General features: G+C 42.8%; 48 protein-coding genes and 8 pseudogenes (1 of these 56 running past the window's edge). 13 read left to right on the plus strand and 43 right to left on the minus strand.

Annotation, left to right across the window (positions count from 1 at the left end):
* Positions 1–121 precede the first annotated feature (121 nt).
* From OC193_RS17060 to OC193_RS17095, 8 genes are all read right to left on the minus strand, one after another.
* Entirely contained in the window at positions 122–1,642 is a 1,521-nt protein-coding gene (locus OC193_RS17060; protein ID WP_080967696.1) for an ISNCY family transposase, read from the minus strand.
* Positions 1,643–1,881: 239 nt separating this feature from the next.
* On the minus strand, positions 1,882–2,607 hold the full coding sequence (locus OC193_RS17065) for a hypothetical protein (protein WP_048659844.1): 726 nt from the start codon (positions 2,605–2,607) through the stop codon (positions 1,882–1,884).
* Positions 2,608–2,749: 142 nt separating this feature from the next.
* A complete protein-coding gene (locus tag OC193_RS17070; protein WP_048659843.1) occupies positions 2,750–3,931 on the minus strand; it encodes an SEC-C metal-binding domain-containing protein in 1,182 nt (393 codons plus the stop codon).
* A gap of 309 nt (positions 3,932–4,240) precedes the next feature.
* The gene (locus tag OC193_RS17075) at positions 4,241–4,672 is read right to left on the minus strand and encodes a hypothetical protein (protein WP_048659842.1); all 432 of its coding nucleotides are present in this window, start codon (positions 4,670–4,672) and stop codon (positions 4,241–4,243) included.
* Positions 4,673–5,106: 434 nt separating this feature from the next.
* Positions 5,107–5,937: a DUF4238 domain-containing protein gene (locus OC193_RS17080; protein ID WP_048659841.1), complete on the minus strand. Its 831-nt coding sequence runs from the start codon at positions 5,935–5,937 to the stop codon at positions 5,107–5,109.
* Between the two features lie 3 nt (positions 5,938–5,940).
* Complete coding sequence (locus tag OC193_RS17085) at positions 5,941–6,087, minus strand: hypothetical protein (protein WP_155407275.1); 147 nt, start codon at positions 6,085–6,087, stop codon at positions 5,941–5,943.
* Positions 6,088–6,242: 155 nt separating this feature from the next.
* Positions 6,243–6,407: an Eag protein gene (locus tag OC193_RS17090; RefSeq protein ID WP_132785177.1), complete on the minus strand. Its 165-nt coding sequence runs from the start codon at positions 6,405–6,407 to the stop codon at positions 6,243–6,245.
* A 256-nt stretch (positions 6,408–6,663) separates the two neighbouring features.
* Positions 6,664–6,993 carry a hypothetical protein gene (locus OC193_RS17095; protein ID WP_048659838.1) on the minus strand — a complete coding sequence of 110 codons (330 nt, stop codon included), beginning with the start codon at positions 6,991–6,993 and terminating at the stop codon, positions 6,664–6,666.
* Between the two features lie 665 nt (positions 6,994–7,658).
* Between OC193_RS17095 and OC193_RS17100 the strand changes: the two genes are divergently transcribed.
* Positions 7,659–9,497 (plus strand): hypothetical protein, encoded by a 1,839-nt coding sequence (locus OC193_RS17100; protein WP_048659837.1) that lies wholly within the window; start codon positions 7,659–7,661, stop codon positions 9,495–9,497.
* Between the two features lie 496 nt (positions 9,498–9,993).
* Here the strand turns inward: OC193_RS17100 and OC193_RS17105 are convergent, their stop codons facing one another.
* The 24 genes and pseudogenes from OC193_RS17105 to OC193_RS26075 form a co-directional block, all read right to left on the minus strand.
* Positions 9,994–10,527 (minus strand): hypothetical protein, encoded by a 534-nt coding sequence (locus OC193_RS17105; protein ID WP_048659836.1) that lies wholly within the window; start codon positions 10,525–10,527, stop codon positions 9,994–9,996.
* Between the two features lie 83 nt (positions 10,528–10,610).
* Entirely contained in the window at positions 10,611–13,424 is a 2,814-nt protein-coding gene (gene traG, locus OC193_RS17110; RefSeq protein ID WP_048667242.1) for a conjugal transfer mating-pair stabilization protein TraG, read from the minus strand.
* Positions 13,425–13,427: 3 nt separating this feature from the next.
* Positions 13,428–14,834 carry a conjugal transfer protein TraH gene (locus tag OC193_RS17115; RefSeq protein ID WP_048659825.1) on the minus strand — a complete coding sequence of 469 codons (1,407 nt, stop codon included), beginning with the start codon at positions 14,832–14,834 and terminating at the stop codon, positions 13,428–13,430.
* Positions 14,831–15,244 carry a type-F conjugative transfer system pilin assembly thiol-disulfide isomerase TrbB gene (gene trbB, locus OC193_RS17120; RefSeq protein ID WP_048659824.1) on the minus strand — a complete coding sequence of 138 codons (414 nt, stop codon included), beginning with the start codon at positions 15,242–15,244 and terminating at the stop codon, positions 14,831–14,833. Before trbB ends, OC193_RS17115 begins: the two co-directional genes overlap by 4 nt.
* 163 nt (positions 15,245–15,407) lie before the next feature.
* Complete coding sequence (gene traF, locus OC193_RS17125) at positions 15,408–16,193, minus strand: type-F conjugative transfer system pilin assembly protein TraF (RefSeq protein WP_080967694.1); 786 nt, start codon at positions 16,191–16,193, stop codon at positions 15,408–15,410.
* Between the two features lie 153 nt (positions 16,194–16,346).
* Positions 16,347–16,529 (minus strand): hypothetical protein, encoded by a 183-nt coding sequence (locus OC193_RS17130; protein WP_017096425.1) that lies wholly within the window; start codon positions 16,527–16,529, stop codon positions 16,347–16,349.
* 65 nt (positions 16,530–16,594) lie between these two features.
* Positions 16,595–18,322 (minus strand): type-F conjugative transfer system mating-pair stabilization protein TraN, encoded by a 1,728-nt coding sequence (traN, locus tag OC193_RS17135; protein WP_048667241.1) that lies wholly within the window; start codon positions 18,320–18,322, stop codon positions 16,595–16,597.
* A 36-nt stretch (positions 18,323–18,358) separates the two neighbouring features.
* Complete coding sequence (trbC, locus tag OC193_RS17140) at positions 18,359–19,072, minus strand: type-F conjugative transfer system pilin assembly protein TrbC (RefSeq protein WP_048667239.1); 714 nt, start codon at positions 19,070–19,072, stop codon at positions 18,359–18,361.
* Between the two features lie 253 nt (positions 19,073–19,325).
* Positions 19,326–20,336: a conjugal transfer pilus assembly protein TraU gene (traU, locus tag OC193_RS17145; RefSeq protein ID WP_048666356.1), complete on the minus strand. Its 1,011-nt coding sequence runs from the start codon at positions 20,334–20,336 to the stop codon at positions 19,326–19,328.
* A 159-nt stretch (positions 20,337–20,495) separates the two neighbouring features.
* A complete protein-coding gene (traW, locus tag OC193_RS17150) occupies positions 20,496–21,227 on the minus strand; it encodes a type-F conjugative transfer system protein TraW (protein ID WP_080967974.1) in 732 nt (243 codons plus the stop codon).
* A complete protein-coding gene (gene traC / locus OC193_RS17155) occupies positions 21,178–23,727 on the minus strand; it encodes a type IV secretion system protein TraC (protein ID WP_132982767.1) in 2,550 nt (849 codons plus the stop codon). Before traC ends, traW begins: the two co-directional genes overlap by 50 nt.
* A 150-nt stretch (positions 23,728–23,877) precedes the next feature.
* Positions 23,878–24,273: a type IV conjugative transfer system lipoprotein TraV gene (traV, locus tag OC193_RS17160; RefSeq protein WP_048657865.1), complete on the minus strand. Its 396-nt coding sequence runs from the start codon at positions 24,271–24,273 to the stop codon at positions 23,878–23,880.
* Between the two features lie 2 nt (positions 24,274–24,275).
* On the minus strand, positions 24,276–25,814 hold the full coding sequence (locus OC193_RS17165; RefSeq protein WP_261978798.1) for a TrbI/VirB10 family protein: 1,539 nt from the start codon (positions 25,812–25,814) through the stop codon (positions 24,276–24,278).
* Positions 25,804–26,589, minus strand: coding sequence for a type-F conjugative transfer system secretin TraK (gene traK, locus OC193_RS17170; protein WP_080967973.1), 786 nt, complete (start codon positions 26,587–26,589; stop codon positions 25,804–25,806). Before traK ends, OC193_RS17165 begins: the two co-directional genes overlap by 11 nt.
* Entirely contained in the window at positions 26,576–27,151 is a 576-nt protein-coding gene (traE, locus tag OC193_RS17175; protein ID WP_048666333.1) for a type IV conjugative transfer system protein TraE, read from the minus strand. The genes traK and traE overlap by 14 nt, the downstream gene beginning before the upstream one ends.
* A 14-nt stretch (positions 27,152–27,165) precedes the next feature.
* Complete coding sequence (traL, locus tag OC193_RS17180) at positions 27,166–27,468, minus strand: type IV conjugative transfer system protein TraL (protein WP_048660447.1); 303 nt, start codon at positions 27,466–27,468, stop codon at positions 27,166–27,168.
* 9 nt (positions 27,469–27,477) lie between these two features.
* Positions 27,478–27,765: a type IV conjugative transfer system pilin TraA gene (traA, locus tag OC193_RS17185; RefSeq protein ID WP_048660445.1), complete on the minus strand. Its 288-nt coding sequence runs from the start codon at positions 27,763–27,765 to the stop codon at positions 27,478–27,480.
* Positions 27,766–27,986: 221 nt separating this feature from the next.
* Positions 27,987–28,391 carry a hypothetical protein gene (locus OC193_RS17190; RefSeq protein ID WP_048660444.1) on the minus strand — a complete coding sequence of 135 codons (405 nt, stop codon included), beginning with the start codon at positions 28,389–28,391 and terminating at the stop codon, positions 27,987–27,989.
* Between the two features lie 607 nt (positions 28,392–28,998).
* Positions 28,999–29,643: pseudogene (locus OC193_RS17195) on the minus strand (IS6 family transposase).
* Positions 29,644–29,685: 42 nt separating this feature from the next.
* On the minus strand, positions 29,686–29,943 hold the full coding sequence (locus OC193_RS17200) for a hypothetical protein (RefSeq protein ID WP_048660441.1): 258 nt from the start codon (positions 29,941–29,943) through the stop codon (positions 29,686–29,688).
* 750 nt (positions 29,944–30,693) lie between these two features.
* Positions 30,694–31,302: a peroxiredoxin gene (locus OC193_RS17205; RefSeq protein ID WP_048660440.1), complete on the minus strand. Its 609-nt coding sequence runs from the start codon at positions 31,300–31,302 to the stop codon at positions 30,694–30,696.
* A 2-nt stretch (positions 31,303–31,304) separates the two neighbouring features.
* Positions 31,305–31,811: a thiol peroxidase gene (gene tpx / locus OC193_RS17210; RefSeq protein WP_048660439.1), complete on the minus strand. Its 507-nt coding sequence runs from the start codon at positions 31,809–31,811 to the stop codon at positions 31,305–31,307.
* Positions 31,812–32,204: 393 nt separating this feature from the next.
* A pseudogene (locus tag OC193_RS26070) lies at positions 32,205–32,473 on the minus strand (IS5/IS1182 family transposase); the annotation flags it as partial.
* A 195-nt stretch (positions 32,474–32,668) separates the two neighbouring features.
* A pseudogene (locus OC193_RS26075) lies at positions 32,669–32,832 on the minus strand (transposase); the annotation flags it as partial.
* Positions 32,833–33,407: 575 nt separating this feature from the next.
* Between OC193_RS26075 and OC193_RS17220 the strand changes: the two are divergent.
* Positions 33,408–34,805 (plus strand): EAL domain-containing protein, encoded by a 1,398-nt coding sequence (locus OC193_RS17220; RefSeq protein ID WP_165904222.1) that lies wholly within the window; start codon positions 33,408–33,410, stop codon positions 34,803–34,805.
* Positions 34,806–35,175: 370 nt separating this feature from the next.
* Here the strand turns inward: OC193_RS17220 and OC193_RS17225 are convergent.
* The 4 genes and pseudogenes from OC193_RS17225 to OC193_RS17240 all read right to left on the minus strand — a co-directional run.
* Positions 35,176–35,420 (minus strand): annotated as a pseudogene (locus OC193_RS17225) (IS6 family transposase); the annotation flags it as partial.
* A gap of 258 nt (positions 35,421–35,678) precedes the next feature.
* Positions 35,679–37,079 carry a cytochrome P450 gene (locus OC193_RS17230; protein ID WP_048660437.1) on the minus strand — a complete coding sequence of 467 codons (1,401 nt, stop codon included), beginning with the start codon at positions 37,077–37,079 and terminating at the stop codon, positions 35,679–35,681.
* A 158-nt stretch (positions 37,080–37,237) separates the two neighbouring features.
* Positions 37,238–38,086 (minus strand): carotenoid biosynthesis protein, encoded by an 849-nt coding sequence (locus OC193_RS17235; RefSeq protein ID WP_080967712.1) that lies wholly within the window; start codon positions 38,084–38,086, stop codon positions 37,238–37,240.
* Between the two features lie 230 nt (positions 38,087–38,316).
* Positions 38,317–38,908 (minus strand): annotated as a pseudogene (locus tag OC193_RS17240) (IS6 family transposase).
* A gap of 146 nt (positions 38,909–39,054) precedes the next feature.
* On the opposite strand from OC193_RS17240, the pseudogene OC193_RS26080 reads away from it, so the two are divergent.
* Positions 39,055–39,381, plus strand: a pseudogene (locus OC193_RS26080) (calcium-binding protein); the annotation flags it as partial.
* 1,075 nt (positions 39,382–40,456) lie between these two features.
* Positions 40,457–40,870, plus strand: a complete 414-nt coding sequence (yciA, locus tag OC193_RS17250; protein WP_017082562.1) for an acyl-CoA thioester hydrolase YciA — start codon at positions 40,457–40,459, stop codon at positions 40,868–40,870.
* 292 nt (positions 40,871–41,162) lie between these two features.
* On the opposite strand, the gene OC193_RS17255 is transcribed toward yciA, so the two are convergent.
* Both OC193_RS17255 and OC193_RS17260 read right to left on the minus strand, forming a co-directional pair.
* On the minus strand, positions 41,163–43,043 hold the full coding sequence (locus OC193_RS17255; RefSeq protein WP_048660433.1) for a methyl-accepting chemotaxis protein: 1,881 nt from the start codon (positions 43,041–43,043) through the stop codon (positions 41,163–41,165).
* A gap of 255 nt (positions 43,044–43,298) precedes the next feature.
* Positions 43,299–44,804: an aldehyde dehydrogenase family protein gene (locus OC193_RS17260; RefSeq protein WP_048660432.1), complete on the minus strand. Its 1,506-nt coding sequence runs from the start codon at positions 44,802–44,804 to the stop codon at positions 43,299–43,301.
* 379 nt (positions 44,805–45,183) lie between these two features.
* On the opposite strand from OC193_RS17260, the gene OC193_RS17265 reads away from it, so the two are divergent.
* The 5 genes and pseudogenes from OC193_RS17265 to tnpC all read left to right on the plus strand — a co-directional run bounded on the left by OC193_RS17265 (position 45,184) and on the right by tnpC (position 48,555).
* On the plus strand, positions 45,184–45,579 hold the full coding sequence (locus OC193_RS17265) for a hypothetical protein (protein ID WP_080967711.1): 396 nt from the start codon (positions 45,184–45,186) through the stop codon (positions 45,577–45,579).
* Positions 45,569–45,826, plus strand: coding sequence for a hypothetical protein (locus OC193_RS17270; RefSeq protein ID WP_017082558.1), 258 nt, complete (start codon positions 45,569–45,571; stop codon positions 45,824–45,826). The genes OC193_RS17265 and OC193_RS17270 overlap by 11 nt, the downstream gene beginning before the upstream one ends.
* Before the next feature lie 480 nt (positions 45,827–46,306).
* Entirely contained in the window at positions 46,307–46,618 is a 312-nt protein-coding gene (gene tnpA, locus OC193_RS17275) for an IS66 family insertion sequence element accessory protein TnpA (protein ID WP_048660431.1), read from the plus strand.
* On the plus strand, positions 46,615–46,968 hold the full coding sequence (gene tnpB / locus OC193_RS17280) for an IS66 family insertion sequence element accessory protein TnpB (RefSeq protein WP_048660429.1): 354 nt from the start codon (positions 46,615–46,617) through the stop codon (positions 46,966–46,968). The genes tnpA and tnpB overlap by 4 nt, the downstream gene beginning before the upstream one ends.
* A gap of 68 nt (positions 46,969–47,036) precedes the next feature.
* A pseudogene (tnpC, locus tag OC193_RS17285) lies at positions 47,037–48,555 on the plus strand (IS66 family transposase).
* Positions 48,556–48,646: 91 nt separating this feature from the next.
* Here tnpC and OC193_RS17290 read toward each other — a convergent pair.
* Positions 48,647–49,255: a redoxin family protein gene (locus OC193_RS17290; protein ID WP_017082552.1), complete on the minus strand. Its 609-nt coding sequence runs from the start codon at positions 49,253–49,255 to the stop codon at positions 48,647–48,649.
* 2 nt (positions 49,256–49,257) lie between these two features.
* On the minus strand, positions 49,258–49,755 hold the full coding sequence (gene tpx / locus OC193_RS17295) for a thiol peroxidase (RefSeq protein ID WP_017082551.1): 498 nt from the start codon (positions 49,753–49,755) through the stop codon (positions 49,258–49,260).
* A gap of 603 nt (positions 49,756–50,358) precedes the next feature.
* Between tpx (OC193_RS17295) and OC193_RS17300 the strand changes: the two are divergent.
* The 4 genes and pseudogenes from OC193_RS17300 to OC193_RS17315 all read left to right on the plus strand — a co-directional run.
* A pseudogene (locus tag OC193_RS17300) lies at positions 50,359–50,793 on the plus strand (transposase); the annotation flags it as partial.
* 144 nt (positions 50,794–50,937) lie between these two features.
* Positions 50,938–52,142, plus strand: a protein-coding gene (locus tag OC193_RS17305) for an IS3 family transposase (protein ID WP_108156422.1) whose coding sequence is annotated in 2 segments (ribosomal slippage) — positions 50,938–51,325 and positions 51,325–52,142 — 1,206 coding nt in all. Because the reading frame shifts where the segments join, the coding sequence is not laid out codon by codon here.
* 131 nt (positions 52,143–52,273) lie between these two features.
* The gene (locus OC193_RS17310) at positions 52,274–52,408 is read left to right on the plus strand and encodes an L-threonine 3-dehydrogenase (RefSeq protein ID WP_080967972.1); all 135 of its coding nucleotides are present in this window, start codon (positions 52,274–52,276) and stop codon (positions 52,406–52,408) included.
* A 192-nt stretch (positions 52,409–52,600) separates the two neighbouring features.
* Positions 52,601–53,461, plus strand: a complete 861-nt coding sequence (locus OC193_RS17315) for a hypothetical protein (RefSeq protein WP_048663376.1) — start codon at positions 52,601–52,603, stop codon at positions 53,459–53,461.
* 81 nt (positions 53,462–53,542) lie between these two features.
* On the opposite strand, the gene OC193_RS17320 is transcribed toward OC193_RS17315, so the two are convergent.
* The 3 genes from OC193_RS17320 to OC193_RS17330 form a co-directional block, all read right to left on the minus strand.
* Entirely contained in the window at positions 53,543–54,766 is a 1,224-nt protein-coding gene (locus OC193_RS17320) for a DUF819 family protein (RefSeq protein WP_017105084.1), read from the minus strand.
* 541 nt (positions 54,767–55,307) lie between these two features.
* Complete coding sequence (locus OC193_RS17325) at positions 55,308–57,233, minus strand: monovalent cation:proton antiporter-2 (CPA2) family protein (protein ID WP_048663377.1); 1,926 nt, start codon at positions 57,231–57,233, stop codon at positions 55,308–55,310.
* Positions 57,233–57,671: the 3' portion of an NAD(P)H-dependent oxidoreductase gene (locus OC193_RS17330; RefSeq protein WP_048663379.1), read on the minus strand. It continues 179 nt past the right edge of the window; the window shows 439 of its 618 coding nt (coding positions 180–618); the start codon falls outside the window, past its right edge; the stop codon is at positions 57,233–57,235. The genes OC193_RS17325 and OC193_RS17330 overlap by 1 nt, the downstream gene beginning before the upstream one ends.

Genomic DNA, 57,671 nt, shown 5'->3' on the forward strand with positions numbered 1-57,671 from the left:
ACACAACAGATATAACACACGGGCGAAAATTCAGTGTCATTACTGAGGGAACATGACGGGATAAGTACCAACCGATTCTGTCATTGCCTTTATATTCTAGTATTCATATCGTTCAACTGCCTCACACATCGATACTCATTGATTGGGATTGCTTGATTCTCATCTCTCGTGTATTGAGCTTTTCTCTTTTCCAGATAGTCTGGATGGTACTGATACTCACGGTAATGTTTTCTTGTTTGAGTAGTTTCATCACTTGTATCGACGTATTATGCGGGTTGAGTAACGTCAACTCGATAATCCTATCTTCGGTGCTCTCTGGGATTGCGTTTTTACTGCGCTTCAGTGGCTTATTAATCCGTTTGAGGCCAAGTGGCCCTTCCTCTTCCATTATTTGCTGATAGGTATATAAGGTTTGGCGTGAGCAACCTAAGATACGAGCGGCTTTAGAGACACTACCAAGCTCTGCAACCAACTCCAGAGCCTCTATTTTACGTTGTACCTCTTTGCCGTATTCGTTGCATTTACGTGGCTCTACTAACTCAGTAATGTCTAACCGTCGATGACCGAAGTAAGCAGAGAAGGTACCATCGAACTGACATCGTATTTCTACTTTTTGGTTCTCTATGGAGTAACGTACTGGCGAGTCGATAACGTACATTTTGTTATCAAAGCTAAACGTGTGGTCACGTCGTATCGTTCGATATTCTTTCTGTACGCAGATGCTGTTAAGGTCTAGGTCAGGTGGCAACGACTTGAACGCAGAGCTCGATTTAGTCGCCTGAACCATCACATTATTCACCCAGTATTTGGGGATAAACTCCTCTTGTAAGTATCGGTTTGCGCTCTCCATGTCAGCGATGTTATTGAGGCGCAGTTCGGGGACAAGGCGGTCTTGGAAGGTGTCGAAGGCTCGTTCGATTCGTCCCTTCCCTTGAGGTGAGTTGGCGAAGATAATTTCGATACCGAGTTCATCACAAGCTCGCTGCATTTGCGAGAAGTTGCTGCGTTTCGGCCCACCAAAGATACCTGCTCGATCCACGTAGAGAGTTTTGAATATGCCTCGCTTTTCAATATAAGCTCGCATCACCTTCATACAGCCTTCGGTGGTCTCTGAAGGGAAGAACTGCGCATGAATATCACTAGTAGCGTCATCAATGATGGCAATCAAGCAAGACTTCTCATCACCAAACCAGCGATGAGGGCTGCCATCCATTTGCAGCATAAGCCCAGGCAACGGCATACGCTCTCGATACTTCCTTACTCGACTTCTACGGCGTTTAGAACGCTTCACATGGTGAATGTCATGAGCCCAAGAACGCAACGTTTCACGCTTAATCGACAGTCCTTCATTTTTGCTCAAAAGCTCCGAGAGATGTTGAAGATTAAAGTCGTAGTACTTGGTTTGAATGAGGGCTTGAACCTCCTTCTTGAGTGACTCAGGGATTTTATTGATGGGAGCACGACCAGTGTTACCATGAACCACGAACCGAATGCCTTCCTTGCGATAGCGACTCAAGTAACGTTCAACGGTTCTTCGTGATTTTTGCAGTAATTGCGTGGCACTATTGATAGTAATTTTGCCATCAATGACTTTGCTAATGATATCGACAGTAAACTGTGATTTTGAATCCATATAGAACATCCTTAGCATCCTTTAAAGCTCATTTGATTACTTTAAAAAGTACGCTAAATCAGTCCCGACATTTTCCCTCGGTAGTTATTGTAATGACAAAGTCGCTTGGTAATTAAGGTACGACAGAATCGCTTGGTGATCACACACGGGCGAAAATTCAGCTTACGAAGGTTCTGGACATTTTTGAGTTAAAGCTTTAACTCTAACGTGGTCGTTTTGGATAAAGATTTCTATGGGTTAACGGCCTGTTATAAGTTTGCTAGATGATGAAAACTTTTAATCCTATGAGGGGGAATAACTTCTGCATTCGAATTATAGAAAGTATTAGCACTTTCACCAGCATCTAATTCTGACTCACCATCCACCATCAGTTTCAGAAAGAACAAAGCTTTAAATACCTCGTCTCCTCGAGGTTTAGAAGTAAAAGAAACTAAGTATGGTTTTGTAACTTCCTGAAAACGGAATACAAGCTCTTTATAGTTTTTTCCAAGTAAAGTTCCTGCAATATCTTCAACCAACTCAGGTGCATCAGTATAGTTGTGGTTTGCTCCTGGAGCTTGAATAGCAACTGTCTTTATGAGGAAGGCAAATGGTCCTTCATCATGGTCACCATTTTTCCCAGACATAGATAGGGAAAAAGGATTAGAACCAGATTTTTCTAAACCAGATGCCAATGAAGACAACCTTTGAACTAACTGACCTTTGACTAAACTTTTCGTAAGAATCCCATATTCTCTAAATGATTTATGATCTTCAACACGAGTGCCATGAAACCACAGTATTTCGAGTTCACTATCAGGCTCACCGAGCTTTTCTCGAGCAGCACTTTCAACATTCTTTTCGAGTGTATAGTAATCGATTTGTTTGTCATTTTTGACACTTTTGAGTACTGAAATGAGATCTTCTTCTGTTGTATGGAAAGCATCACAAAGTGACCGTTTTACAGATTCATAAGACGAACAGTCTAAAATCATATCTATCTCCTTACTCGAAATTTTGATTAAAACGAATAGCGCTGCATTATATGTGAGCAACGCTACCACGAAACTTAGCCATACCAGCATAAACACTAAACCCAACACTCAAATGACAAATGCCAAGCGTTGAGAATCACTCTTAAATGCTGATTATCTCCACAATATCGCCTGTAACAGTTACACTTACTAAGTCATCGTACTCGAAGGTCTTGGTGTAGTTCTCTGAAATAGCCAATGCGTATATCTTTTCTTGTACCTCAGAGGGCAAAGACGACCACCAAGACAGCTTGAAAAAACAATTTTCTGTATAAGCAAAAATCGATTTCATCAACCACGACTTAACAAACTCATTGCCTTTCGATATAAGATCTTTTACATATGCGTCGATAACGCCATGTTCAGATAAATACGAAATTACATATGCTGCATTCCCATCGATTGCTACCGTAGAAAGAGCAATATGTTGAAAATTATCATTTGGATTCCCTTTATTCTGCATTTTATTATGGTTTAAGTCGTAATAAGGAGATATAGAAGCACATACAGCGATAGTGAGAGGAGCATCAAATTTAATTACGTATGATGTTATTCGACTAAAATCCTTACTTTCATATGCTGTTTCATAAGCTAGTTTTATTCGCTCAATATCTTCAAATCCTTTTCTTACATTTTGTCTGCTGATATACAGTTTTTCTTGAATCAAAACTTGTTGATAAAGCTCTAACCCTTTATCGATGTTTTCTGCTTGCCATTCAACGGCTTCCATCGCTGCTTTTTTTTGGTAATACTCATGACAAACGGCGCGGTACGAGCTAGCCCAAGAATTGGGCAAACTTGGGTGAAATTCCTCTAACTCTATGGCTTTAAATAGCTCTGTATCGTGGTAATGACAGAAGCCATAGAAGATAGAGGCCTCTTTTTTAACACCCGTTTTTAGCTTTCGAGTTTCTTCAAAACCCGTAAGGTTTCGATAGAATGTTCCGACATGACCACTTTCAGCTAAACTCGACAGAACACGCCCACGTTGAATTGTGTGTGCACCTTTGATCGGTAACTGGCAATTACTAGAATCAAACGATGCACAACAGTACTTTTTACTATCAAAGATTTTATTAATAGCAATCCGTATTTCATGCTCATTAAGCAATCGTTCATTTAAGCGATGCTCATGACATTCGCCAAATTTTTTGCCACTTGGACACCAACAAAGATCGTTCAACTTTGTATTGGCTGCTGCCATTACGTCATGAGCAAACTCTACCTTACTTTGAGAATCAAATCCTTTAACGACTTCACTCAGAGTGGACTTTATATCAAACATACTGAACTCCAACTAGCAGCATTTAAGAGTATCTTTTAACTAGACACATTCCATGTAATTGTAGAGAAACACCCAGAAAAATCACGTATCATATTGTTTTTATTACTGAATAATGAAACAAAAATTTAAGAGGAAGGCAGTGTCGGTATTACATCCTATACAAAACTAACTACATATTTAGTTATTAGAAAAAATAGGGCAAGTGATGACAAAATAAATATGTCCCAAATCTTAAGCTGGCACACTTTGGGGCATTTTCGAGCTAGAAAATGCCACGCGTAAATGTGACAAGAGAAGGGCTCATATGTGTTACGTATCTTGTCGCTTAAGTTCTTTAACACCTTTTTCAGTTTTCCAGTTGGTAAGATGCTCAGCTAAGTGGTTAATCTCAGCAACTGCAATTACTGCTAAAGTTTGATCATTGGATTCAATTTTTTTGATAGCTTTTTGAGAAGAATGTAACGCAAGAATTACACCATATGATTGGTAATCTTTAAAACCATCGGGTGACTTAAGCTGAATATTGACACCGTTTTTGGATATGATTTCGTATCTTCTAAGTTTATTCTTTTCGACTTCAGTAAAGATTTTCTCTAGAAACTGACTGCTAGTACCTATGTTATTAACTAAGATTGTTATTGGCGCATTCTTTTCTCGAGCAATCTTTGCTGCGAAAATATAAGCAGCGTTAAGTTCATCTCCTGAAATTAATTCTGGTGAAAAATAAGCGAACCTTTCCATATTCATCATCTCCATTTTTATATTGTTCGACGCCTACCGTTCGAACAACGGGCGTTTACTAACCCAAATTTATTGAAATACCTGAATCACTGCGTTAGAGTCACAGTTACTTCCCGATCCCCTGGCCAATATTAGCAAGTCGTTCGACTGAATCCATGCCAAACCAAACGATACAAATAATCATAGTGATCAGAATTATCGCTCTGGTGTATTTATTCATTGGTTCCTTCCTATTTAAATGGCCGCTACAACCTACAAAATCACATCAGATCTGGCTGACTCTGTGATGGAAAAAATTCGTTAAGAAGAATGTTCTAGCACGTACCATTTCGGATTAGAGTAAGTATGTTGAAGCCTTGCTTTAATCCCTCCGCCTAATAAATCGAAACTGGTTGGAGAGTGTCTAACATACTCAGTCCTTGCCCAAATCACTCTTAAGCGCCAAGGCCGCAGCACTCTCTAGCATGTTCAAGAAATTCTTTATCTGCCCCAACAACACGCTCCTCTGCTTGTAAAGCAAGGTGTTTGTTGAACTTATCCACTGTAAAACCATTTTGCAGCGAGTTTGATGCAATAATGATGTTCTTCGTCAAGGGAAAGGCGAACAGTTCAAAGCTAAACAACTGATTAAGATCCTGATAGATAACTGGATTATCACATGTTAAAACATGTCCACCGTCCTTCTCTGCAACAAAAAAACTAAAATCAATTAACGTATCGTCATATATTCGAAAAGTTAATACAGGCAGAACCATATTTTGTATTAACTTCTGATGCGCTTCATCATGTCTATTTTTATACAGATAATCAATAAAGCGTACGTTCAACCCAATACTAGACCCAACACTCTTTGGTAAAGCCTGGAAGATTGATGGTAGCTCCTCTGCTAACTCTATTGCCAATGATTCTTGGCTAGGAGATCTCCAAAATTGAAAAGCAATAATGGACTTTACCAATTGATGAAAGGAAACCTGATTTTTTAAAGCCACGTATTCACTTGGATTATTTCTAATATCCGCTACGATTTCAAAGGCGTCTGAAAGCTCATTTTCCACTTCTTGATAAAAATCTTCGATCATCTGAGGATTATCAAAACCATTGACGGTGTATAAGTGCTTCTTATACATCATCTGAGCAGGGTGCATTTGACTGATGTTCCCCCAAGGTTTTCTTAACACAAATAACTTATCATCACCCTCTGGTGTAAATCCTTTTAAATACACCTCAGGTAAGTAATGGTGTTTGACTTTTTGCTGTTTTGCCAAATATTACCCCTTTAATTCAATGCCCTCTTGAGCGGTTTGTAATATGTTTAAGTAAGCATAGGGTGACAGGGCACCTGCCATGCAGCTCACCCCAATAGCCCAAATTGTTTCTAGGGTTGAGAATATTGCTGTTATTTTCACTTTATTCATAAGCTGTCCCTCCTCTTGGTTGATAGTTTTCACTAAAAGACTGAAACTTCGGATAAACACAAGGAATATGAGGGCTACGAGGAAAACTGATACCGAAGGAATCGAACTTCCTGCTGCCACCCCTATCAGCCTATGCTCACTTACTTTTTTAATTGCTATTCTTCTTTTTCTTTATAACGTGATTTACTCGCAAAACGAGAAGGAGACCCTGAGAATTTGCACACTAAGCAAATCAAGTCTCCCGTTTGAGCACCCATGATTCTCTCTTTTGTTACTTCACTTGAACCACATTCTGGGCATGTACCTCTTGAAGCTACCATATTACCTCCTGACAAATTAAATATAAAAACACATCAAGTTACTTAGATGGCTAAGAGCCTCTTTATATGCAACTACAATCCCATCTTTGATGTGGCGCTTCAATTGGCAATCAGCAGGTTAGTGACAAAGAAGGGGGAAATAGTTCACAATTTTTGGCAATGCTGAGTGAATGCCTGCTTCGGGAAACTTTTTGTAAGAGAAACCAGTAACTAAGAGAAACAAATGTTTCCCCCCACTAAAAGCATTAATTAACTGCTATAAGCCAAGATCAGCAAGTTCCGATTCGATAATACGCTCACCTTCTTTTAACCTAAATCTCACAAAATCGAGATAAATAGTAAAATCGACATCTTCGACATCTGAAGATGAATTTTGAATGAAATCTAGACATTGCTCTAAGCACCTTTTGACTTCACGGTATCCAAGAACATTTTGAACAGCATCATCGCCATACATTGATCCAATTTTTTCACTAACATTTTCAAGTTGATCTAACTTTGCTTTCACAGCTGCTGTAGCTAGTGCTTTTTCATATCGACCTTCGACAATCTTACTGAATAGGTGGTCAATAAATGGTGTTTTCATAATATTTTCCTTACAAATTAATTTTATAAAAATTATGTTCATTAAAAATAAAGATTACTTTCAATAGAGTACATTTGTCTTTAAGTGAATTTTATCTTTGCATACAAACACCTCCTTTTTGAAAAATAAAGGTCTTTTGAGAATATTAGGATAATAGAAAGGCACAACCATCAGAATATATGATAGGTGGGTTATTTTTTAAATGAGTTAGAGAAGACTAGAATTAGTCCATATCTTTATTATACCATCCAATGAACGTTAAATGTGAATTATTATCATTCATTAGTGTTTTGACATTATTCTATTCAGTTAAGTAGAGGGGTATCTATATTTATTTCTACCCGATGGCATTACTATATGTAAGTCAAAAGTCACAATAATGGCTGAAGGATAACTTTGGTTCTAACTTGAAAAGGGGCACAAACGTTCTAGTTGTGATTCTAGCGGTGATGTGATTCTAGCGGTGATCGTTGGCACATATCTGGACTGTTTAACAGCGCTCTTCTTACAGTTCAGTATTGATTGTGTAAGTTGCTTTCGCGATTTACCTGTTTCTTATATAAAACCAGTGACATAGTTAACAGATTGATATTGATTAATATACCTACTAAAAATGCGGAGTTATCATTCACGGATTACTTTACGTATTTCAGCAGGACATTCTCATGAAGTTAAATCTGGTTCTTAACCACACAAATCAAGTCGAGCGATCAAAGTTTGTAAATTGTATCGATAAGCTATGCCAAGACAGCAAAGGAGATTCTGATTTAGCCAAACAACTTGAGAAAATCGATGGCCAACTTAAAGCAGCATCAGGCAATGAAATCACACAATTATTTAGTCTAATTCAGACTCTTTTCCAAAAGCATCTAAAAGAACAAATCGCTATCGGCGGACCTCAAGTATCTTTGCTTATCAATATCCTCGTCAGAGATGGGAATTGCATTGCTACCATTCCTTGGATTGAAAATCTTTATGCCAAAGAATATACCGAGATTGATGAGCTAAGCCAAAGCCTCATAAAAGAGATTGAAGAAAACGACACCAGTGACTTTGAGCGATTGAACCGCCTAGATATTTACCGTGAGTGCATGAAAGCAGCATTTAACAATGATTTAAGGTCTAATCGCACTGCAAAAATATCTGAAGATGAACGCTGCATCTTAAATGTCTTAGCTGAACGCCTAGCGCTTTCTAGAGAGGAAGTTCATGCAATTGAACACTCTATAGACCCAATTCCAGAACTAGGTATTGAGAGTGCATTAGAGTACCTTCGAGAAAACGGTGTCATTCTTATAAACCGCCGTCGCTCTGAAATTATGATTGCCGATGAAATTATCGAATCTCTTCATGGCGTTCTTGGCAAAGAGCTGCATGATAAATATGTTCTTCGCATTCTAAGGTCACTTTCTGATGCTGACCTCTCCAATATACTCAAAAATCACGGATATAAAATTCGTGGCGTTGAGAGACAAGACAAAATAACCACCATTGCGCACTCTGGCTTATCCATCAGAAGTATTTTGATGACCGATCTCCACGCTGAAGATGCCACTCAAAATCAGAGAAAAGAACGTATCAAGCAACTCATTGAAGATATGGACCTCGATATTTCAAGAATAGGGACAAGGCTACAAGACCGCATTGACGTTTTGATTGAACACCTAAGGTCGTCAGAAGAAGAAGAGTTTAACGTACTTAGTGTGAGTGGCTATAAAGAACTACTCGAAGCACTGTCTCAAAACGAATTAAATGTTGAAGATAGGATTAGAGCAGACTTCGAAATTGAGAACAAAGAGACACTTGATCCTGAACGCCTCAAAGCACTAAGTATCACACCACTAGATATCCTTTATCTTTATAGCAATGATGAGATTAAGACTATCCGCAATGATATGAATTTACCTCGACGTGGCAACCCTAGAAGCCAAATTATCGAGAGTTTTGCCAGTGCCAATGATCGACTCATCGAAAACTATCATCTTTTGGCCTGTCGTGACCTTCAAGGGCTTCAAACTGCAGGTATTGATATCAAAGAAGCCGATATAGGTGTGAAATTTGAGGAAGCGACTCGTTCGATTCTAGAGCAACTAAGCATGACTGTTGATGAAGATTTAAGAAAAGACATCAATACAGCTAAAGACAAAGCTGACATCATCATTTCGTTAGAAAATGATGATGTTATCGTTGGTGAAGCAAAGTCATTTAAGAATGGACAATTTTCCAAATACTCTTCAACATCTAGACAAGTTAAAGCATATGTTAAGCGCTGTGAAGCCAATGGGCATAGGGTCGCTCAAGTACTTATTGTTGCACCTGCATTTTCTGATGACTTCATTGATGCTGCTGATATGGATACAGAGATAAACATTTCTTTACTAGAAGCTGAGGGATTACAGAAAATTCTAGCCGCATTTAAACAGCGTAGAAACCCTAATTTTTCACCTAAATTATTGACTAAAGGTGGACTACTGAAAGCTGACTTGATCTCAAAATCAATCTAAGCACTGTCTATTTTCCGTTGAGACCTAGGTGTTACCGCTAGGTCTTTAACTTCTCTCATTTTCATTTCTTTATGAGCTAGAGGCAGATAGTTCACCTTCGCTTAATCTAAGTCTAACATTGAAGTATATGGTCAGGCTTAAAAACTATACACTTTACTGGCATTAGGAAAAGTTGGTCAAATGATGCTTCACAGAACTGTAAGATCAACCCATCGTAAGAAAGTTTGGTCGGGTAGATCTACTACTCTAATGATTCATTATAACAAATAGTAGCGTATCGATGCGATCGCTGCCATTTTAAGAGGATACTTTATTGCTTGGTACTCATGGGAACAGGAACGTAATACTTTATAGGGTTGAAAGGAACGTTTTCGCGCCCAAGCAGCGGCCAACGAATACCTAATCTAGAATAAAGACATTTAACCCGTTTCTATTCTCTCGTACTGGCCTTATACCTGAAATTACATTCAATCTCGATGGATATCCTGTGCTGAGATTAATATTTCCAACCGTTCAGTTGCAATGACTTAGGGATAGGGCTGTAGCAAGGGTATTCGGTTTGTAAGCCGTAGTTAATAATCATTGAAATATCAACGCCGAAGGACCCTGCATAGTTTGCTCGTCTGAACTTCTGCGGATCGTTTTTGGCGGTTTTCTCAAGTACCATCCAGATCATCTCTTCAAGAAATTCAGGATGACGCCTTGGGTCAAGCGCCATGGTGTCGCGCATACAGAACCAACTTCCACCGCCTAGCTGTTTTTGATTATAGGCATTGTCAAAATACGCAGTATGCAAACCTTGTAGGTAGGCGTTTAAGCGTATGGCTTCGACGGTATCCGTCTCGTCTATGTGCTGCAAAAAGTAGGGCAGTTTGGTGATGTCCGCCATATCTTTCTTATCTATCTTCATCAGCGTGGGGCTATTGTACTGCTCATGTATCTCGCTCAGCAGTTGAGTGAGCTCAGGAGAGTGGGGTTGAGCTTGCACGCTCGCACAGGTAAGCAGTAGCAATGGTAAGACTGTTTTCATGGTCACTCTCCTTTTAGATACCTGTTCATAATACCAGCACCTGGGCGGTGCATAAAGTTCTATTTTATGCACCGAGATCAATATTATGTTTTCGGGTTTTGTGTGTATCTTGGCGCTGCTGGATAGGCTTGGTCGGAGGTGACGTATTCCGTCCTTTCGGGTCTAGTGACCTCCTTTTTTACCTGCGACTTGACGGTCAGTTCAATCATCGGCTCAGGTTTGATGATGGGCTTCTGCGCTTCCTCTTGCTGAAGTTTGACATCATCGGTAACCCCATCAAAGCGCGCTTGATTAAAGAGTCCGCCCGTTTCATTGTTGTGCAGCATAGCCGTGCGGGCTGCAGCCACGGTATCGACGGTACTAGCCCATCCTTTCTCCATCGTGTTGTTTTGCTCGGGTGTCAGTGCTGGTTGTTGGGTTGGTGTGCTGGCTTGGTGCGCTTGGTTCATTTTGCCCACAATTTTTGCCGCGTCACCATCGAGTCCTGCCATGGTGGCGAACGCTTCAGTGCGAGTGAACTTTTGCCAGCGTTCTTTCGCCTCGGCAATATCTTCCGGTTGATGGGCGGTCATCAGGCGTTGGACGTCTGGTTGGTTTAATCCTATGTCTTTTTCCAAGTAATTCTGGAAGCCTTGAATAGCGTTGGCCGTAAAGCTGGCACTGCCAGAGTCTAGGCGCGTTTGAGTATTCGATAAGGCGTTCAAGTCCGATTGGCTTTGCAAGGCACTAGCACCAAGAGATTTGGTGTTGCTGGCGTTAATCGCAAAGTCATGCGCAAACTGCTCAACCGAAGTTCGGGTGTCTTTATTATCCACCTGCCTGCCGGCACTGGTCACGGCATTGGCCCCTTCGGTGTATTGCTGCGTGGCTTGCTCAAGCTGCTGCTTTTGCTCGGTCGTCATATTGCTGTAAGCCGTACGTTCATCATCAGACCATTTCACGCCGCCACTGGCGCCGAAATTGAATGGCGATGCCCCTTTGCCTGTTCCTAGGCCACCCTCGAAGCCGCCATAGACACTTTGCAGGTAAGCTTTTGATTGGTCTATCGTCCAACCCGTTTGTTGAATCACGCTGTCAACCGCCGTTTGCATGTCATTCATACCTTGGTTGACTTGAGTATTAAAACCACTGGTATTGCCTTCACCGTAAGCCAGGTTTTTACTCACACTATCATGCCAGCGGTCGCTCAGCGCAGCGCCTCCTTGGATGGTTTGACTCAGTTGGGTACTGGTTTGTTCAAGGTTTTGCTGCGTTTGGCTGCGGGCATTTGCCACACTCTCTTGCAGCATACTTTGTGTGTTGGCGCTGATGTTGCCGCGACTGGTGGTGTGTGAGCTGTCGTAGGTGGTGCGTCCATCGCCATGTTGTGTGGTCACCGAGCCGTCTGGGTTTTGGGTGTAAGTATGACCTTGGTTGGCGAGGGTGTTGGTATCAAACTTATTGGCATGCGTGTTGTTCATGCTGTGGTTATCAATCTGCATACTGCCAAAATCCAGATTACCCGAGGACGCCGCGGCACTGGCTCTGGCATTGGTCGAGTTAATCATGCTTGAGAGCTGGTAGTTCATACTCGACAGGACTTCTTGACCGCCTTTTAAAATCCCTTTGGCTATCATAGGGACGGCTATCATTAAAATCCCCGTCATCCAGGCGAAGCGGCTGTGCAACTCATCCGCGGTATTCGCGTTGGAGAGCACCAGCCCTCCGAACTTACCCGAGACATCCGTAGACAGCGATTCTAATCCCCAAAGCTGAAAGCCGTTGATGATGGCAAACAAGGCTGGCCAAGTGGCCAAAAAGGCAAACGTCCCAACATAGTTTTTGAGCACCATCATGGTTAAGCCAGGAATGACTGCCGCCCCGGCAACAAAGAAGCCTAGGCAAGCAAAAAGCATAAACAGCATCGTATGGAGCATTGGCAAGTATTCTCTCGCCATTAAGCCTAATGACGCCCACATCGAAGTGGTTTGCAGTTTGTTGGTGGTGTAGGCGTAATTGAGCGCGGCTTGCGTTGGGTCTAGGCTATCAAGGTTATAGCGCAGCTCGTTCATCAACATATTTTGTTTGATGGTGTTGGACGCGCTGGTACTGATGGCAAAAAATTTGTTGTAGCTGCGCTGCAACGATTGCACCACTTGGGGTTTATAACGGTCCGCGTCTTTGCCGAGCAATTGATGCGCTAACAAACTCATGTTTTTATCTGCGGCATCATTAAAGCGCTGCTTGATGATTGGGTAGGCTTCTTCGCACCGCTTGTAGGTGCTTTGACCGCCCCCTTCATCAAGAAAAAGGGCGCGCAGTGGGCTTTGCCTAACGCCGTCTAGAAAGGCAAAAATATCAGGCGCGGCAAAGAGTTCATCCCAGGTGTATTTCCCATTGATTCTCACATCCCCAATCATGCAGTTATGAAAGTAGTCTCGCCAGAGCTTTTGTAGCGCCAGCTCATTGATCCTGGATTGTCTTGACAGCTGGTACAGCTCCGAGCCAAACAACATCCCAGTCCGACCATAACGCTCATCGTCGGAGGTGGTGAAAATGCCTTCCACGCCTTCGGCCATCCCCACCATGATAGAAGAGAAAAAGTAAGTAGGCACGGCCACGAGGTAAGGGACATTATCCACCTTGTAAGCCTTACCCGGTTGGGTCTTATCGATGATAAGCATGTCGGCTTTCATATTGATTAGAAACAGGGGCACAGCAAAGAACACCACCATCCATTTGATGAGGTCTTTGGGGTTCCGTGACAGCATGAAGATAAACAAACTGGTAACAAGCCCCAGCATCATGCACATCTGTAAGTAATCCCCAAAGGTATTGGTTCTAAAAAAAGTGGCCAGCGCATTAAAGGCTTTGTTGACCACTTCGCCGGAGGTGTAAGTGTAATATTCGAGTATCATAGGTCAGTTCCCATAAGCTTGCGCAGGTTTGGTGGTCGTGCTGATTTCTTTGGTGCTTTGCTGCGCGGTTTTTCTTTGCGAGTCAATCAGTTGATTACGGGTGTTGAGTGATTCAATGGCTTTGTCGGCCAGCCCCGCAGTAAAGCGTTTGGCGTTATCGACATCACGCGTGATGAGGGTGATGTCATCCTGGCTGTTGTTGGTGTTGGCCAAGGATTGGCTGGCCACATTCAACATGCTCACGAGGTACTGGTTAAGCAGCTCCACCGCTATCATTCGTGAGTAGTTGCCAGTATCGGGCGATTGATTGGCGGATAAGTCGTCAATAAAGAACTTGAGTACCGGGGTTTGAGTCAGCTCCAGAAACCCTTTTTGTTTCTCCGTGAGGTTTTGGTCCGTCGCTATCGTTAGCAGTATCGAGTCCAGTTGTGTGCGTATCTGGTTTTGAATCCCGTTGGCTTGAGTGATGGAGAGATCATTGCGCTTGGTGAGGGCAATGCACGCCTCAGGGGCGGTTTTGCGACACTGATAAACGTCCGCCTGGCCCCCTTCAAGCAAGACATTGACCAGATTGTTGTTGTCGGTCAAAAGACTCGGGTAGTAACGCGGGTTGCCGTTTTTGTCGTACACGTAAGTGCCTGACAAGCTCATCATAAATTGCGCGAGGTTTTTGTCAGAGGCCAAAAAAGCGTTATTCATGATCGCGGACCAAACTACGTTGTGATGGGTTTGGGTCATGTCTTTCAAGGCTGGGTCCTTTTTGGCGTTTTTTAGCTGACCCGCAGCTTTGCCCCCTGCGCCACATTCATGTTGACCTTGCACCCAATCTGAGAAGGCGTTGTTTTGTGTACCAAGCGTCGCGCAGACATGCTTTTTGGTAGCAGGAGCGGCAAAGGCGGCCAGTCCACCGATGGACGCTTGCGCGGCTTCACAAGAGTTCACCGATTGATTGAGATATTTGTCGAGCCTGGCTTGGAGATTATCCAGGTTTTGTTTGAGCTGCGGCGCCCAGGTTTGCAGGGCTAAATTGACAATAAAAGGAGGAGCATTATGAATAATCGCTTTGCCCAGTTTCACCAGTTGGTCTGAGCTGATGTGTGAAAATCCTCCCATAAACATATCAATGCCAGAGCATCCCGTACTGATTGAGGGGACGGTGACGCTGACCAACTGTGCCTCGACGATTTGATTACGCACAAACAAACTGCCCCCGGTGTAATAGTTGGCCGATTGCCCTTGGTAAGCCGTCGGGTTTGAGACGTTGGCGTTATACCCTGAGTTATCAAAAAAGCGGGCCAGTGAGTGATTGGTATCAGCGTGGCTAGCGCTTGTTAAGCTGATGAGAAATAGAGGAATAACTCGCTTATGCACCGAAATGGTGGATAAGTGGTGGAAAAGTAAACGTTTCATTGCAGCGCCTCCTGCACTCGCGGATCGCTTAAGGCTTGTTGGATGCTTTGAGCCAGCGTGCTTTCTGGTACGTCTCCAATGCTCAAACGTGAGAACTTACGGCTGTTCACGTTCATTAAGAAGGTCGCAGGCATGACTGTTTTCCTCTGATCTGGGAAAAAGGTTTTGCCTATCTCTGGTGTGACAGGAATAGGGACCTCAAACCCTGAAATACCCGGTCCATCGACCGAGAAGGCGTAAACCGGCAATTGAAATTGCTCACCAAGGCGAGTGATTTTAGGCGCGGTCTTATGGCAGTACGGGCAGGTGCTTTCAAAAAAGAACACCAGGGCATATTGGTTTTGCATGGCCGCGTGGGCGCTGGCGGCATGAAGCAAAAAAGCCAGCATAAGGGTACGAAGAAATGGCATAGCGCCTCCTGACGTTTTAGGGTAAAAGAAGAGTGAACATCATTTAAGAGAACGGTCTGGACGAAGTTGGGTGTGTTGTATCAAACGTTGCACTAAGGTTGGAGTGACTTGCCATACTGGCTCTGTTTATGGCGTTTGGTGGTTTTATACGGATTGATTCGCTTTAAAAATCCGATTGCTCAAAGTCGGTGGCGACGTTGTAAAAGCGCCCAATTAAATCATTTTGGCTTATCCAGCCGTACGCCAGTGGCTTCATCTCTCCAGTGCTTGGCTGCACCAAAATTAAGGCGGGCGTAAAAGGCACCGAGACTTTGCCTTGGTTGTGGCGGTTTGCTTTGAGGTTAGTGATGAAGGTGTCATCATTACTGATGCCCAATAATTCAAAATGGTATTGGTCAGCAAACGCTTGAATGGATGGGGCGAGTTGCTGGCTGAGCGTATCTTTTCCCTCATAAACAAAGAAAAAGCCCCATCCGTCTTGCTTCATCTTTTCAACCGCTTCGGTTTTCTTCTTATCCTCTAGTGCTAAATACACCTGTCTTGCCGCTTGCTCGGTCGGATGGTCTTTGGTGTAAGAAAACTCCGGTCTTTCGAGCAGCAGGGCTTTGAAGGTCATGCCTAATTGGTCGGTTTGGTCCGTGATAAAATGATTCAACGCTAAAAACTTCGCGAGCTTGTCTTTATCTTTGGGATGAAGGACGGCATCGTTTTGCGCTTCGATATGCACAGAGTGAAACCAAGCCATTTGTTCGGTCGCCGATAACGTTTTAGCACTTGAGACGGTGGTTTGCGTGTTGCTTGGTAGCGGCTTAGGTTTGGGTTTGTCGGGCCTTACTTTTGGTTCGTTGTACCATCGCCACCCTGGAGGAGGTTCCTGAGCAAGAGCGGGATGGAGGTGAGCAAGCAGCATTAGGGTAATGACGTAAAGCCATGTTTTTTTCATCATCATAGGCCTTGGTTAAGTGCGGCAAAGCGATTAAGAGGTTACACACTTGGGTCTTTCGCGTAAGTGGCGCATCTGCTGTGGTGATGGATTGCGCAGCGTGAGTAAGTACTGAAGGTATTTATCGTGCAGCAAAGCGTGGTGTTTCGACCACATACCTTACTCACTACTAAAGTAGTGAGTCTGTTTCTCAATGTTTTCTATCAGCTCTCGATATTCATCCAGCCTTTTCGTGATGTCGGGATAGTGGTCTAGCTGTTTGATGTGTATCACATCACTTGGAATGAGGCGTAAGAGCGTCAAGGTGTTGAGTAAAAAATTTTGAAGGGGTTTGATAAGCATAACGATGTCCTTCTTGATCATTGAGGTGTGTATGTCATGGTGTGCCGTTGGTATAGAGCCGCCTGTTATCCGCCCGTGGCACTTTGAAGTCGTTGCTTGATTTCATCAAAGTTGGGGAGCTTGGTGTTGGCTCGCATTTCCGGGTAGAACTCTTTAAAATCAATGTGTTCAAAGTTGATTTGACCCAGTTCTTCGGGCGTAATGGCGGCGCAGGTGGGATTTTTTGCACTGCCCAACCTTTTACCCAGTTGCTGAATAGAGCCTTGCTCTTGAATGATTTTGGCCAGCTTGTTGTCGTAAACGCAGTAACTGCGCTTTTTACGTGTGCAGACACCCAGCACTTTCTTGGCGCAGTATTGCCCCACGTACAGGGTTAAGCCTTTCTCCTTGGCTTTCCCCAGCGCTTCTTCCGCTTCGCTGCATTTTGCTCCCAATCCTTGCCCCCATCCTGAGTCTTTGCAACAATCGTTAAAGCCCGCGAGTTTCTTATTGCACTTCATCGGTTTACCCGTGAATATTTTGGGTGGGTCTCCGATGTCTTTCACGGCTTCGGCAAGCCCTGCTAAGGCCGCAACGGACTTATCAAAATGGCTGTTCAGTTTGGGCGCCTCCACGTAGCACTCTCCGTCAAGACAGAAGGAGTGCTCACCACATTGCAGGTCAGTGGCTCGGCATGTCTTCTCAGCACAGCTCTTTGTGACCTCTTGCTCAATGCACACCCCATTTTGCTTAAGGCGGCAATGTTGAGTTTGAGTCGTACAGTCTTTCGGAAGAGCTGCGCAGGTATCCGGTCGGTCACACTGATGGTTGACCCGATATTTCCAGCAATCGAGCGTGGTCGGAATACCATTAATGGTGCGGGTGGCTCGACCTTCAATGCATTGCTGATGAGTGACATTGCACGAGTTCATCAGGCTGCATTGTGTTCGCCAGGTCATGGTGTTCTTGATGCAGTTCCCGCCGGATAAGGTGAACCCGTTTGAGCAGCTTAGCGTGGCTTTTTTCGTTTGTGTGGTGGGTCGACAAATCTGGTAGCGTTTATACCAGGATTCGCTACCTTTCCAGGTAATGTGGTCGGCCTGTTTTAAATCGCCAAGCGTGTAGCCTTGGTTGGGAGAGACAACCTTCCCATCCCAGAAATACGTGGTATCTGACCCTGAAAACACTCTTGTTCCCCCCGTTTGCCTCACGTAATTGTGATTATCGTGTCGGCATTGTGAGAGAGGGCGTTGGCAATTATCCCCTTGCTTTGTCCAGCCCGTAGGGCAGCGGTAGGTGACATGGCCAGTAACCACGGTGGCAACGGGGACTTTTGTACAAGGCACATTGTTATTCGTTGGACGATGACACTGTTTAGGAATGTGTTCGATAAGGCACTGGGAGCCGCTATCACAATCCACATAGGCATTTGAGAGGCCGTGAGTGATTTCAAAAGCATTCTCTTGGCCAAGTAAGGCGAAGCGCATCGCCGGATCGCTTTTAACATCGGGGCGCCCTTTATTGAAATGGGTGTTGATGTCTTGAGCCCATTCATTGGTCATAAATTCTGTCCCTTTTTGTGCATTGATCTCACTGTCTGACAGTGTGGATTCTTTTGGACTGCGGATCTCTTTTCGACACGTGGCGTCTTTGCAATAGTCCTCGACATTGAGCGGAAGGGCATGAGGCGTGAGAGCTTGGTTTGCCGTTTTTTTCGCCCAATGAGCGCTCTCGGTAAAGGTGTGTTGTTCGCTGGCAAGCGAGATATTGGATAAAAGACTGAGCGTGAGCGCAGTCCAAAGGTCAATGCGCATATAGAGCACCTCATCAAAAATTGGGGCGAGAGAGGGTTATTGGGAATAGAGCGTGCGCAGCAGCGGGTGAATGTTTTGCTGCGCATCCCCGGCAGCGAGGTAATCCAGAGCTTGGTAAAGTGAAATGTTGCCGTAAAGGATGTCGTAGTCACTGGCTTTGCAAGGCTGCTTAGGCAAGCAGCGGTTTTGTTTGACCGAAACAAAGGCCGGTACGTGGTGAATATCAAATTGCTTAAACCAATCGGGGCTGATGGAAAAGCCGCTTTGAATGGGCGCCTTATTGGGTGAGCGTATCAAGGCCTCGATCCGCTTGACCGTGGCCGGAAAACCTTCGGGTAAGACACCGCGTATCACCAGTGGCACGCCTAAGTGTTCACTTTGCATCAGAAGCTGTTTTAGCGCGGTCTTGGGCATGGTGAGTGACACAAACACCATTACCCCTTTGGGGGCTTGATCAGGGTGGCGCGTGGGCTTTTGTCTTTCCAGTAAGGGGGAAAGAGTCTCTTCTTTGACCAAGTCTTGAACGTTGCGGCTGAGCGTCAGCGCTTCTTCTCGATAAGCCTGGGCTTTATTTTGTATGTCGTCAGTGGCCCCCGCCTTCGCCGCCTCCGGTTGTTGAGTCATTTTTTGCTCAAGCTTGGCAAAAGCTTTGAGCTCTTGCTCCGTGTAAGACTGGGTGGGTAACGCAATAAAAAAACACAGAAAAACAAGAGAGTGCCTAAAGGTGCTCTCAAAAGATGGCATGGTCATAGTAACCTCTTCATTATGGCCGCTGAAAGGGTGGGTAGAGGGTGTGAGCGTTTTGGCAGCTGATTGACTGCCCCTGACGAGCATTGAGAGCGCGACAAAACGAGAAGCAAAACTGCGAGAGCGGGAAACAGCAGTAAATGTGCTTGTTGTTGGCGAGGTCTGTTTTTAAAAAATCGGTAAGGGAGTCAGGGTGACTGGTAATGAATAGGTCAGTCTCATTTTTGTGGATAGGAATGGGCATCATCGCGTCACCTTATAAAAAGACACAGTTGCGCTTTCGCCATTGTACAAAACCAAAGTTATCCCCTGTGACCGGATTGTCATGGCCGGCTTCCCAGAGCGTGGTCGTGGTGGTGTACGGGTGACACCAGGCGGCATCGGGAATAGGCCCCGACATTTGATACCGATAACGAGATTTTGGCAAAATAGGATCGGGATATTGATAACAAATCGCGCCATCTTCGCCGCGCGTCTCCCAGATGATCCCTTGTCGATGCAGTTTGTAGTTAAGCTTTTGCATCAAGAGTGTCGCCGCCTGGATGGGCGTGTCTCGATAGTTGGTGGTGCCAGTAAGCGGATAGGCACTGCCCTGTGAGCCTAAACACCAAAATAACGCATCAATAGGTAAGGCTGCGTTAGTGGAGGTCAACATGGCTTCGGGCACACACGCAAGCTGAGCCACTAGGTTACCAAACAGTAACGCTTCGGGATTGAGAATGAGGGATAACTCATCGTCGTCCCAAAGTGGGTCAATTTCCGTCATGTAGGCAACATCAAACACATCTGTGGCCATGCAGGCGGTGGATTGCATCAGTTGCAGCCAATAAATGATGGGGTACTTATACCAATGGGCGTGATAAAAACCTCCGTCACTGCTGTCACTGTCACGAGCGGTCACGCGACCACCGATACGCTGAGTGTTGGCGCCTGACATTTGCACGCCCATGTTCACCATACAATAAGGGACGCGCGTGATATCGGTTAAGGCATAAGGCTCCCAATAGCCAATGTTGATGCCGATTTGCACAAAGATAGGCGGCGGTTTCGGGCAATAAGAGATAGGCATTGTGGGGTTATTGGTGTCTGGATATTTGGACGGCATGACCGTGGATGAGCCTATGGTCATCGGGAACAAACAATCCCAACAAATATCGGTAATGGGGTTAATAAAACGGCTTTTACACGCCGCACTGGCTGCTAGGGTTGATGGGGCAATAAAAACCAATAGGCAGCACAACAGTAAACGCAAGTGTCGTTGAGTCATGGTGAGGTCCTTTTTCCACGCAGAGCGTGGGACTCCTTTTGTCTCGACAACAGGCTTCGCCACATTATCGCAGCCAAAAGCGAGCTTGGTTAATAGAAAAAGAAGTGATATTGGAAGCATGATCAAGGGGAGGCGCGCACTTCTAAGGCCATTTTATTATCATTGCTCTACTTCCAAGGGCTGCAAACCCGATACGTTCACTTCATCGATGCGCCAGCGCGTGCCATCTTGATAGGCAATGGCCGGGACGTGAGTGATGTTAAGCGATTGGGTTAAGTGGCCTTGCTGCGCAAAATACATTCTTGCATCAAGTAAGGTCGCCATTTTATTCGGGCTGCCTCCCGTCAGCACCCACTTGATTGGCTTGGCGTTTTGATACTCGCTGGCGAACCTTCGTTGCTGCGCGTCTCTGGCATCAAAAAAGACCAACACCTTACTGAGCTCAAATAGAGGCAGAACGTCTTGACCGTCTACCTTTGGCCAAGTGCGGCTATCAAAGGGGTTCACTCTGGTGCCCGCTTTGGCAATCACGGCCCCCGTGGTGGGGGCGATGATGTCTTTAGGGAGAGTGATGCTTGGATCTACGTAAAAGGTGCGGGGATCGGTTGTGGTGGTTAAGCCTGCAACCGGCGGCGGGTTTTCAATGCTTTGCAGGGCGCGCTCCGTGAATTCGTTTTGCATGTCCGCCAGTTTCCCACTGGCCTCAAACTGCCTAAGCCTTTGGTCAATCCACTCCAGCATGTCGATTTCACCGATAGGGAAGACCGGGGCGACTTGCCCCAGCGCTTTCCCGTGAGCGTTAAAAGTGGCCATGCCTGCTGCGAGGATAAAAGGCAGCAAACTAAGTGCTTGCCCCAATGGCTTGATTAAAGGCGTCAATGTCTTTGCCATAAAAGTGCCTGGAGGTTTGCTCAATGGCGCGCTCCAGTGATTGGCCTTGTTTATAAAGATTTTCACAATACTCAAACTCCTTAGGCTCGGTTGAGAACATGGCGCGTTTCACCGGAGAGGCGAAAAAGCGGTGATAGGTGACATGGCCACCCGCTTTGATGCGCGCGCTGCTGTATCCTGCTTCAACAGACGGGGCGAAGCTTTTAATGATGCGCTGCTCAAACGGTGAGAAGGCATCCGGGTTTTGGAGCAGATACTTATCAAACCCTTCCCCTTGACGAAGAATGATGTGAATGTCTGAGTTGTTGTAGCAGGCTTTGGCTTCCTCGTTACTAAAGAAGTCTTCAATCCCTTGAGTCACCGTACAAAAAGCGCCGCCGAACTTACGGGCGGTGCGATAACCGGTGTTGATGAACTCCCTCGCTTGCTCGTTTGCCCCAGAGAGGAGGCTCCAGGCCTCTTCAATGATGCACAGCTTTGGGGTAGAGCGAGATCCAGCTAGGTACATCTGCTGGTTAATCGACACCATGAGAGCAAAAATCACGGGTCTGAGCACAGCAGGCGGGAACCCATCGAGTTCAAGCGTGGTGATTTCCACATTGGGGTCGAGCATGGATGGCTTGTTGAACACGTCTTTGTACATGCCATCTGTGCAGAACTTTTTCAGTTGCACCGCTATGTCTTTAATGCGTCGGTCGCTTTCTTCTCCAGCAATCTCAATCAAGGCGTCTCTGACATCATCCACCAAGACTTGATGACCTTTACGCTCCCATGCCGTCACTATCGCATCGCCTAAGACGCTTTGTTGAAACGCCGTCAGTGGTACGTAGGGTGACGCGATGGTGGCAAACAACGCCGTGATATTATCGAGCGCTTCCATCATGGGATCGACAGGTCTGCCGTCATCATCCACAAACTCAAACTCAGCACTTTGCATGGCGCCTAAATGCGTGAACGGGTTTAAGAAGATGTTGGCGTGGGTCATGTAGGTCCCCCCAAGGCTCAGGGTCAGCTTTTTATAGCTGGCTCCTTTATCGAGGATCCACACTTTACCGCCCATGGCGTAAACCGTTTCAGCGATTTCTTGGACTAGGAAGCTTTTCCCTGCGCCTGAGCCTCCCGTCAGGGCGATGTTTTGGTTATCACTGCCACAGGTGAAAGGGTTAAAGAACGAAATTTGTTGGCGCATAGTGGGCAGCAATACGCCACCTTTGAGCTGGCTAAAGTCCATGATGAGCGGAAAGAAATTCACCAGGTTAGAGCTCTTTAAGGTACGAACGCGCCCCGCTTTTTTACAATCGCCCCATAATCCTTCACTCATCATAAAAGGCAACGTGGAGAGCAGCGCTTGTGGCTGATTCATTTTCAGTGGAATGATGTCAAGGCCAGCATGGCTAAATGACTCCTTCGCCGCTTGGGTGTCTTTTTTCTGGTGGGCTTTATCGGTCATCAGCGAGACCGTGAGCACCATAGATGCAATGGTGAACTCTTTAGACAACAACCCTTTTTGCAAGGCTTTGCGCTCTTTGAGTTCATCTTCAGCCATGGGCGCGAGTATCGCCATTTGGCTGTTCACCGTCTTGGTTAAGTCTTTTATCTTGTTATCGTTATCCGCATTTTGCTTACCGGTTGGCTCATTGCGAAAACTCAAGGTAACGCGATGAGGGCAAGTGATGTTACGCGACACATTACGGATTGAAGAAAAGGCTTCTGGTAAAGCGTACAAGCGATAATCACCAGGCAATCGAGAAAGCCCTAAATGAACAAGGCGTGTGCGTACCTCTTCCCCTTGGTCATTGGTATGACGGGTGGCGATATGACCACGATGGGTTAACGCTTCGGTATCGGGAGATAACGCTTGCAGGTTCAAAGGTTCTAATGGGTTGTAGCTTTTTTCATTGGGTCTGTCTTGGCTTTTATCAAAGTTTAAGGTATCACCGACGCTGGTCAACAGTCCCTCAGGCGTGACGGGCAGTAAATCAAAACCAAGCTGCGCCAGCCCCGTTTCTAGAGTCATTCTCGCATCAAGCAGCTCTTGTGGGTCTTTTTCCGTGGTGGAGACAAAAAAGAATGCGTCGTAGTCGCGCAAATCAAAGCGATTGTTTTTTTGCCTATGTAGAAACCCGTGTTGCGCCGCGTAGTGGGCGTAAATGGCGTCATCGTTGGCCATTTTCTGACAGATACCGCCCCGCTGACTGAGAAGGGCTTGGTTCCCTTCGAGATAGTGCGCCACTCGGTTGTGACCAAAAAGCTGCACTTGATAATCCCATTTATCCCCTGCGGGTAAATCCCCCATAAGGTGGCTTAACGACTGAATTAAATCGTCGTTAGCGCCCCCAAGGAGACTGATTTTAAAACCAAAACCGCGAGAGTGAATATTGTCGAACACCTGCTCAATGGGATCGTAGTCTCGATACGGCAGTTCATGGTGAAGGTGGTTTTGGGCTTGCTTGGCCTCTTGAAATAAGGCGGATAAGCCACTGCGTGAGGAGGAAAACATGGGGGACCCCTTTTTCTATTTTAATGTTAGGGGGCGTGACACAATCTTGGATCGCTTGATGGATTCCCCCCTAATTGAGAGAAGGCTGAGACTGAATGTCGCGCGCCCATGATAAAAATGATGTTTAATCTTCGTTTCTTTTTTTCCTAATCAATCTTTCCAAATCGCGCGCGCAGGGCGCCCAGACCAACGGCTATCGTCTAAGACAAAGTAGACATCCATCGTATCGATGTAGTGATTGTCTTTGTCTATGAAAGGGAAGACGGTGAGTTTTTTAACCTCTTCTTGGCTTCGCTCAGGCTCCCCATCTCGGCTACGCCTTGGCAGTAAGGTAAAGACAGAAGGTGGGGCGAGACGAGATTGAGGAGAGACGGTGGCGTTGCCACTGTCTCCGGTATAACCGTATAGGTTGTTTCGAACCTCGTTCATGGTGACGCAACCTGAAACGCCGCCGACCTTATCGCAACTGTATTCACTCTCAAAGCCCGCGCTGCAACCGGTTAGACCTAAGAGGATCGATAGTGAGAACAAAGAATGCCTATTCATGGTTATTCCTCACGCCCAAAGCCCACGTCGCTTAACCCTTGTTGGGTTATTTTTTGCGCTAATGGATTGATGGGGGCAGTTTGAGTGGTTTGTGGAAGAGAGGGAGCGTTGGTGATGACATCCAAGAGCTGGTTGCTGTTGGAGACTTGCTCACGCTGCTCATTCATGCGTGTTTCGTATTCATCGGCCAATAAGGGATCTAATGGAAAGCCTTCCAAAAAGACAATATTGACGATGGCACCAGGATTGACTTCCACTATCGGATGATAGAGCTCGGCCAGTTTGATGTAGTAGTCCGCCAATTTGCTGCCAACGCTTTCCGTGGCGCCGCCAAGCAGATTCAACCCAATTTTATCGCTGTTGATGCTTTGACTTGGTCCGAGCGCCGTCGGTGTCGTGGTTTGTGCCAGGGCTTTACCCGCATCACCGACACCTTGCAAGATCCCCGCAATGCCGGCCATTTGAACGATTTTACCGTTTTTCATAATGGTGGTACCGCGAATACCATTGCGCCCAAAGTTAAACACGGTCGCATTGACGGGGATATCGAGAATATCGCCATTAGGGTGGATGCAGCTCATTCTATTGGTGCGAGCGACGCCGCGACTGGATGAGATTTCGCCGTAAACGGCACCGGTGATCGTGCAATTCTTTAATTTGGATTGCTCACCGTTGGGTAAAATCCCCTGATTGACGGTCTGAAAGACAATCGGTGAGGTATCCCCTTGTCCAGAGACGCCCCCATTAGCGTCTGCGCCGCCGGTGATCACGGCGGTCACAAAGGTGCCTGTTGGCACGTAGTTATCGGTCGTGCGACGGGATTGTCTCTCCTCTACACTGGCTTGCCAGTGAAATTCAAAACTATCAAAGGCATCCCCGCTAAAGGCCACATCATCTTGCTCTTGGTACTGGAACTCATTCACCTTGGCGGTATCTATGTTGCTATTAATGGCAGGTCTTGGGGGCAGTTTGTATTGGCCAAAAGTGCTTCCCTGATGGATCTCTACGCTATGTTGATTCGAAGGATCGCCTGCATTGAGGGCTGAGGCTAATTGCGTCTCAAGTTGGACCTTGAGCGCGTCAACTTCATCGAGCTTTTGTTGCATCTGCTGCTCAAGCTCCGTCAATTGCGATGCTTTATCGCGCTCATTGGCTTTTTTAATATTCTCCAACTCAGAGGTTAAGCTTTGTCCAAAGCGACTTAAGGTGCCTTCGAACCGCGCTAAGCTTTGCTCGATTTGGTTGATTTTATCTTGTTGAAACGTCAGGGCGGACTGGTTGTCTTTGTCGGTAAAATCATCGGTGACGACAGCACCAAATCCGACGTCTTGAATGTCCTTGCTTTGCTCTTGGGGAGGCAATGTTAACCGCCAAACAGCAAAAGCCAGGGCGGCAAGCACCAGCAATACCGTGAACGTAATGGTGCGATTGCGCTTTCTTGTTACGGCATTGACCGTGCCACCGTCTTCAAAGTCACCGTCGGTATCTTTGAAGACGCGTTTTTTAAAGCGGTCAAAGGCGTCTTTGGGTTTATCGATCATGGGTGGCGCCTCCTCCGGTAATGAGATAAAGCGTGGTGGTTTGCCCAGGTTTTAACTGATAGGTATCGAGCGCGGCTGAGCGTGCGGAATAGCTGTAGAACTGTGCGGTGGTCAGTGTCATGTCACTGCGGCTTTGATTTTTTAGTTGATAAACCACCCCAGAGTAATCACGACCAACGAAGACCGTTTGAGGGATGATGGCCAGTGACGCTGCATCTTTGGGTAAGGTTTTGGGGTCAACGTCGTGACGTTTAAAGCCGGCGATGGGGGCGCCATCATGAACAAAACGCATCATGGCTTTGGTGAGCGCTGTCATGGCGGCGGGATAATCCGCCGCCTGCTCAATCGGGCTTTGCTGCTCTTTGTAGTTTTGCGACCAAACAAACTCCGTGACCAAAGACGGGGTGGCTTTGGGGGTAATAAACAGCGCAAACAAACGCCCTTTTTCTGTCGTCAGGTGCGCGGTAAACGGTAAAGGAAGGTTGATTTTTAAAGTGATGGAGCCGGAAGCGTCTTTTTGGTTACCCGTTGAGGTGCAAAACCCTTTCGGGCAGACGATCGAAATAATACGGTCATTTTTGACCAGCAAACGGTTCACGTTAATGGAAGAGAGTGACAAGGGGATCGTGTCACCTTCGTCAAACTCATAGCTCACCATGGCGGCATTTTCAGCCAGAGCAAAAGAGGGGATGAAAAATACCACCCAAAGCGCGATGGACAAAAAATAAGGGTGCCATTGCGGCGATGGGGTGAATGATTGCTCATAAAGATTCATCGGTGTCGACCTCGACTTCTTCAATGGAGAGTAAACCTATGACGCCTTGGTCATAGCTAAAGTTGACTTGATACCACTTCATCTCCGGCTCTAGGGCGCGTTGGCCTACGTGCTTTTGGAGTTTCCCATAGAGTTGCACTTGGAGCGTGTTGAGAGAAATACGGACAGACTCGACAGAAAATTGGCTGCTGATGTTGTCTTTTTTAATTACCGTGGCTTCTCGAAGCAGCTTAGGTTGAACGATGTGCCAGCTTGTCTCGTCTAAATATTCAAGTAACTGGCCAAACTGACGTCCAACGCTGGCTGGCGTAATGTTGAGTTTCAAGTAGAGAAGATAATCCGCCATTTGCTCAAGATAAGGCTCATCGACTGTGCCATCCGACACCGTAAAGGCTTGAGAGAGGGTCGGTGGGATTAGGGTGCGGCTCTGATGGGTAAGGGCTCGATAACTGGTGTAACCCAACACCAGGTTAGTGATAAGCATGAAAAGAAAGCCTGCACTCAAAAAAAGATTGAGGAGGCTTTTGACGGCCAGCTTATCCCGTTTAACAAATGGATCCATGATGAAGAGTCTCCTTAGAAAATCCAGTAACGACGACAGGCTGAGGGGGTACGCTTAAAGAGGGTGGGACTGACAAAAGAAGCCCCCCACCAATAGAGTGACAGGGTCACGATGTTGTCACCGTATTGCGCTTTGATGTAACGCAATCCCCCAAACCAAGCCAGCGATAACGTCAGCCCTATCATTTCGTGTTTAAGCCAGAATGAGAGGCCAAAAATGCAGAGGGCAGGAATGAGTTCATCAACAGGGAAACCGAGCCAGCGGCGACCTTTGTTCATGTGTTTTGGGATAGAGAAAAACTGATGAGGGTCTTCCATTGTGACTCCTTAGCCTAAACCGACGAGTGGCGCTCCAACATTCCACAAGACTGAGCCACCAATAAATCCGCCAACGGCTGCAAACCAGTTACGGCTCATCAGTCCAGTGACGACCGCCCCCGCAAGCCCTGTGCCTAGCATGGCGGTTTCAACCGCAGAGCCTTTGCCCGCCGTGTCTTTCATGGCTTGTTTACCTGACGCGAAGATATCGACAGCCAGAGCAGGTTGAGTGATAAGAAGTGTCGAGACAGCAACGCCAATCCCGATAATGAGGGTGCGCTGGGTGCGTGTTTTCATAATAAACATCCTTATTAAGTGATAAAATTATCATGTGCGTGGTCATGACGGGGAAAAGGGAGCGAGCCCTACCACATCCTTGAGAGGCTGGTAAGACGGGTTATGTTGTCCGAGGTAGGCTATGCAGCGTGCTAATTAAACGGATCGTCGGGAGAGGGGGTAAAGCACGTCTCATAAAGAAAACAGAGAAGATTTTGCGTACTTTAAATCACGATTACAGCTCACAGGTTGTCGTTGAGCCCCTTATCTTTCTGATTACTTAAAGGCAACAAAGAAGCGTTTACATACTTTAAGCCGCGATTGCGACTGACGTGTTGTTTCCAATTTTGAGGGGTCATTATCGTGTTATTGAGTTTACGATAATGTTTTTTGCGAGCATTTTTTGATTGTGGTGGTGTGAGTTGACGGACCGATTGAGTGTGTTTTTGAACCGAAACGAAATGAACACCCTTCCAATAGAAAGGAAAGGGGAGGCGGTCAGTAAAAGGCAATAAAGCAGCAAATGCCATGTATTCACGCCCGACCGAGCCCAGTACTTTGAAGCTGACAAAATCCCCTTGTTCAACAAAGCGGTCCAATAAACTCCCCGCCTCATCTTCACGACAATATCCGTATACAATTTGCATTATTTAAACTCCTTTTAAGGACATTGTTTTGTTCTTTTAAAAGAACAAAACAATGGGCTCTCTCTCAAGAGCCGTGCTACAAACTGGCTTGTGTATTCTTGTAGTAGAATACGCACACCCAAAGGGTGTGGTGTCTGGTATTCCCAAGTAACTCTGTTGAACCACTCAACCAGCATGCTTAATTGAGTAGAAAAACAGCCTTGGACGTCGCCCCAGATAAGGCTCCTGAACTTTTTAGGCATATTACGCAGGCCTGCGCCCATCTGCGGCGCTTTTTGCAATAGTGAAGGCAGCCACTCTTACGGTGATGCGGGTGTTGGTATGCAGATGGAATAAAAAGCCGACGAATGTGTTTTTCGACTTTGATTTCAAAGACTGCGATATCAACGTAGTCAGTATGAATCAACATCAATGGGGAGGACAATGTTTAAAAACATCAGCAACGCACAATGGACTTGGTTTTCGACATATTGCTCCGCACCAGCAATTTTGGACACTGAGTTAAGTGAGTACAATCACTAATGAGGGGGTTTATTGCAATACTAAACCTCGGGGGGTTGTGTCGCAAAGTTTTGTAGAAATGAAAAGTACTGATTTTCAGGTGTAATTAGGGTGCTAGGGCGTAAAATTGCTCCCAAGCAGATAAGCCTTCAGGATTATCGATCTGTTCATTTTTAATTATCGTCCACAGTTCCATGCCTATAAGGATGGAACTGGCTCCCTTATCTGATTTCCACCCCAGGCACTGATTCATTTTACCTTTCACTTTCCGGTGACTTTGCTCTACTATATTGTTCAGATATTTAATTTGACACATTTCAATCAAGTTGAGTATTTTTCCCATCGGCCCGAGTTGAACATTGACATTATGCAACGCTAACGCGTTGGCACCACTCTTATCGATAACCACTTTTTCTGGTCATCATAGCAGATTGCCTTGGCAAAGAAGGCGGGAGCCACTTTCTCATCACGGCGTTCGCAGAGTAAAAAATCAATAACATGGCCGTGCTTATCAACGGCTCGAGAGTAATATTGACCTTTGACCTTTGACCTTTGACCTTTGACCTTTGACGTTAATGTATGTCTCGTCCATTCGCCACGAAGAAGCGACAAGCTTCTTTATTTCACGGTAGCTCAGTTTGTAGGAAATATAGTAACGAACGGACTGCAGTATGAGCTCAGAAAGAAAGTGACGGCCAGTAAAGCTAAATGTTAAAGCTGATGAATGTTGAGGGTGATCATAACCTACCACCCTTGTTTGCGATAAACCCCCTAGGAGAGGGCAATGCCAACCTCACTTCAGAAGAAGAGATTTGAGTTCCATAACAAGATCGTTTGCGGGATCATTATCGATTAAAGAACAAAAGTCTTCTTCTAATTGAAGATACTTCAAAGCACGATGTCTCAAATTCTGTCTATCGTCTTCACCAAGCCACTTACTTTGGATAAAGGTACACTTTAATTCCAGCTTTAGGTCATCCATATGCTGTCCTTCTTGCCCAGTTAAAGCTTGATATTCCTCTAGTAAATTTAATGCAACTTTTAACGACATGACTTTCTCCAATATGGCAAAAATAATTCATAATACTTCTATAATCTTGAATGATGGAGTATTTTTGCTGGTTATTAAGAATAAACGCTCTATACTCATTATTATAAACCTTAGATAATTTCTATTTTACTCCAATCGATTTTTCAACCATTGGACTACCTATAACTAACAATAAATAGTTATTTTTAAATTGATTATACATATTTTCTCTAAATATTTATTTGGACTGTAGAAAATTTTGGCGATCCCAGATCAGATTGTGAGGATTACATCGTTCCTAAAAATAGTTCTTATCTCAGTGGGATAAGTGGAGTAGTCCTTTACTGAATTAAGGTGAAAATGTTAACCTAATCATATTAATTAAACTCGATGAACTACTCGCAGTTGGAGGAGTTACCACTATAATTTTACGCGTAATCACATCCCTTTAAAATATCCAGACTCCCAATATTTCAGTTTGAATTTTTACATATAGTTAATCGTACTATTTAATTGTCTCAAGTAAAGAAGATAAAGTGTTCTTATATGGGAAATAGTTAGCCTCTTGGATGGTTGGTAGGTTTTCTATAAAAATTGACATATTGCTAATTGTTTTAAAAGTAAAAAAACACAACAAAATTGAAATGATAATTATAATTTTTCTCGAAAAACTCATAGATATAATAATATTAATTTAAGCACCAAAAATAAAAAATTAATTAATCAGATATGATTTTAAGAAAGAGGCCTAAGCCTCTTAATGTTAAAATGCTAACGATTAGCTAACGCTACTTTTACTGCTTCCCCTAAACTAGGGATAGTTGTCAGTTCTGGTACTCGTTGGGCATAAATAACCTTGTTGTTAGTATCCGTTACAATAATACTTCGGCTAAGTAATCCTAACTGTTTAATCTGAGTCCCTGTGTTTAGTCCAAATTGATGGTCTATAGAATCAGAAAGGTACGTCACTCCTTCAATAGAATGTTCTTTAATAAACCGTTGCTGAGCAAAAGGCGTGTCTGCACTAATTGCGTAGAATTCAATATTATAAAGGTCATCGGTATTGTTTTTTATGTATTGAGAAAGCTCAATACCTTGCTGCACACATACTGGGGTGTCGACTGATGTGAGTATATTATATATTTTTATTGACTGACTTTTATTACTTGTATCATATTTTTTTAAATTTGAAGTAATTAATTGAGCTGAGGGCATTAAATCGCCCACCTTTAATGTAGAGCCAATTAAATCAAATTTGGTATTTTGTTCAAGTGTTACCACTTGATTAATCCCAAAACTCTCGCTAGCTTGAGTTGTTTCAAACTGCGCCAAAGTATTTATTGAATATATAGCAGCTGCAAGAACAAGTAATTTACGCATAATCACACCAAAGCTGCCATTGCTGCCATTGCTGCTTCATAATTTGGTTCGGTCGTGATTTCTGGAACAAGCTCACTATATTTTACAACACCTTCACTATTAATTACGATAACTGCTCTTGCTGAAAATCCTTTTAGTGCACCTTCATTTAAGTTTACGCCGAAGTTTTCAGTGAAAGAAGGCTCTCTGAAGAAAGAAGCCGTTTTTACATTATCAATTCCTTCTGCACCACAGAAACGATTCATAGCAAAAGGTATATCGGCAGAAATACACAACACAATAGTATTATCTAAATTGGCTGCTTTTTCGTTAAAGTTACGAACACTTGTTGCACAGACAGGAGTGTCGATACTAGGGAAAATATTTAATAGAATATTTTTACCTTTTAAGCTTTCTAAAGTTAGATCATTTAAATCTTTGTCACAAAGCGTAAAGCTAGGAGCTACTTGATTAGGTTTAGGGAGTTGACCAGAAATTGAAACAGGATTTCCTTGAAAAGTAATAGACATAACATTTTCCTCATGATTATTTATTATTTAGCTCGAATTAATTGAGCTGGCGGATAGTAGGGTAAATTTTATAAACAACAAATCCGATGTGTCATTTATTTTTAGTGCTTTTATTCCAATCATCATCAAAATTTAAATCAAACAACCTATAAGCTTCTTTAATTGACGACTCACCGCCCTATCAGGCAGTGCTTCTTATTTCGTTAGCCGTTGTTCGATAGCATCAAGACTTACGCAGCTTCTATAAGCAGAGACGATTGTCCAGCCGCCTTTAATTCTAGAAGGCCTTTATCACGGATATTAAGGGCGTCGTTTAAGTCGGGATTTATGTTCGTAGTGGGCTTTGTTGCGTAATTAAATTTAGAGATAGAGCGAACCCGTTTCGCATGCTTTTTAGTCAACACGACAAGTATCAGGCATGCCTACCCAGTAAGTTTGTTCAACGCTTTTATCATTGCGTAAGTTTCACCCACCGGTGCATTGTAATTTCTTAGACTTAAACGGCCACCAAGCGAATGTTTAATTCGATACATTGCTGTTTCTGAGAGTGAGCGTTTGTTGTAACCATACCGCTCTTTTCAATCCTTATTTGAACTGTATAATTTCTGGCAACCCACTGCGAGATTTCGAGGATGACCGCGTTCCCAAAAGGCTGCCTCTTCTCCATTTGTAACCGTCGATAAACTTAGCTCTGCTGCAATGATTTCATGAGTGCTTGCATTGACTGCAATATCCAGCTTTCTCCAGACTACTCTACGCTTACCATTCGTCCCGTGCTTTTTGATTTTCCATTCGCCTTCGCCATAAAAACTAAGGCCAGTAGTATCAATAGTTAAGTGCAGTATCACACCTCTCGTTTTTATCTTAAATGAGATATCAACTTGCTTTGCTCTTCGGCTAATACAAGTGTAGTGCGGACAACTTAACGGAACATGGGCAAGCCTAAATATCGAGTCGATAAACCCTGCAGCGCTCTCAGTGGCGTAGAAAAAACTCGTTTCACCATGAACGCTGTCGTGATAGCTAAATCACTGAACCGACGTGGCCTCCCGCGTTTACTCTGTTTGCTTTGCGACCACCCGCTATCGCTTTTTCATCAATCCAAAGGTCAGAGAACCGCGGTTAATAAGTGATTGCTTGTATTGCTTCCAGTTGGTTATTTTGTAACGAGGTTTAGGCATGGGGCTACGAGGAGTAACGAATGTAACTGAGCAGATCGTTCAATTGAATTACACAACAAAGGCATTGTGCCGATAAGTAACAATGGTCAGCTCGATAATCCTGAAGGCTTATCTGCTTGGGAGCAATTTTACGCACTAGTAGCCTAATTGCATCTAAAAATCAGTATGCTCGTACTTGATCATAACTTTGCGACACAACCGATAATTGAGTTTAAATTTCAATCTTTAAGTGTTTATTGAAAAGTCAAGGTGTTTTCTGGGCTCTTACAGACTTAAAGTGGTCAGATTTGATATTTTATCAAATATGAGACAATTCACTTCTTGTTGTGAGTTTTTATGACTCACGTCACACTTTGGGGTGTCTATGACTGGCTTACTTTTCTTGATGGTGGTGATTTTATGTTTGGTGTTTTGCATGAAATCATCAAAAAATAAAAAGAAGTTATCTTTTTTTCAACAACGACTGGAACGAGAACAAAAAAAAAAATCATTAAAGCATCTTTTTTGTGAAGAAACAGATTTGCCTAATATTAATTACATTCAAAAAAAACTACTTAATAAAAACAATAAAAATCACAGTGTTATGCATGTAATTTGCGTTGGGAGAACTGCAGATTTCTATAAGTTTTTCGATTCTAAAACGAGTAAAATAATCAAATACGAATTACATTGCCATCTTAGTGAAAATCTTTCACCGAGTATCATGGGGTTGTTTGAAGGTAAATATATTATTATTATTTTCGATAGTGATAATCCTGCTCTGGAAAAGGATATAATTGAACAGCAACAAAAAATACAATATTTTCTACCATCTGAAAAGAAGGTTGATAATAAAAAAATAATGTTAGACTATTCTGTTGCCAGTATGAAAATCCCTAGCCTCGTTCAACCTCTAGATAAAAATAAGCTATTTAGACGAATGGCTTACAGCGTCAATAAATCATGCCAGTGTGTTGATGGTTTATATGTATATAATGTTAATGACTACAATAAAAGTGTCAATAGGCGTCATGTAATTCAAGCTTTGCATAGTGACATTCAACAAGGTGGTGCTCAGTTTGAGCTTTTTTACCAACCCGTTGTTTATAGTATGAGAACATCTAAGGATTATCTCTGGGAGATTCTCCTTAGATGGAAACGTACACAATATGGAGGGCCTGGGTCGTTCATGCCTCTACTGGCAACGGAACCGCATTTACATTATGCATTAACCATGATGATTTTTAATAAATTAATAGAATATTCGATGGCCACTGAAAAAACATTACCGAATTTTAGTATTAATATCAGCCATACTGATCTAAGTATCGTTAGTTTTTATGATGATGTGATGGAATCAACCAAAGGTGCCCCAGGATTAAGATCATCAATTATATTTGAAATGGTTGAATATAGTGAAGGGATTTCAGGGGGTAATATTAAAGAAAATATCGAACTCCTTAAGAAAGCAGGTTTTCGATTTGCTATAGATGATTTCGGCTGTGGCTATTCTAACTTTAACCTTTTATCAAAAAAGCACTTTGATTTTATCAAACTTGATAAGTCGCTATTAAAAAAATGTCAAAATGATATTGTGGCTAGTGAAACACTTAAGTTTATGGTTAAACTATCAGAGCTTATTGGTGTTACTTTGATTGTCGAGGGGGTGGAAACACCTCTACACTTACGGCTACTTCCTAAAAAGGCGCATGTCTTATTTCAGGGTTTTCATTTTTATAAACCAATGAAGCTAACTAACACTCTTGCTCTCACTTCAGTACCCGTTCCCATTCAATCTGTTCTGAATCATCAAAATTTGGAGTTCACTAAGTAAAGCGGTGAAGACATAATATGGAATTGATAAGGAAGGTTCTTAGAATTCAGACAAAAGAAGAAAAGCGACTAATTTTGAAGGCTAGATTACAGTTTGCAATGACACAGACTGCGGGAAGAAAGGGTTGTGATTGATGTTTTTCTTGTACAGAGTCACCACGCCTGAAGGGGTTGTGTGGCTTTGTTGCGTAAAAGAATAATCCACTTCACGGGGTTTGAAGTCCGATGGAACGAAAACGTACGCTAAGGCCAATCATCAAAACCTGAAGGATTTTCCAGGGGCCTTAGCTGCCCCTTCATCACTTGATCTGCTAACGTAAATGAATAGTGCCCAAGTAGGTTGTGTCGCAAAGTTTTGTAGAAATGAAAAGTACTGATTTTCTGGTGTAGTTCACTTGCCCTTTGACGTTAATGTACGTCTCGTCCATTCGCCACGAAGAAGCGACTGGCTTCTTTATTTTACGTGTCTGGTGCTCAAACAGGGGAGCGTATTTAATGATCCAACGGTTCAATGTTGAGTGGTCAACATGATGCCGCGCTCACCTAACACCTCTTCAGTTTCACGGTAGCTCAGTTTGTAGGAAATATAGTAACGAACGGACTGCAGTATGATCAGAACCTACCACCCTTGTTCGCGACAAACCCCCTAGGAGAGGGCAATGCCAACCTCACTTGAGAAGAAGATATTTGAGTTCCATAATAAGATCGTTTGCGGGATAATTATCGATTAAAGAACAAAAGTCTTCTTCTAATTGAAGATATTTAAAAGCACGTCTCAAATTCCGTCTATCTTCTTCACCAAGCCACTTACTTTGGATAAAGGTACACTTTAATTCCAGCTTTAGGTCATCCATATGTTGTCCTTCTTGCCCGGTTAAAGCTTGATATTCCTCTTGTCAGCATCAGCAACTTTTTTAATTTTGACTTTAAATCCAACAGGCGACATGGTGAACGCGAACTGTTCGACCACATCTTCAGGAGCTTGCTGAGGCTCTAACGTAAATTCATTAAATAAAGAATGAAACGCCAATTTTATTTCCATAATAGCGAGTGAACGACCCGGACAAAGCCTTGCCCCCCCGCCAAATGGTTGAAGGTTCGAAAATGACGCCCCTTTTTTATTTATCCAACGATTAGGATCGAACGACATTGGATCTTCAAACAAATCGGGATCAAAACCGTTAGCATGCAGTATTACGAAAACAGGCGTGCCTTTTTTTATTTCAAAATCACCAAGATAAGTATCTTTTGTCGGCTCTAGGTAAAGCTGAGGAGCCACAGGTTTAAGGCGCATCGCTTCATACATAATTGCTGTCATGTAGGGAACCCGAGGGATCGGCCACTCTAATACAGAAGCTTCTCCCAGATCAGCCAGTTCACTTTGTAAAGCTTGCTCGCTACCTTGGTTTCCACTCACAAGAAACGCCATCCAAGCAAGAGTGTTTGCTGTGGTATCTTCCCCTGCTAATAACAGAGTAATGGCGTTCGCTAGAATATCTCGATCAGTCAGTGATGTATCCAATTCTTGTTCCAGCAGCATTATTTGAAGCATATTTTCTGGCGACTCTCTAAGTTCAGGACACTCAGCCAAACGCGTGCGCTGCTTATCAATACAAGTCGACACAAAATGACCGATCTCTTCTAAACTTGCATCGAACTGAGTATCTTTCTTGGTTTTGAAAAATCGCCATAAAGGAATAGGAGACTTAGAGCGCTGGCTAATCACAGGAAAGACATGTCGCAAACTTTCTCCGAGAGGAGTGTCTGATTGCTCAATCGAATTAAAGTCTTCACCAAAAGCCAACAATGATGTGACATCTACTGTGTATTTTTTGAATTCGCTAACTAAATCAACGACAGTTTCTGATTCTGATAACTTTTCAAAGTGCTTTCTTAAACGTTCGGTAATCACACTTAACTTAGGGTAAAAATGTTTAAGGTGGCTAGGCTGGAACATAGGTTCAGTCAACTTTCTCTGATGTTTCCAACGATCACCTTCTGCAGAAAAAATACCGTTAAGCCCTGCTTCTTCAAACACACTTTCAATGCTTTTCAAACGGCGAAAGTCATCTGGCCTCGATTTTAAAATCGCCTTAATCTGAGAGGGTTCAGAGAGAACCATTACATCCTTCATTCCCAGTTTCAAACGAAAATAAGCACCATATTCATTCACCCAAGACAGCATCTGTTGATGAACATTGGGTTTCTTCAAATAACTCACATGCCCCAAAAAACCCGATTTAGGAGGCATTGGAAGCTGTTCAATTTTCTGCATTTGTATTTCCTTAACTTGATCTGAATGCTATGAATAGCAGATGCTGAGAGCGGCCTAGCATGCTTGTTATCGTAATACGAAACTTTTGTTGTGATACAACGCTAGCGCGTGTAAACAATGTGAGTACCGTATTGTGTGAACTAAAGAACTCTTGTCGCTCAGAGCGAGTGACTGCGGTGTCGGTAGATCTTATAGATAGATTGGATACCGATTGGCAGCATAGTAAAGATACCAATAAGCATCACACTTCCATAAATGTCTTTTGAGCTAAAAATTTCGCCATGCAAAGTGGCGACATCAAGGTTGTCTTTGAACAAGAAGCAAAGGATGTATTTTGACATGATGGTAACGTAAATGATTGAGGGCAGGTATAAGTAACCATGGGGCGGGATCTGCTTCAAATGTACTTTATCGTTGTAGCACCATAATGCGAAAGGCAAATAAAAGGTAAATACGCATAAAAACCACCCAAAGAAATTACTTAACGGAACGCCAAAATACACACCACGATCGGTCCAGACCCACAGCGATTTGATGAGCGAATTCACAGGATCCATAACGACATCCCATGAAACCATTACAAATGAGGCAGTAAGAGAGATGATGATTGCTTTACTTTTCGTTTGTATCGGTTTATCAAACTGATTAAGAAGGATGGTTGATATAAACCAAGAGACATAACCCAAACTGAAGTAGGTCGGCATGATTGCTAATGGGACGTCAAATATTTTAATTCCTAGTCGGTCAGAATAATAATAGTGACCAAAAGGAAATCCACTTGAAATACTAACGCTTTCGTAGAAAACACTGACAACGAAGACTAATAGAAAGAAACATGACATTTTCTTTATACCGCAATAGACACTACCGTGTAATATTGCAAACGGGAACAAAATTAGTGGAGTAAATACGCTCGATATATGTAAGTCGGTATAACCTCGAAGAAATGAATAAACAATATAAATAATGGTGATTGCAAGCAAGAATAAAGGTGCTCTAGGCTTCATATACTACTCTTATTTTTGAAACTAAAAGTCATGATAACGATTAGGCAAGATGAATAATGGTGCTAATCAATTGATATCAAATAGACGGTAATAATAAAGCGGGACAGAATATCATGAAAAGTTTGTTGCCTGGTCTAATCAGTGGCTTTGATGTAATGTGATCTGTACCATTAATACGGTTGTGTCGCAAAGTTATGACGAAGTACAAGTGTACAGATCTTCAGATGCAATTAGGCTGCTAGGGCGTAAAATTGCTCCCAAGCAGATAAGCCTTCAGGATTATCGAGCTGTTCACTTTTAATTATCGACCACAGTTCCACGCCTGCCAGGATGGAACTGGCTCCCTCATCTGATTTCCCATCAGCCAGAGTTAAACATTGACATTATGTAACGCTAACGCGTTGGCACCACTCTTATCGCTAACCACTCTTCCTAGTAAACCCTTATAGCAGATTGCCTTGGCAAAGAAGGCGCGAGCCGTTTTCTCATCACGGCGTTTGCAGAGTAAAAAATCAATGAAATGACCGTGCTTCTCAACGACTCGATAGTAATATTTCCACTGACCTTTGACGTTAATGTATGTCTCGTCCATTCGCCACGCAGAAGCGACTGGCTTCTTTATTTACGTGCCTGGTGCTCAAGCAGGGGAGTGTATTTAATGATCCAACGGTTCAATGTTGAGTGGTCAACACTGATGCCGTGCTCAGCTAACACCTCTTTAATTTCACGGTAGCTCAGCTTGTAGGAAACATAGTAACGAACGGACTGTAGTCTGATCTCAGAAGGGAAGTGACGGCCAGTAAACTTAAAAAGCTGAAGAATGTTGAGGGGTGAGCATAACCTACCCCCTTGTTTGCGACACACCCCTGTTTCTTGTGATTAAAATTTGCCGCCACTATATCGCCATTCGGGTACTGGAAGTAAGCATAACTCCATGATTTTTCGTTACATTAAGTTAGCTTTGAGATTATAGTTTAAAACTTTCTATATTACGTGATCCTGAAAGCGATACTAACCAAGCGAAGTTTGAACATATTGGTTCTGTCACTTTCGCTGATTACTTCAATGGTAATCGTGCACAAGTTGTTGTTGATATGAGAGATAAGGATGCGAAAGGTGAACGAGATTATACCGCGTTATCTGCCACCTCGATTGACGCATTGGTTCAAGCTATGAGTGGTTTTGCGCCTCAGGGTGGCGACAATGGCTTTATGGATAACCTTGATAGTAAGTCTCGAGTTGCTATCACTAAGGCATGGTCCGATGTTTCTAGAGGGAAAAACGCTTTTGCATAGCTAATAAACTATAATTTCAAACATTAATCTAAGCCGTCTTCTTTTTGAAGCCGGCTTTTTTATTTTAATTCTCATACAATGATTGATTTAACTTCATCTGGAAAGCATTTTTAAAGTGTCTGATTGTTAGGTGGTTAAGGCATACGTTGTTGCATAGATCGAGTTGGTGGTAATATCATCGCGTAATATGTAAGAGTGGTTATGTTACTCTGTATTAATGATGCGTGATTAAAGTATGGAAATGTGCGATACGCCATGGAAAGCGACGTAGAGGGTTTGACGACTCAGATAATGCTCTTCTATGAAAAAGAGCATCATATCTCCCGCTTCGAACGCTACAAGATTTCATTGATTCTCTGTTTTTAAAGTGTTTGGCGAGGACGAATAGAAAGTCAGAAAGTACGGCCATGAAAACGGAGAACTTGGCGAACGCTCTATCTCACAGTGGATGTAGGTACGCATGAAATCTTTGTGTAGAGGTAAACCTCGTCGATGTAGTAATAGTGTAGTGCTGCCAACATTACTTAATCTACCTCGAAGAAAGAGCAATGATATGTCAGGTAACGGAGCTTGTGATACGAAGGTGTACCATTAAGTACTGCCCCGAAAAGGTATTATTCCGTTAACCTCACAGCGTAAAAATACAAGTAACTGGGAGCCTGGGCATTCGAGATATGACGCAATAGGAGTGTTAAAAAGTGATGCAATAGCCCAGTGGAAAGTTCACTCCGATTATCACGTTCGAGCAATATTTGAAACAGTAATTTTACGATCTAAGGGGTCACTAGTGGTGAATGAGCTTGAGGAATTAGAATTCTCCGGTAGGTTGTTAGTATGTTTTTATGCATATGTACCTTAGTCAGCTAATTTTCCTATAGAGCTTAAAGGTTCCGACTTTCCGATTAATGAGCTAAATCAATCTTAGAATGTGGCTCAATCCAGCATCGATGTTAATGGAATAAGAAGTGCATAACAACAGTATCAAAATCTGTGAAAAATAAAACATTTTCAAAGCTGAATTTTAAACTTAAATATGGTTAAATATAAGAATATATTTAAAATATAGGAATATATCTTGCGTACTTCAATCAATACTAAACAAAAACCAAAAGGACAGCTTCTTTTACGTACTCTTTCTATGCCTGCAGATACTAATGCGAATGGTGATATTTTTGGGGGGTGGATAATGTCACAGCTTGATTTAGCTGGAGCAATCCTAGCTCAAGAAATATCTGGAGGACGGATAGCAACAGTTTCAGTATCAAGTATCACTTTTAAAAAACCAGTAAAGGTTGGTGATGTCGTTTGTTGTTATGGTGAATGCGTTAAAATTGGTAGAACATCAATGTCGATTGATTTAGAAGTTTGGGTAAAACCTATTCAAGAAGATAAGGTTAATCTAAGATTCCAAGTATGTGAAGCTAATTTTAATTATGTAGCTATAGATTTGTCAGGGAAGCCAAGACTGGTTCAAAAATTTTCTGATTAAATAGCTTGAGGCTTTAGTTATATTAAACTATTAACATTCAACGGTGAACTATAGTTACTTTTTTAAATGAAATATTTAAAGCTATCTTTGGAAGTTAGGTTTTTAATTGGCTAAGTAAGATGGCTAAAAATTGGCGATGTTTAAATATTACTTATGAAGAGGGAAGAGAGGGAGCTGGCGATCTTATCCATATCAATGGAAAACATGAATATCAAAGAATAATATTGTCTTGGATTGATTTAGTTATGGGCAGGCTAACTAGTGTTTGACTTCGTTAGACCTGCCTAGATATTTATACTTTAAAAATGGTTAGTTCGTTTTTTTGAGATTCTGCTAAGAGCGCTAGCTCATTTGATGCCTGTAGTGTTTGATTAACTGATGAAACGTTCTGCTGTACCAAATCGAAAGCTCGTACTGCGTTTTTTGAAATTTCTTCAGTGACGTTGTATTGCTGTTGGGATGCATTGGCTACGAGTGTATTTATATTAGAGATTGACTCGATTGTTGTAGATATCTCTTCAAATGAAGACTTTATCTGATCAGCTAGAAATACGGATTTCTTGATTAATAACACGTTCTCTCCCATATTCCGGTTCGCTTTTTCAGATTGAATTTGCAATTTTTCGATGATACCTTTAATGCTGATGGTGGAGGTTTGCGTCTTTGAGGCTAAGTTCCTTACCTCATCAGCGACTACAGCAAACCCTCGTCCAGCTTCACCGGCTCGGGCTGCTTCTATTGCAGCATTGAGTGCTAGTAAATTTGTTTGTTCTGAGATGGCGTTTATAACCTCTATAACAGTTCCGATCTCCTCCGCAAATTCACTCAACTCTTCAATAATTCGAGCTGTACTACTAACTGAGTTATTAATTTCATTGGTAAAGTTTAGGTTTTCATTCAATATTTTGATACCATGTTCAACATTATTTTGGCTTGCTCGTGTTTCTTCTTCGGCCATTGTTGCTTTATCACTTACTTCTAGTGAGGATGTCGAAAGCTCGTTAATAGCAGTAGATATCTGTTCAACTTGAGATAGTTCATATTGAACGTTTTGTATTGTATCTGACATAACTACAGTGAGTTGTTGTGAGGCAGATGAGACATTCTCTGCAATTCCATGTGAATTTTTAATCAAATTAGATAGTTGTTCAGAAAAATTAATGAGTGAACGATATATCCCTGTTTCATTCCCTGTTTTTTTTATATTTTGACGAAGATTTCCTTTAGCCATGGATTCCATCAACAAAGCAATATCTTTAGGAGAACCGCCAACAGGTTTTAAGACCAATATGTGTATAATAAAAAATAAGATACCAATAGAAGAAATTATACACAGTAATCCGGTGAGTATAGAGATGAAAACTTGGTCATTAACTCCTTTGTTTATAATATTATCTTTGGTAAAAATTACATACTCCCACCCGTTGATATCTAGTTTGCTCCAAAAAGCAGTATAATCTACATCTTTTCGTCCGATTCGATTTGTATATGATAATTCTGGGTGGTTATTATCAAATTTTTTAAATGTAGGGTTTTCTAAGAATATATTACTTCCTACTTGTTCTTTATTAGGTGAGGTTATTATTGTCCCTTCTTCCGTATATAGGAAAACATCGTCTCTACCTATAATATCTTTTAGTATTGATCCTTTTTTTATGCTACTAATTATCGCGATATCTTCATTTATCTTATACACTATACCGAATACGACCTCTCCCGAAGTTGATGAAGTATAAGGCTTTGAAACATAGAACTCTTTACCTTTCTCGAATGTTTCGATAAAATAATCACGTTGAATTTTTTTAACATTAACTTCTGTAATTTTTCCAGACATATCGTAAAGCGAACCTTCACGGTCAAAAAGGAAGACACCGACACTAATATTACCAAAAATATTATGAATTGATTGCAGTTGGTTAGTAAGGTTAGAGGATAAACTACCATTTCTATAACTATCATCATCTATTTTTATTGAAGACAAAATGTGTTTGTAAATTTCTAGTTTTTCTGTCATCTTTCCGTTAATTGTTGAGTTTTTCTCATGAAGTATCTCCTTGTTTAATCGAATACTTTCATTGTGGAAAGACCAAAAATTCAAAGATGCGATGATTAAAATAATCATTGTGATGATTAGAACCATTGAACCTATGACTTGTAATTTAAATTTATTCACATTGTTTTTCCATTATTTTCTGCTAGATTTATTTTTAATAATAATTATTTCTTCTAAGGTGAGGTATCCTTTGAAGATCAACCAAATAAAAATATTGAACGGGTTTTCATTCTCTATAATTCGTTTCTAAGTTAGGTTATTGTCAATTTAGAGCTACTTTTATTAACCATTTTGTTATGATACCAAGCCATTGAAAATTATTATTCTGATAAAAATATGCCCGATAAACCATCGGGCAGAGGAGCAGTTGAATAATTAGAAGAAGCCTAAGGGATCAATGCTATGGCTTACGATGATATTTTTGGTATTTTGGTAATGATCGAGCATCATTTTGTGTGTTTCTCGACCAATGCCGGATTTTTTGTAACCACCAAATGCAGCGTGAGCTGGATACGCGTGGTAGCAGTTGACCCAAATTCGTCCAGCTTGGATATTTTTCGTCATATGTGAAATCAGATTGTTATCACGTGTCCATACCCCTGCACCTAATCCATACTCAGTACCGTTAGCGATAGCCAGTGCTTCTTCAGAGTCTTTAAATGTTGTAACAGCAACGACTGGACCAAAGATCTCTTCTTGGAAAATACGCATCTCGTTAGTTCCTTTGAAGAGAGTTGGCTCGACAAAGTAGCCATTGTCTTCATAACTCTTACCGCCAATAAGTAATTCAGCGCCTTCTTCATGACCAAGTGCGATATATTGACGGATTTTGTCAAACTGCTCTCTTGAAACCTGTGATCCGACTTGTGTATCGGTATCGAGCGGGTTTCCTTGTTTGATCGTTTTCATGCGAGTTTGTAAACGCGAAATGAAGCGATCGTAAATAGATTCTTGAATCAGAACTCGCGAAGGGCACGTACAAACTTCACCTTGATTGAAGAAAGCCAGTAGTACGCCTTCGATACACTTATCTAGATAGCTGTCTTCGTGATCAAATATATCAGCCATAAAGATGTTTGGAGACTTACCACCTAGCTCGACTGTTGATGGGATCAGGTTATCAGCGGCGCACTTAAGGATATGTTGTCCAACTTCAGTCGAACCAGTAAAGGCGATTTTTGCAATTTTTTTGTGTGTTGCAAGCGCTTGACCCGCTTCTGAACCATAGCCATTAACGATATTTATTACACCAGCAGGTACGAGATCTTCGATGAGTTCCATTAAGAACAATATCGATGCAGGAGTTTGCTCTGCTGGCTTCAAGACAACGCAACAACCTGCAGCCAGAGCTGGTGCTAGTTTCCAAGCCGCCATCAAGAGTGGAAAGTTCCATGGAATAATTTGTCCGACAACCCCAACAGGTTCAGGAAAGTGGTAGGTCATGGTTTGCGAATCCAGCTCTGAAGCAGAGCCTTCTTGGGCTCTAATGCATCCAGCAAAATAACGGAAATGGTCGACTACCAGAGGAATATCAGCGGCGAGCGTCTCGCGGACAGGTTTCCCGTTATCCCAGGTTTCAGCAATAGCAAGCATCTCAAGATTCTGTTCAATACGATCTGCGATCTTTAGTAGTATGTTCGAACGCTCAGTAACTGATGTTGAAGCCCAATCGCTTTTTGCACCATGTGCAAAATTAACTGCTAAATCGATATCTTCTTGAGTCGAAGCCGGAATTTCGCAAATTACTGAGTGGTTGATTGGAGAGGTGTTCGTAAAATACTTTCCATGTTTCGGTGCGATCCATGCTCCTCCAATGAAATTTTGATATTGTGGTTTGAAATCAACAATTGAGTTCTCAGTTCCAGGTTGTGCGTATAACATTGTCAGTTCCTTTTTTAAGATTCTGTGCATTATTATCTACTTGCCCAGAAAAAATAAAATAAGAAACCTCGTCCATAGATTTAGTTATTTTTAAATTTAACCACATAAACTCAATGGTTTATGTGTAAATGGTCGCAGTTAAAGTCCTAAATGTAAGGGGTATGTGTCGTTTTTCTAATGGTATTGAATCTATGTAGACCAACTCAGTTAATATGGATAAAAAGCATTACCTCCATTGCATGGTAAGCAAATAGGACATATATATCCTATTTTCTGGACGTAATAGTGAGGTCTTTTTTATAATCCCATGATATTTATCGTATTTTTTTATTGGTGCAATTGGTTTCATTATTTTATTTTAAACATATAACGTTAACATATGAGGGACGAGAACAATGAACTAGAGGAATACAAAGTGTATCAAGAACTGAGCCAACTACTAGATGATATTGGGTATGCATTTGATAAGCATGAACTGAAAATATGTACTATCAGAGCTCAAAAAAACAAAGTAATAAAAGCGATGCTTGTAACGGCAAAAGAACTGAATTTTGACATCTCGTCAAACCTGTCGAAAAGCGTATTGTCGGCAATAGTTAGTCAAGACGAAGTTAGCGAGCAACAAGCTATTAGCGTTTTGACGAAATATGTACTTGGCGATAATACGGTCCGAAAAGAAATGAGAGAGAGCCTTTTCCTTGCTATGGTGAGGGAAAGCGAAGAGTTTCACATTATTATGCTACTGAATGGAGAAGGGGTTAATCGTGTTATCTGAAGAAATGCTCCATGAAAGAACTAAAGAAGCACTGCGATGTGCGCGTTTGCTTGAACTTGATACTTCAAAGCAATTTATTAAAATATGCATGAGCGCTTGTGTGGCAGATACTCGTATTCATATTAATAATATTGGTGAAGTTCTCAGTAATTCAATTGCTTACCCAAGTAGACTCTTATCTGGTGCATATGAAACCAGTGAACTTCATCAGTCGATAACCCCTGTCCTAGATAAACTTTCTCAATAGTATATTTTATCGGTGGTAAAGATGGTTATCCTGAGGTCAATCAAGAGTCGTCGGTTGGTCCTGATCTGACAGTTTTGTTTTTTAATCGGCGCTTGTCAGATTGAACCTAAGGAAGATTATTTTCACTCAGTTCCATTTACTAGCTAACAATGTATCAACTGAATGTTGGTGGCAACTTATTTCCCTTTGATGAGTAACCATGTTCATTCGTCTTGAGTTTTTGTCGTTATTACCTGTTTTTACTTGTCCATGTTGTCAGGGCTTTTAGCGTCTTGTAAACAAATCAGTCGACTTTGTTTCTCTTTTCCTTCTTGTATCTAGTTGCACATTCTCGTGTCACTAGGTCTATCACTTTATACTTCATTGACTTTTTCGAAGTGGGTTAAGTAATGTTGTTAGCGTAAGCGCTCCATAAACCCCGCATTCTAATCGCCTAACACGAATAATAAGATCAAGTCTCCAACCATGAGGAGACTTGAAATGGGAAAACGACACACTAATCAAGAATGGCAAACGCTTATCGAGCAATCTGAATCGAGTTCATTGTCAACGCTCGCATTTTGTAAGCTCAATGAACTCAATCCCTCAACGTTTTATGCTAAGCGCCAGCAACTCAAAAAAGCGGATGTATCCCAAGGCTTTGTGCGAGCGGAGGTCGTCGAAAAGACAACGAAATACCAAGCTCAAATAGCCACCGCTAACATGACTCTTCTCGTCAATAATGTTGAGCTGAGTATTCCTCAAGGCACGCCAGCGGCCTATCTCGCAGAGCTTATCGGTGCATTATCATGAAACGCATGCTCAGCGCTCCAGAGATTTACTTGTATTGTGAAAGCGTCGATTTTAGAAAGTCCATCAACGGCCTTGCAGCGATTATCGAAAATGACACCGACCTACCTTTAGGAAGTGGCGCTCTGTACTTGTTCACCAACAAACAACGCGACAAAATTAAAGTGTTGTATTGGGATGAAACGGGCTTCGCCCTCTGGTATAAACGCCTTGAAAAAGCTAAGTACAAGTGGCCATCAAAAGAGAAAAACGAGGTTTTTGCTCTAACTCAATTCGAGCTTGACAGACTGCTTTCAGGCTTCACAATTATCGGTCATAAACCCGTTCGAATAAACGATTTTACAATGACTTAATCGATAATAAAGCCTTATCCACCAAGCGTTAATGGCATGATTTTAGTATAATAAATGCCATGAAAAAGATGCCAAATATCAACCCAGAAAGTCAAAATATTGCCGAGCTACAAGCGATGGTGAAAGCATTAATGGCGTCAGAAAGCCAATTGAAACAAGAGCGTCAGTCGCTACTCGAACAGCTCAAGCTTGCCTTCGACCGCCAGTTCGCTAAACGCTCGGAGGCGTTAAAGCCTTACGATGAATCGCAAGGTGACCTCTTCAACGAAGTGGAATGTGAAGCCGCAAAGGAAGAAGAAGTTGAGGTCACGACGACCACCACAACGAAGAAGCGTGGGAAACGTAAGCCACTTCCAAAGACCTTGCCTCGTGAAGTTATCGAACTTGATCTAGCCGACCATGAAAAGCAGTGCGCTTGCTGCCAACATAGTCTGCATAAAATCAGTGAAGACCGCAGTGAGAAACTTGAGTTCTCACCAGCCGTGCTCAAAGTGCTGGAATATGTTCGTCCTAAATATGCTTGTCGTCAGTGCGAGCAAACTGAAGACAACAGTCGTATCGTTCAAAAGCCAGCACCACAAAGCATTATCCCTAAAAGCTTCGCGACAGAAAGCTTGCTGACCAACATCATCCTTGGTAAATACCAATACGCAATGCCACTTTATCGCCAAGAATCGCTATTTACTCAGTCGGGTATCGAGCTATCACGAACCACGATGGCAAGTTGGATTATCCAAGTCAGTGAGAAGTTCGCCCCACTCTATGCCGCCCTAAAGCACCACCTACTTCAGCAAGTGGTGGTACAGGCGGATGAAACGCCGCTCAATGTCCTCAAAGAAGATAAACAGTGTTATATGGCTTTACTGCTCGGGTGCAGACTCGCCCGACGCTGCACTGCCGAATGTGAAGAATATCGCCTTGTACGACTATCAAAACAGTCGTGCGAGGACATGCCCTGTTGCCTTCTTGGGGGATTACAGTAGTTATCTGCAAACCGATGGCTATGGTGCTTATGATGGTCTTCATCAGGTAACCAATGTTGGCTGCTTGGCGCATGCACGGCGTAAGTTCATGGATGCTAAGAAGCTTCAAGGCAAAGGTAAGTCAGGCAAAGCAGATAAAGCGCTGGCTAAAATCCAGAAGCTCTATGGGATAGAATCCCGCTTAAAAGGTGCATCTGTCGAAACACGAAAAGCAGAGCGTCAAGCGCATGCCAAGCCTATATTGGATGAGCTTTACCAATGGATGGTGACCCAGAAAGTGATAGGCTCTAGCCCATTAGGCAAAGCGATAAAATACACGCTCGGGCAGTGGCCTAAACTCATTCGTTATATCGACGATGGTCACTTATCTATCGATAATAATCGCGCTGAACGCGCAATTAAGCCGCTGGTTATTGGGAGAAAGAACTGGCTCTTCTCGACCACTCCGAATGGAGCTGAAGCGAGCGCGATGCTTTACAGTATCGTCGAGACAGCGAAAGCCAACGGCCTTATCCTTTACGACTACATGGTCAAGTGCATGAAAGAGCTAGCAAAAGCAGAGCCAGACATCGATGCACTCCTACCTTGGAACTTCAAATATTAACAAGGTCGCCCCGTGGGTTCGTGGGGCGTTTACGTTAGAATGGGGATTTTATTGATATAAGAGGCTGATGCCTCTTATATCTTATTGGTATCTAGCGGTTTTTTAACGCTATTTTTACGGCTCGCTCTAAACTAGGGATAGTTGTAAGTTCAGGTACTCTTTGGGTATAAATAATTTGGTTATTTATACCCACTACAATGATACTTCGACTAAGCAAACCTAACTGCTTAATTTGAGTCCCTGTATTTAGGCCAAACTTATGTTCTGAAGAGTCAGAAAGATATGTCGCCCCGTCAAGAGAGTACTCTTTAATGAACCGTTGTTGAGCGAAAGGAGTATCGGCACTCACTGCATAAAATTCAATACCTTGAAGTTTGTGACTGTTGTTTTCTATGTATTGAGAAAGTTCTATAGCTTGTTGAACACAAACCGGCGTGTCAACAGATGTTAATATGCTATAGACTTTGATCGATTTACTTTTCGCACTGGTATCATAGCTTCCTAAATCTGAAGTCAGCATCTTAGCCGAAGGCATTAAATCACCTACTTCTAATGGTGTACCAATCAGGTCAAACTTTGTGGTTTTATCAAGTGTGACGACTTGAGCCGCTCCAAACTCAGCATCGTCTTCAGTAGTTTCAAACTTTGCGAAGGCGTTTATTGAATATAGGGTAGCAGCAACAATAAGTAGTTTACGCATGATTATGATAAAGCCGCTAGTGCTGATTCATAGTTTGGTTCAGTAGTAATTTCAGAAACCAATTCACTATGTGTGACCATACCATCCTGACCAATAACGATAATAGCTCTAGCAGCTAACCCTTCAAGCGCACCTTCATTTAAGTTTACACCGTAGTTTTCAGTGAATGATGACTCTCTGAAGAAAGAAGCGGTTGTTACATTATCAATGCCTTCAGCACCGCAAAAACGGTTCATAGCAAATGGTAAGTCGGCAGAAACACATAATACGATTGTATTGTTTAAATTAGCGGCTTTCTCGTTAAATGTACGAACGCTTGCAGCACAAACTGGGGTGTCAATGCTAGGGAAAATATTTAATAAGACATTTTTCCCTTTTAGGCTTTCTAAGGTTAGGCTATTTAATTCTTTGTCGCAGAGAGTAAAACTTGGTGCTACTTGATTAGGTTTAGGAAATAGACCTGAGATTGAAACGGGGTTACCTTGAAAAGTTATAGACATGTTAATACCTTTTTATTGTTTATTTTTTGGTTAGAAATTATTGAGCGGCGAGATAGTAATTTGATATTTATAAATAACAAATCCGATGTGTTGTATTCTATTTGTTATTATTTAAGATTCTAATAAATAAGATGTTAAGTCCTAAATGCCCATTGTTTTAGTCCGATTTGAATGGCTTGGTTGGTGTATGGTTTAATTTTTTCTGTGGAGTTTCTGAAGAGTGTTCGTATTTAGGTGTGTTTTCGAAAATTAAATATTATTCATAGGGAAAGAACGTGATTTTTTACGTTGTTTTTTGATTCTTTAACGATGAGCGAGCTGTATTCAGGAATTAGTATTCATTCCTAAACAAAGAACCCCCAGTCATGCTGTTTTAGTTGGTCAACTTTCAAAGACAGCGTGACTTCTTACATTTACAATGAAATTAGACCATAGATTAAATTCATTGTTATATTTTGATAGTTTCTAACTATCCTATACCACGATTTTGCAGTCACGCTCGCTAGTCCTGTTGTATATAATTTGGCTTTGTTGCGTAATTCGAGGGAACTAAATCTACAACCTACACTCTGTTCAGCAACACTCACTTTTCCTCGTAGCCTCATATCTAAGCCTCGTTACAAAACAACCAAATGGAAGCAATACAACCCGAGCACTCATTAAACGTGGTTCTCTGACTATTTGGGTTGATGAGGAATCCATAAGCGGGTGGTCCAAAGCATGCAAAACCGGCGTGGTAGACCACGTCGGTTTAGTTATTTAGCGTTTAACACAGCCGCTCATGGTGAAGCGAGTCTTCTCTATGCCACTGGGGCTTTACAATGATTTATCTATTCAATATTTAGGCTAGCCAATTTTCCGTTAAGTTGTCCGCATTAGACCTGCCTCAGTCGTGGAGCAAAGTAAGTTGAGGTCTCATTTAGTACTAAAACGAGAGGAGCAAGTCAGGACCAAGCCATTGATGCTACTGGCCTTAAGGTTTACTACGAAGGTGAGTGGAAAGTCAAAAAAACACGGGACGGAGGGCAGCGTAAAGTTATTTTAATTATATATTTCTTTTGCTTGGTCAAAGAAGCTGGATTGGAAGTAAGACGAGAAATAGGCTTATTGTTGACCTTATTTTTATCTTTGTACCGTCCTAAATATGGTTGACACATTTCCAACATGAAATTGGAGAGTGTCATGAAAACAACAAGTAGACGTACTCAACGAGATTATTCTCTTGCCTTTAAATTGGCAGTCGTAAGCCAAGTTGAAAAAGGCGAAATGACTTATAAGCAAGCTCAAGAACGTTATGGGATCCAAGGTCGCTCTACCGTTTTAGTTTGGCTTCGCAAACATGGTCAACTAGATTGGTCTAAAGGAATAGAACAATCGAGAGCGTTAGGAGCGACTATGTCAAACTCTTCCTCAACTCAAACCCCAGAGCAACGAATCAAAGAACTCGAGCAGCAATTAGAAGAGACTCAGCTCAAAGCTGAGTTCTTTGAAGCGGTTGTAAAAGTCATGGATCGAGATTTCGGTGTCCGAATCTCAAAGAAGCGCAAGGCCGAGTTATTAAGGAAAAAACGGTCAGAAAGTTGACCGTCACTAAAGCTTGTCACTTCATAGGTATTACACGACAAGCTTTCTACAAGCGCTGTGTTGCAGAAATTCATCAGACAAAGAAAGATGAATCAGTACTCGGTTTTGTGAAGGAGCAAAGGATGATGCACCCTCGTATAGGGACTCGTAAGATCAAGTATTTACTTGCTCAGAACGATATTGAAATCGGGCGAGACCGCTTATTCTCTCTGCTGAGAATGAATCGATTATTAGTGCAGAATCGAAGGGCTTATCATCGAACCACAAACAGTAATCATCGCTTTTACTGCCATCCGAATCGTGTCAAAGAAGGCTTAATACCGGAAAGACCAGAGCAATTATGGGTTGCTGATATTACTTATCTAGCAACGCGGCGTGGTAGTACTTATCTCAGTTTAGTGACGGACGCTTACTCAAGAAAAATCGTGGGCTATCACATAGGTGATGATATGAAAGCTCGAACGGTCAAGCAGGCCTTTTTAAACGCGTTGAAAGAACGGAAGAATACAGGTGAGCTTGTACATCACTCAGATCGAGGTGTTCAGTACTGCTCTGTTGAATACCAAGAGTTGCATCGACAGTATGATGTATCTTGCTCAATGACTGATGGCTATGACTGTTATCAGAATGCGTTGGCAGAGAGGATCAACGGAATACTGAAGATGGAGTATCTGTTGAATAAGCCTAAAGATTTAGATGAAGCAAAGAAAATGGTCGCCGAATCAGTAAAAATCTATAATGAATATAGGCCTCACACAGCTCTAAAATACAAAACGCCCGATGAAGTACATCGAGCGTTTTAGTCAATCAAGTGTCAACCCATATCAGGACGGGTCACTTGGAGAGAAAAATTTGTCGCCAGTTTGTCGCCATTAGTAATTTTATTTTGTGGTAAGTGACTGTTTTAAATTAACTTTTCTTATCATTGTATACAATGGCTTCACTAATCCAGTCTGGCCTAGATCTATCTCCAATCATTACTCACCACTACAAAGTGGACGACTTCCAGGAAGGCTTCGACATGATGCGCTCTGGTATGTCTGGTAAAGTAATCCTTGATTGGGAATAAGTTGATAGGGGAAACCCTGAGTTAATTCAAAAATCTAAATGCCTCAAAGAAATTTGGGGCATTTTTGTATCTAAATTCTACTTACGATCAACTCACCTCTCTGTCACTTTATGGCCATTTTACTGCCCACTAATCTCTAAAATACTCAATAAGCAGTTTCACCTTATTGTTTTACTATTGAAGAGAGGACTCATGGCTTGTAAACCACTTGCACTGATAATAACTGGAATATTATTAACGCCGAATTTTGCTAGCGCTAAGGTCGACATTTCGAAATCCGAAAACGATCAAGCAGCAGAACAGGCAGCAAAGGAACTTGCAAACCCAAACACAGCTTATGCTAGCCTTAATTTAAAGCTTCAGTATTCAGGTGGTTACGATGGTGGAGGGGATGCTTTCGCGACCGTATTACAGCCGACATTGCCGTTTCCAATGGATAATGGCGACAAAGTGATCTTCCGCCCGGCTATCTCTTATGTTCAGAATGATTTCAATATGGATACGTCGACAAGCTCCCAACATATGGATCAGTCAGGCGTTACTGACATCTCATTTGATTTAGCTTATGCGCCTAAAATGGAGGGCGGTACTATTGTCGCTTTCGGTCTCTTTGCTTCGTTGCCTACGGGCAGCAGTGACTTAACGGCGGATCAATTTGCTATCGGGCCTGAGTTCATGTTCGGGAATGCGAGTAGTGAGCGAGTTGTAGGCATATTCCCAAACCACTTATATGGCGTGTCTGGAGACGGAGCCGATCATTCTGATACTCGAATCAACAGGACGTCGACACAAGTGTTTTGGGTGGAGATCTTAGGAGGCGGTTGGACGATTGGCTCTGCGCCGACATTCTCATATGACTGGAATAAGGATCAGGCAGAAGTTCCACTAAATATAAGTGTCACTAAAACAACGGTGTTGAATGGACGTCCTTGGAAGTTCGGCATTGAAGCGAACTATTATATTGAGAAAGATGAAAAGACACGTCCGGATTTTATGTTGAGTTTTAATATCAGTCCTGTAGTAGAAAATAAGCTGGCGTCTTTGTTTGATTAATCTAAGAGTGGAAGAGTAGAAATGAAAAAGGCTGAACGATGATCGTTCAGTCTTTTGTGTTACTTCATTGAAGCGCTTCTATTAACCCGCAGCAACCTGCATGATGAGGCCACAGATGTAGGCACCGTATGTACCTAGAGCGTAACCAAGTACCGCCATTAGGATGCCTACTGGTGCCAATGCTGGGTGGAATGCAGCCGCTACGATAGGAGCCGATGCTGCGCCGCCTACGTTAGCTTGGCTACCTACAGCCATGAAGAACAATGGTGCACGAATTAGCTTCGCCATCACAATCATCAGAAGGGCATGAATAGTTAACCATGTAATACCAATGAAGAAGTAACCTGGGTTGTCTAAGATAGCCGTCACATCCATTTGCATACCGATAGTAGCAACTAGGATGTAGATGAACGCTGAACCAACTTTAGATGCGCCGCTGTGCTCAAGGCTGCGTGTCGATTTGAAGCATGAAGCGATCAACGCGAACGTTGTTACCATTACGATCAACCAGAAGAAGCCAGATGTTAGGCTGTATTTCGCAAGTTCTGGCGCGTTGGTTGAGATCCATGGTGCAATCATGTCACTGAATAAGTGAGCTAGGCCGGTTAAACCGAAGGCAATTGCCGTGATCTTCATGAGATCGGTTGTGGTTGTTGGACGAGCGTTCTCTTCTTGGTATTTCGAAACCGTCTCTTTTAGCTCTTCGATAGATGATGTGTCAGCTTTTAGCCATGCATCAATCTTCTTCTGACGGCCTGCCATGATAAGCAACACAGCCATCCAAATGTTTGCACAGATAACGTCTACCGTAATCATTGCTGAGAACAGTTGGTCATCAACTTCAAATACTTCTTTCATTGCTGCTTGGTTTGCACCGCCGCCGATCCAAGAACCAGCAACAGTTGTAAGGCCACGCCATACATCGCCAGATACGAGGTCAGGGTTAACTTGGTCGATAATTAAAATCGCCAAAGGGCCACCAATGATGATGCCGACAGTACCCGTTAGGAACATGATGACCGCTTTTGAGCCAAGGCCGAAGATTTTGCGTAGGTCAGCTGAGATGATCAGTAGAACGAGTGCGCTTGGTAATAGGTAACGACTTGCAACAAAGTACAGCTTTGAGTTTGATGCGTCGATGATGCCGAAACTGTTCAATAGAGAAGGAACAAAGTAACAGAGCAATAGACCCGGAACGAACGAGTAGAATTTTTTCAGTGCGCTATTTTGGCTACTTTCCGTGATAAAAACACCGCCAAGAATAACAGCTAACATGCCCATTATTACAGCATCATTAGTAATCATTATTATATCTCCTTTAAGGTGAGCGCAAAGGTCTCACTTTTTGAATTGCAGGACTATACCGATAACCGCTATTCGTTACAAATTGTAACGATAGACATGTTTTGAAATGTTTATGTTAATTTTAACGGGTTGAATTTGTGAATGCAGCGCAATACTTATTTGCGTGGTGAATGGTTGGATTGGGGCTTGTGCAGCGTATTTAGATATATGCAATGTAACTCAAGCCTTAGAGGGTGGTCGCTATGAATTGGGGCGATGATTGAACGACTTAAATGAGTGCATATATAGCCATGTTTATGGTGTGGTTTATGCGAGGTTGGAATGTTTCAATAATGTAAAAAGTGAATTCACTTTTGCCATGTGGTCAGAAATTAAAAATTTTAGCTAGATCACATAAATCTTTCGGATTACGAGTTCTAGCACCCGCTACTCATGCTCATTTGACGTTTTGTAGGGGTTCAATGAAAGAAAAAGCGGCCTAAATAGCCGCTTTTGATGGTTGCCTAGTATGGTTATCTAGCGCCGTTATTTAGAGTTCTGCTTAGGACTCTTCTTCCTCAAAGCCATCTGCATAGCCTTTCGGTGGCGGTGTCCAACCACGTTCAGATCGAGAGTGCTTGTCTGAACGGTCTTTTTTCATATCTTCTTTCATTGCTTCTTCAAGGTGAATGAAGATTTGTCGGTAGTTGTTGTCGTAGCGCGGGTTCTCTTCTGCCTCAGACCAAGCTTGGTAAAGCTTTTCAGACTTACGGCTCTCTACGCGTTGATACGTCGATTTTTGCTGTTCGACGAAGAATGGATGATGACCCAAAGAGCGCAAGGCTTGTGCGCCCATTTCAAGAGCAGAATGGTAGGTCTCTGATTCCACAAAGTCTGCACCTGCTTCTCGTAAGCGATAACTATGACCACGGTCGAATGCGCGGGCTAAGATTTTCACTTTAGGGTAGGTGTGTTTAACGTACTTCACTAACTCAACGCTTGAGTCTTGGTTATCGATTGCTACTACTAGCATTGCCGCTTCTTCGATTCCGGCGGTATGCAACAAGTCGTGACGAGTCGCATCACCAAAGTAAGATTTGATATTGATAGAACGCAGTAAGTCTACTTGGTTCGCTTGGTGATCCAGAACCACCGTATTGACATCGTTCGACACCAACAAGCGGTTAACGATTTGACCGAATCGACCAATGCCCGCAATGATAACGGTGCCTTTCTCTTCAATAGTATCTTCTTCGCGGTCGTTAGATTTTTGTTCGTAACGAGGCAGAATCACTTTATCAAATAGAATGAATAACCCTGGTGTTAGGAACATTGAAAGTGCCACAACCAGAGACAATGTTTGGACGATGTCAGCAGGTAACACGTGGTTTTGAGCCGAGAAGCTCAATAGTACAAATCCAAATTCACCGGCTTGCGCCAAGCTCAATGTAAACAGCCAACGGTCACTGTTTTTGATTTTGAAGATCAATGCCAACGTAAATAGCACTAAGGCTTTAAGAAGCATGACGCCAAGGGTGAGGCCAATGATCAAACCAAAGTCGTTGAATAGAACATCAAAGTTGATGCCCGCACCGACGGTAATAAAGAACAAGCCAAGTAACAGTCCCTTAAACGGGTCGATATTAGACTCAAGTTCGTGGCGGAATTCACTGTTCGCTAATACCACACCTGCAAGGAAAGTGCCCAAAGCCGGTGATAGGCCGACTAGGCTCATTAATGCAGCAATACCAATCACCAACATCAGTGCGGTTGCAGTAAAGATTTCACGCAGACCTGAGCTTGCTACAAAGCGGAACAGTGGACGACTCAAGAAGTGTCCGCCGACCACAACAATCGCAATAGATGCTGTGATCACAAGGCCATAAGCCCAGCCGGGTAGGCCAGCAACAAGACTCAACTCTTCATGGTGATCAGAAGCCGAAGCGACCGCGCTTTGTGCAGCTTCGATTAATTCTGGCAACGCCAATAGAGGGATAAACGCCAACATAGGGATGACGGCTATATCTTGGAACAGTAGGACTGAGAAAGCGTTCTTGCCGCCTTCTGTTTTGGATAGCCCTTTTTCGTTAAAGGTTTGGAGAACAATCGCGGTAGATGACAGTGCGAAGATCAAACCGATAGTCAGCGCAATGGTCCAAGGCTGTCCGAAAAAAAGGGCGATACCCATTACAATTGCGGTCGTGCCACCAACTTGCAGGCCACCTAGCCCCATAAGTCGGTTCCTCATTGCCCAAAGCATCTTAGGTTCAAGCTCAAGACCGACTAAGAACAGCATCATAACCACACCGAACTCGGCAAAGTGTTGGATAGTTGTGGTCTCTTCACCTACCAGACCAATAATTGGGCCAATCACAACACCAGCAATGAGGTAACCCAATACAGAACCAAGGCCAAGTCTTTTGGCAATAGGCACGGCAATAACTGCTGCGACTAAGTAGATAAACGCTTGTAGAAAATATCCCGTCATTATTTAACCTCTGCCATTAGTTCTTCTACGTAGTGGTTTAGCTTTTCTGCCTTACTGGCTTTTTTGATATTGATCTTGCCAGCAACCAACGCCTCTAACAGTACTTTATAGCTATCGACATGCTCTTGAATACGGTTCTCTTCCAACGCGGTACGCGAACCAAATAACGCAAAGGGCGCGAGGTAGTTCATCCCACACAGAGAAGCGGTTTGTTCGATTGGGTGAAGCAGTTCTCGAATCGTGAAATGGTTGTAACCATCAGTTTGGTAGGCGTCTTTTTTGCCACCTGCAGTAATGCTACATAACAAGTTCTTGCCTTGTAGTTCGTTGCCATCGGTGCCGTAAGCAAATCCGTATTCTAGGACGAGGTCTTGCCATTCTTTAAGAATTGCGGGTGTTGAGTACCAATATAGTGGGAACTGAAAAATGATGATGTCA

Source organism: Vibrio crassostreae, assembly GCF_024347415.1.
GTDB classification, from domain to species: domain Bacteria; phylum Pseudomonadota; class Gammaproteobacteria; order Enterobacterales; family Vibrionaceae; genus Vibrio; species Vibrio crassostreae.

Bases quoted from the DNA above. Each gene is read 5' to 3' on its own strand.
- OC193_RS17085 (WP_155407275.1), bottom strand. From the start codon at position 6,087: ATGAATAAAGTGAAAATAACAGCAATATTCTCAACCCTAGAAACAATT.
- OC193_RS17070 (WP_048659843.1), bottom strand. From the start codon at position 3,931: ATGTTTGATATAAAGTCCACTCTGAGTGAAGTCGTTAAAGGATTTGAT.
- OC193_RS17230 (WP_048660437.1), bottom strand. From the start codon at position 37,079: ATGCAGAAAATTGAACAGCTTCCAATGCCTCCTAAATCGGGTTTTTTG.
- tpx (WP_017082551.1), bottom strand. From the start codon at position 49,755: ATGTCTATAACTTTTCAAGGTAACCCCGTTTCAATCTCAGGTCTATTT.
- traK (WP_080967973.1), bottom strand. From the start codon at position 26,589: ATGAATCTTTATGAGCAATCATTCACCCCATCGCCGCAATGGCACCCT.
- OC193_RS17130 (WP_017096425.1), bottom strand. From the start codon at position 16,529: ATGCTTATCAAACCCCTTCAAAATTTTTTACTCAACACCTTGACGCTC.
- OC193_RS17235 (WP_080967712.1), bottom strand. From the start codon at position 38,086: ATGAAGCCTAGAGCACCTTTATTCTTGCTTGCAATCACCATTATTTAT.
- OC193_RS17205 (WP_048660440.1), bottom strand. From the start codon at position 31,302: ATGCGTAAATTACTTGTTCTTGCAGCTGCTATATATTCAATAAATACT.
- OC193_RS17095 (WP_048659838.1), bottom strand. From the start codon at position 6,993: ATGAAAACACCATTTATTGACCACCTATTCAGTAAGATTGTCGAAGGT.
- OC193_RS17310 (WP_080967972.1), top strand. From the start codon at position 52,274: ATGGCTTCACTAATCCAGTCTGGCCTAGATCTATCTCCAATCATTACT.
- OC193_RS17220 (WP_165904222.1), top strand. From the start codon at position 33,408: ATGAAATCATCAAAAAATAAAAAGAAGTTATCTTTTTTTCAACAACGA.
- OC193_RS17315 (WP_048663376.1), top strand. From the start codon at position 52,601: ATGGCTTGTAAACCACTTGCACTGATAATAACTGGAATATTATTAACG.
- OC193_RS17105 (WP_048659836.1), bottom strand. From the start codon at position 10,527: ATGAAAACAGTCTTACCATTGCTACTGCTTACCTGTGCGAGCGTGCAA.
- trbC (WP_048667239.1), bottom strand. From the start codon at position 19,072: ATGACCATGCCATCTTTTGAGAGCACCTTTAGGCACTCTCTTGTTTTT.
- traU (WP_048666356.1), bottom strand. From the start codon at position 20,336: ATGACTCAACGACACTTGCGTTTACTGTTGTGCTGCCTATTGGTTTTT.
- tpx (WP_048660439.1), bottom strand. From the start codon at position 31,811: ATGTCTATTACTTTTCAAGGAAATCCTGTTTCAATTTCTGGTCAACTC.
- tnpA (WP_048660431.1), top strand. From the start codon at position 46,307: ATGGGAAAACGACACACTAATCAAGAATGGCAAACGCTTATCGAGCAA.
- OC193_RS17090 (WP_132785177.1), bottom strand. From the start codon at position 6,407: ATGGTAGCTTCAAGAGGTACATGCCCAGAATGTGGTTCAAGTGAAGTA.
- traF (WP_080967694.1), bottom strand. From the start codon at position 16,193: ATGATGATGAAAAAAACATGGCTTTACGTCATTACCCTAATGCTGCTT.
- tnpB (WP_048660429.1), top strand. From the start codon at position 46,615: ATGAAACGCATGCTCAGCGCTCCAGAGATTTACTTGTATTGTGAAAGC.
- OC193_RS17100 (WP_048659837.1), top strand. From the start codon at position 7,659: ATGAAGTTAAATCTGGTTCTTAACCACACAAATCAAGTCGAGCGATCA.
- OC193_RS17075 (WP_048659842.1), bottom strand. From the start codon at position 4,672: ATGGAAAGGTTCGCTTATTTTTCACCAGAATTAATTTCAGGAGATGAA.
- OC193_RS17265 (WP_080967711.1), top strand. From the start codon at position 45,184: ATGAGGGACGAGAACAATGAACTAGAGGAATACAAAGTGTATCAAGAA.
- OC193_RS17290 (WP_017082552.1), bottom strand. From the start codon at position 49,255: ATGCGTAAACTACTTATTGTTGCTGCTACCCTATATTCAATAAACGCC.
- traG (WP_048667242.1), bottom strand. From the start codon at position 13,424: ATGATACTCGAATATTACACTTACACCTCCGGCGAAGTGGTCAACAAA.
- OC193_RS17190 (WP_048660444.1), bottom strand. From the start codon at position 28,391: ATGCAAATTGTATACGGATATTGTCGTGAAGATGAGGCGGGGAGTTTA.
- traW (WP_080967974.1), bottom strand. From the start codon at position 21,227: ATGGCAAAGACATTGACGCCTTTAATCAAGCCATTGGGGCAAGCACTT.
- traN (WP_048667241.1), bottom strand. From the start codon at position 18,322: ATGCGCATTGACCTTTGGACTGCGCTCACGCTCAGTCTTTTATCCAAT.
- traE (WP_048666333.1), bottom strand. From the start codon at position 27,151: ATGGATCCATTTGTTAAACGGGATAAGCTGGCCGTCAAAAGCCTCCTC.
- traL (WP_048660447.1), bottom strand. From the start codon at position 27,468: ATGGAAGACCCTCATCAGTTTTTCTCTATCCCAAAACACATGAACAAA.
- OC193_RS17065 (WP_048659844.1), bottom strand. From the start codon at position 2,607: ATGATTTTAGACTGTTCGTCTTATGAATCTGTAAAACGGTCACTTTGT.
- traA (WP_048660445.1), bottom strand. From the start codon at position 27,765: ATGAAAACACGCACCCAGCGCACCCTCATTATCGGGATTGGCGTTGCT.
- OC193_RS17060 (WP_080967696.1), bottom strand. From the start codon at position 1,642: ATGTTCTATATGGATTCAAAATCACAGTTTACTGTCGATATCATTAGC.
- trbB (WP_048659824.1), bottom strand. From the start codon at position 15,244: ATGCCATTTCTTCGTACCCTTATGCTGGCTTTTTTGCTTCATGCCGCC.
- traC (WP_132982767.1), bottom strand. From the start codon at position 23,727: ATGTTTTCCTCCTCACGCAGTGGCTTATCCGCCTTATTTCAAGAGGCC.
- OC193_RS17260 (WP_048660432.1), bottom strand. From the start codon at position 44,804: ATGTTATACGCACAACCTGGAACTGAGAACTCAATTGTTGATTTCAAA.
- OC193_RS17320 (WP_017105084.1), bottom strand. From the start codon at position 54,766: ATGATTACTAATGATGCTGTAATAATGGGCATGTTAGCTGTTATTCTT.
- OC193_RS17115 (WP_048659825.1), bottom strand. From the start codon at position 14,834: ATGAAACGTTTACTTTTCCACCACTTATCCACCATTTCGGTGCATAAG.
- OC193_RS17200 (WP_048660441.1), bottom strand. From the start codon at position 29,943: ATGTCGTTAAAAGTTGCATTAAATTTACTAGAGGAATATCAAGCTTTA.
- OC193_RS17325 (WP_048663377.1), bottom strand. From the start codon at position 57,233: ATGACGGGATATTTTCTACAAGCGTTTATCTACTTAGTCGCAGCAGTT.
- traV (WP_048657865.1), bottom strand. From the start codon at position 24,273: ATGAATAGGCATTCTTTGTTCTCACTATCGATCCTCTTAGGTCTAACC.
- OC193_RS17165 (WP_261978798.1), bottom strand. From the start codon at position 25,814: ATGATCGATAAACCCAAAGACGCCTTTGACCGCTTTAAAAAACGCGTC.